General features: G+C 41.9%; 70 protein-coding genes (1 of these 70 only partly in view). 18 read left to right on the top strand and 52 right to left on the bottom strand.

Annotated features, from left to right (window positions below):
- The 12 genes in view from ACE5CV_RS07965 to ACE5CV_RS07910 are tightly spaced (at most 48 nt apart) and all read right to left on the bottom strand, a layout consistent with a single transcriptional unit that may run on beyond the window.
- Nucleotides 1-1282: the 5' portion of a hypothetical protein gene (locus tag ACE5CV_RS07965; protein WP_374949637.1), read on the bottom strand. The gene continues 761 nt to the left of window position 1, outside the view; the window shows 1282 of its 2043 coding nt (coding positions 1-1282); its start codon is at nt 1280-1282; its stop codon lies off the left edge, out of view.
- Between the two features lie 19 nt (nt 1283-1301).
- Complete coding sequence (locus tag ACE5CV_RS07960; protein WP_374949636.1) at nt 1302-1694, bottom strand: hypothetical protein; 393 nt, start codon at nt 1692-1694, stop codon at nt 1302-1304.
- A 44-nt stretch (nt 1695-1738) separates the two neighbouring features.
- Nucleotides 1739-5653, bottom strand: a complete 3915-nt coding sequence (locus tag ACE5CV_RS07955; RefSeq protein WP_374949635.1) for a beta strand repeat-containing protein — start codon at nt 5651-5653, stop codon at nt 1739-1741.
- A 2-nt stretch (nt 5654-5655) separates the two neighbouring features.
- Nucleotides 5656-7566 carry a hypothetical protein gene (locus ACE5CV_RS07950; protein ID WP_374949634.1) on the bottom strand — a complete coding sequence of 637 codons (1911 nt, stop codon included), beginning with the start codon at nt 7564-7566 and terminating at the stop codon, nt 5656-5658.
- A 48-nt stretch (nt 7567-7614) separates the two neighbouring features.
- A complete protein-coding gene (locus tag ACE5CV_RS07945; protein WP_374949633.1) occupies nt 7615-8103 on the bottom strand; it encodes a hypothetical protein in 489 nt (162 codons plus the stop codon).
- Nucleotides 8100-8942, bottom strand: coding sequence for a hypothetical protein (locus ACE5CV_RS07940; RefSeq protein ID WP_374949632.1), 843 nt, complete (start codon nt 8940-8942; stop codon nt 8100-8102). Before ACE5CV_RS07940 ends, ACE5CV_RS07945 begins: the two co-directional genes overlap by 4 nt.
- Complete coding sequence (locus ACE5CV_RS07935; RefSeq protein ID WP_374949631.1) at nt 8905-9396, bottom strand: hypothetical protein; 492 nt, start codon at nt 9394-9396, stop codon at nt 8905-8907. The genes ACE5CV_RS07940 and ACE5CV_RS07935 overlap by 38 nt, the downstream gene beginning before the upstream one ends.
- A complete protein-coding gene (locus ACE5CV_RS07930) occupies nt 9356-9613 on the bottom strand; it encodes a hypothetical protein (protein ID WP_374949630.1) in 258 nt (85 codons plus the stop codon). Before ACE5CV_RS07930 ends, ACE5CV_RS07935 begins: the two co-directional genes overlap by 41 nt.
- Entirely contained in the window at nt 9610-10188 is a 579-nt protein-coding gene (locus ACE5CV_RS07925) for an N-acetylmuramidase family protein (protein ID WP_374949629.1), read from the bottom strand. Before ACE5CV_RS07925 ends, ACE5CV_RS07930 begins: the two co-directional genes overlap by 4 nt.
- Complete coding sequence (locus ACE5CV_RS07920; RefSeq protein WP_374949628.1) at nt 10185-11168, bottom strand: DUF6712 family protein; 984 nt, start codon at nt 11166-11168, stop codon at nt 10185-10187. Before ACE5CV_RS07920 ends, ACE5CV_RS07925 begins: the two co-directional genes overlap by 4 nt.
- The gene (locus ACE5CV_RS07915; RefSeq protein WP_374949627.1) at nt 11168-12529 is read right to left on the bottom strand and encodes a hypothetical protein; all 1362 of its coding nucleotides are present in this window, start codon (nt 12527-12529) and stop codon (nt 11168-11170) included. The genes ACE5CV_RS07920 and ACE5CV_RS07915 overlap by 1 nt, the downstream gene beginning before the upstream one ends.
- Nucleotides 12526-12780 (bottom strand): hypothetical protein, encoded by a 255-nt coding sequence (locus tag ACE5CV_RS07910; RefSeq protein WP_374949626.1) that lies wholly within the window; start codon nt 12778-12780, stop codon nt 12526-12528. Before ACE5CV_RS07910 ends, ACE5CV_RS07915 begins: the two co-directional genes overlap by 4 nt.
- A 119-nt stretch (nt 12781-12899) precedes the next feature.
- Between ACE5CV_RS07910 and ACE5CV_RS07905 the strand changes: the two genes are divergently transcribed.
- From ACE5CV_RS07905 to ACE5CV_RS07895, 3 genes are read left to right on the top strand one after another with little or no spacing between them, the layout of a single operon-like run.
- Complete coding sequence (locus ACE5CV_RS07905) at nt 12900-13118, top strand: hypothetical protein (RefSeq protein ID WP_374949625.1); 219 nt, start codon at nt 12900-12902, stop codon at nt 13116-13118.
- Entirely contained in the window at nt 13108-13803 is a 696-nt protein-coding gene (locus tag ACE5CV_RS07900) for a hypothetical protein (RefSeq protein WP_374949624.1), read from the top strand. Before ACE5CV_RS07905 ends, ACE5CV_RS07900 begins: the two co-directional genes overlap by 11 nt.
- 14 nt (nt 13804-13817) lie before the next feature.
- Nucleotides 13818-14177: a hypothetical protein gene (locus ACE5CV_RS07895; RefSeq protein WP_374949623.1), complete on the top strand. Its 360-nt coding sequence runs from the start codon at nt 13818-13820 to the stop codon at nt 14175-14177.
- A 124-nt stretch (nt 14178-14301) separates the two neighbouring features.
- Here ACE5CV_RS07895 and ACE5CV_RS07890 read toward each other — a convergent pair whose 3' ends face one another.
- From ACE5CV_RS07890 to ACE5CV_RS07855, 8 genes are all read right to left on the bottom strand, one after another.
- Nucleotides 14302-15360 (bottom strand): DUF932 domain-containing protein, encoded by a 1059-nt coding sequence (locus tag ACE5CV_RS07890; protein ID WP_374949622.1) that lies wholly within the window; start codon nt 15358-15360, stop codon nt 14302-14304.
- 3 nt (nt 15361-15363) lie between these two features.
- Nucleotides 15364-15495 (bottom strand): hypothetical protein, encoded by a 132-nt coding sequence (locus tag ACE5CV_RS07885; RefSeq protein ID WP_374949621.1) that lies wholly within the window; start codon nt 15493-15495, stop codon nt 15364-15366.
- Nucleotides 15496-15559: 64 nt separating this feature from the next.
- On the bottom strand, nt 15560-16096 hold the full coding sequence (locus ACE5CV_RS07880) for a hypothetical protein (protein ID WP_374949620.1): 537 nt from the start codon (nt 16094-16096) through the stop codon (nt 15560-15562).
- A gap of 386 nt (nt 16097-16482) precedes the next feature.
- On the bottom strand, nt 16483-18003 hold the full coding sequence (locus ACE5CV_RS07875) for a hypothetical protein (protein WP_374949619.1): 1521 nt from the start codon (nt 18001-18003) through the stop codon (nt 16483-16485).
- Entirely contained in the window at nt 17981-18577 is a 597-nt protein-coding gene (locus tag ACE5CV_RS07870) for a hypothetical protein (RefSeq protein ID WP_374949618.1), read from the bottom strand. The genes ACE5CV_RS07875 and ACE5CV_RS07870 overlap by 23 nt, the downstream gene beginning before the upstream one ends.
- Nucleotides 18574-18858: a hypothetical protein gene (locus tag ACE5CV_RS07865; RefSeq protein ID WP_374949617.1), complete on the bottom strand. Its 285-nt coding sequence runs from the start codon at nt 18856-18858 to the stop codon at nt 18574-18576. Before ACE5CV_RS07865 ends, ACE5CV_RS07870 begins: the two co-directional genes overlap by 4 nt.
- On the bottom strand, nt 18845-19258 hold the full coding sequence (locus ACE5CV_RS07860; RefSeq protein WP_374949616.1) for a hypothetical protein: 414 nt from the start codon (nt 19256-19258) through the stop codon (nt 18845-18847). Before ACE5CV_RS07860 ends, ACE5CV_RS07865 begins: the two co-directional genes overlap by 14 nt.
- A 157-nt stretch (nt 19259-19415) precedes the next feature.
- A complete protein-coding gene (locus ACE5CV_RS07855; protein WP_374949615.1) occupies nt 19416-20111 on the bottom strand; it encodes a hypothetical protein in 696 nt (231 codons plus the stop codon).
- 39 nt (nt 20112-20150) lie between these two features.
- On the opposite strand from ACE5CV_RS07855, the gene ACE5CV_RS07850 reads away from it, so the two are divergent.
- Complete coding sequence (locus tag ACE5CV_RS07850) at nt 20151-20783, top strand: hypothetical protein (protein WP_374949614.1); 633 nt, start codon at nt 20151-20153, stop codon at nt 20781-20783.
- Here ACE5CV_RS07850 and ACE5CV_RS07845 read toward each other — a convergent pair.
- The 8 genes from ACE5CV_RS07845 to ACE5CV_RS07810 form a co-directional block, all read right to left on the bottom strand.
- Nucleotides 20780-21022 (bottom strand): hypothetical protein, encoded by a 243-nt coding sequence (locus ACE5CV_RS07845; RefSeq protein ID WP_374949613.1) that lies wholly within the window; start codon nt 21020-21022, stop codon nt 20780-20782. The genes ACE5CV_RS07850 and ACE5CV_RS07845 overlap by 4 nt on opposite strands.
- A 202-nt stretch (nt 21023-21224) precedes the next feature.
- A complete protein-coding gene (locus tag ACE5CV_RS07840; RefSeq protein WP_374949612.1) occupies nt 21225-21482 on the bottom strand; it encodes a hypothetical protein in 258 nt (85 codons plus the stop codon).
- Nucleotides 21483-21542: 60 nt separating this feature from the next.
- Nucleotides 21543-22301: a hypothetical protein gene (locus ACE5CV_RS07835; protein ID WP_374949611.1), complete on the bottom strand. Its 759-nt coding sequence runs from the start codon at nt 22299-22301 to the stop codon at nt 21543-21545.
- Nucleotides 22302-22360: 59 nt separating this feature from the next.
- On the bottom strand, nt 22361-22732 hold the full coding sequence (locus tag ACE5CV_RS07830) for a hypothetical protein (RefSeq protein ID WP_374949610.1): 372 nt from the start codon (nt 22730-22732) through the stop codon (nt 22361-22363).
- A 61-nt stretch (nt 22733-22793) separates the two neighbouring features.
- Nucleotides 22794-23765 (bottom strand): hypothetical protein, encoded by a 972-nt coding sequence (locus tag ACE5CV_RS07825; protein ID WP_374949609.1) that lies wholly within the window; start codon nt 23763-23765, stop codon nt 22794-22796.
- A 4-nt stretch (nt 23766-23769) separates the two neighbouring features.
- The gene (locus ACE5CV_RS07820) at nt 23770-25140 is read right to left on the bottom strand and encodes a S49 family peptidase (protein ID WP_374949608.1); all 1371 of its coding nucleotides are present in this window, start codon (nt 25138-25140) and stop codon (nt 23770-23772) included.
- A gap of 44 nt (nt 25141-25184) precedes the next feature.
- Nucleotides 25185-25658, bottom strand: coding sequence for a hypothetical protein (locus ACE5CV_RS07815; protein ID WP_374949607.1), 474 nt, complete (start codon nt 25656-25658; stop codon nt 25185-25187).
- Between the two features lie 104 nt (nt 25659-25762).
- Nucleotides 25763-26254, bottom strand: coding sequence for a hypothetical protein (locus tag ACE5CV_RS07810; protein WP_374949606.1), 492 nt, complete (start codon nt 26252-26254; stop codon nt 25763-25765).
- Between the two features lie 503 nt (nt 26255-26757).
- Between ACE5CV_RS07810 and ACE5CV_RS07805 the strand changes: the two genes are divergently transcribed.
- Nucleotides 26758-27057: a hypothetical protein gene (locus tag ACE5CV_RS07805; protein ID WP_374949605.1), complete on the top strand. Its 300-nt coding sequence runs from the start codon at nt 26758-26760 to the stop codon at nt 27055-27057.
- On the opposite strand, the gene ACE5CV_RS07800 is transcribed toward ACE5CV_RS07805, so the two are convergent.
- From ACE5CV_RS07800 to ACE5CV_RS07715, 18 genes are all read right to left on the bottom strand, one after another.
- Nucleotides 27058-27375, bottom strand: coding sequence for a hypothetical protein (locus ACE5CV_RS07800; protein WP_374949604.1), 318 nt, complete (start codon nt 27373-27375; stop codon nt 27058-27060).
- A 55-nt stretch (nt 27376-27430) separates the two neighbouring features.
- Nucleotides 27431-27712 (bottom strand): hypothetical protein, encoded by a 282-nt coding sequence (locus ACE5CV_RS07795; protein WP_374949603.1) that lies wholly within the window; start codon nt 27710-27712, stop codon nt 27431-27433.
- Nucleotide 27713: 1 nt separating this feature from the next.
- Entirely contained in the window at nt 27714-27965 is a 252-nt protein-coding gene (locus ACE5CV_RS07790) for a hypothetical protein (protein ID WP_374949602.1), read from the bottom strand.
- A gap of 59 nt (nt 27966-28024) precedes the next feature.
- On the bottom strand, nt 28025-29677 hold the full coding sequence (locus ACE5CV_RS07785; RefSeq protein WP_374949601.1) for a hypothetical protein: 1653 nt from the start codon (nt 29675-29677) through the stop codon (nt 28025-28027).
- On the bottom strand, nt 29671-29862 hold the full coding sequence (locus tag ACE5CV_RS07780) for a hypothetical protein (protein WP_374949600.1): 192 nt from the start codon (nt 29860-29862) through the stop codon (nt 29671-29673). The genes ACE5CV_RS07785 and ACE5CV_RS07780 overlap by 7 nt, the downstream gene beginning before the upstream one ends.
- Nucleotides 29849-30238: a hypothetical protein gene (locus ACE5CV_RS07775; protein WP_374949599.1), complete on the bottom strand. Its 390-nt coding sequence runs from the start codon at nt 30236-30238 to the stop codon at nt 29849-29851. Before ACE5CV_RS07775 ends, ACE5CV_RS07780 begins: the two co-directional genes overlap by 14 nt.
- Complete coding sequence (locus ACE5CV_RS07770; RefSeq protein ID WP_374949598.1) at nt 30223-30774, bottom strand: hypothetical protein; 552 nt, start codon at nt 30772-30774, stop codon at nt 30223-30225. Before ACE5CV_RS07770 ends, ACE5CV_RS07775 begins: the two co-directional genes overlap by 16 nt.
- The gene (locus ACE5CV_RS07765) at nt 30767-31087 is read right to left on the bottom strand and encodes a hypothetical protein (protein ID WP_374949597.1); all 321 of its coding nucleotides are present in this window, start codon (nt 31085-31087) and stop codon (nt 30767-30769) included. The genes ACE5CV_RS07770 and ACE5CV_RS07765 overlap by 8 nt, the downstream gene beginning before the upstream one ends.
- Nucleotides 31088-31154: 67 nt before the next feature.
- Nucleotides 31155-31637 (bottom strand): hypothetical protein, encoded by a 483-nt coding sequence (locus ACE5CV_RS07760; RefSeq protein WP_374949596.1) that lies wholly within the window; start codon nt 31635-31637, stop codon nt 31155-31157.
- Between the two features lie 23 nt (nt 31638-31660).
- The gene (locus ACE5CV_RS07755) at nt 31661-31924 is read right to left on the bottom strand and encodes a hypothetical protein (RefSeq protein ID WP_374949595.1); all 264 of its coding nucleotides are present in this window, start codon (nt 31922-31924) and stop codon (nt 31661-31663) included.
- A 9-nt stretch (nt 31925-31933) separates the two neighbouring features.
- Nucleotides 31934-34144 (bottom strand): DUF927 domain-containing protein, encoded by a 2211-nt coding sequence (locus ACE5CV_RS07750; RefSeq protein WP_374949594.1) that lies wholly within the window; start codon nt 34142-34144, stop codon nt 31934-31936.
- A complete protein-coding gene (locus ACE5CV_RS07745; RefSeq protein ID WP_374949593.1) occupies nt 34144-34644 on the bottom strand; it encodes a hypothetical protein in 501 nt (166 codons plus the stop codon). The genes ACE5CV_RS07750 and ACE5CV_RS07745 overlap by 1 nt, the downstream gene beginning before the upstream one ends.
- The gene (locus ACE5CV_RS07740) at nt 34641-34964 is read right to left on the bottom strand and encodes a hypothetical protein (RefSeq protein WP_374949592.1); all 324 of its coding nucleotides are present in this window, start codon (nt 34962-34964) and stop codon (nt 34641-34643) included. Before ACE5CV_RS07740 ends, ACE5CV_RS07745 begins: the two co-directional genes overlap by 4 nt.
- A gap of 357 nt (nt 34965-35321) precedes the next feature.
- On the bottom strand, nt 35322-35558 hold the full coding sequence (locus ACE5CV_RS07735; RefSeq protein ID WP_374949591.1) for a hypothetical protein: 237 nt from the start codon (nt 35556-35558) through the stop codon (nt 35322-35324).
- 279 nt (nt 35559-35837) lie between these two features.
- Entirely contained in the window at nt 35838-36020 is a 183-nt protein-coding gene (locus tag ACE5CV_RS07730) for a hypothetical protein (RefSeq protein ID WP_374949590.1), read from the bottom strand.
- A gap of 2 nt (nt 36021-36022) precedes the next feature.
- The gene (locus tag ACE5CV_RS07725; RefSeq protein WP_374949589.1) at nt 36023-36511 is read right to left on the bottom strand and encodes a hypothetical protein; all 489 of its coding nucleotides are present in this window, start codon (nt 36509-36511) and stop codon (nt 36023-36025) included.
- Nucleotides 36512-36544: 33 nt separating this feature from the next.
- Nucleotides 36545-37120: a helix-turn-helix transcriptional regulator gene (locus tag ACE5CV_RS07720; RefSeq protein ID WP_374949588.1), complete on the bottom strand. Its 576-nt coding sequence runs from the start codon at nt 37118-37120 to the stop codon at nt 36545-36547.
- Nucleotides 37113-37361, bottom strand: coding sequence for a hypothetical protein (locus ACE5CV_RS07715; protein WP_374949587.1), 249 nt, complete (start codon nt 37359-37361; stop codon nt 37113-37115). The genes ACE5CV_RS07720 and ACE5CV_RS07715 overlap by 8 nt, the downstream gene beginning before the upstream one ends.
- A gap of 171 nt (nt 37362-37532) precedes the next feature.
- Here ACE5CV_RS07715 and ACE5CV_RS07710 point away from each other — a divergent pair, with 171 nt between their 5' ends.
- From ACE5CV_RS07710 to ACE5CV_RS07680, 7 genes are all read left to right on the top strand, one after another.
- Entirely contained in the window at nt 37533-37919 is a 387-nt protein-coding gene (locus ACE5CV_RS07710) for a hypothetical protein (protein WP_374949586.1), read from the top strand.
- A 254-nt stretch (nt 37920-38173) separates the two neighbouring features.
- Entirely contained in the window at nt 38174-38449 is a 276-nt protein-coding gene (locus ACE5CV_RS07705; RefSeq protein WP_374949585.1) for a DNA-binding protein, read from the top strand.
- Nucleotides 38450-38451: 2 nt separating this feature from the next.
- Nucleotides 38452-38679: a hypothetical protein gene (locus ACE5CV_RS07700; RefSeq protein ID WP_374949584.1), complete on the top strand. Its 228-nt coding sequence runs from the start codon at nt 38452-38454 to the stop codon at nt 38677-38679.
- Between the two features lie 21 nt (nt 38680-38700).
- On the top strand, nt 38701-39054 hold the full coding sequence (locus tag ACE5CV_RS07695) for a hypothetical protein (protein WP_374949583.1): 354 nt from the start codon (nt 38701-38703) through the stop codon (nt 39052-39054).
- A gap of 226 nt (nt 39055-39280) precedes the next feature.
- The gene (locus ACE5CV_RS07690) at nt 39281-40558 is read left to right on the top strand and encodes a DNA methyltransferase (protein ID WP_374949582.1); all 1278 of its coding nucleotides are present in this window, start codon (nt 39281-39283) and stop codon (nt 40556-40558) included.
- Nucleotides 40559-40585: 27 nt separating this feature from the next.
- Nucleotides 40586-42433, top strand: coding sequence for a Z1 domain-containing protein (locus tag ACE5CV_RS07685; protein ID WP_374949581.1), 1848 nt, complete (start codon nt 40586-40588; stop codon nt 42431-42433).
- Nucleotides 42434-42459: 26 nt separating this feature from the next.
- Entirely contained in the window at nt 42460-42993 is a 534-nt protein-coding gene (locus tag ACE5CV_RS07680) for a hypothetical protein (RefSeq protein WP_374949580.1), read from the top strand.
- A gap of 391 nt (nt 42994-43384) precedes the next feature.
- On the opposite strand, the gene ACE5CV_RS07675 is transcribed toward ACE5CV_RS07680, so the two are convergent.
- The 4 genes from ACE5CV_RS07675 to ACE5CV_RS07660 all read right to left on the bottom strand — a co-directional run bounded on the left by ACE5CV_RS07675 (nt 43385) and on the right by ACE5CV_RS07660 (nt 46415).
- Nucleotides 43385-44095 (bottom strand): hypothetical protein, encoded by a 711-nt coding sequence (locus ACE5CV_RS07675; protein WP_374949579.1) that lies wholly within the window; start codon nt 44093-44095, stop codon nt 43385-43387.
- 142 nt (nt 44096-44237) lie between these two features.
- Entirely contained in the window at nt 44238-45626 is a 1389-nt protein-coding gene (locus tag ACE5CV_RS07670; protein WP_374949578.1) for a M23 family metallopeptidase, read from the bottom strand.
- 177 nt (nt 45627-45803) lie between these two features.
- Nucleotides 45804-46124 (bottom strand): HigA family addiction module antitoxin, encoded by a 321-nt coding sequence (locus ACE5CV_RS07665; RefSeq protein ID WP_374949577.1) that lies wholly within the window; start codon nt 46122-46124, stop codon nt 45804-45806.
- Between the two features lie 12 nt (nt 46125-46136).
- The gene (locus ACE5CV_RS07660; protein ID WP_374949576.1) at nt 46137-46415 is read right to left on the bottom strand and encodes a type II toxin-antitoxin system RelE/ParE family toxin; all 279 of its coding nucleotides are present in this window, start codon (nt 46413-46415) and stop codon (nt 46137-46139) included.
- Between the two features lie 427 nt (nt 46416-46842).
- Between ACE5CV_RS07660 and ACE5CV_RS07655 the strand changes: the two genes are divergently transcribed.
- The 4 genes from ACE5CV_RS07655 (at nt 46843) to ACE5CV_RS07640 (ending at nt 50573) form a co-directional block, all read left to right on the top strand.
- Entirely contained in the window at nt 46843-48285 is a 1443-nt protein-coding gene (locus ACE5CV_RS07655) for a tyrosine-type recombinase/integrase (RefSeq protein WP_374949575.1), read from the top strand.
- A 102-nt stretch (nt 48286-48387) separates the two neighbouring features.
- Nucleotides 48388-49374 carry a toprim domain-containing protein gene (locus ACE5CV_RS07650; RefSeq protein WP_374949574.1) on the top strand — a complete coding sequence of 329 codons (987 nt, stop codon included), beginning with the start codon at nt 48388-48390 and terminating at the stop codon, nt 49372-49374.
- Between the two features lie 50 nt (nt 49375-49424).
- Entirely contained in the window at nt 49425-49628 is a 204-nt protein-coding gene (locus tag ACE5CV_RS07645) for a hypothetical protein (RefSeq protein ID WP_374949573.1), read from the top strand.
- Between the two features lie 327 nt (nt 49629-49955).
- The gene (locus tag ACE5CV_RS07640; protein ID WP_374949572.1) at nt 49956-50573 is read left to right on the top strand and encodes a hypothetical protein; all 618 of its coding nucleotides are present in this window, start codon (nt 49956-49958) and stop codon (nt 50571-50573) included.
- On the opposite strand, the gene ACE5CV_RS07635 is transcribed toward ACE5CV_RS07640, so the two are convergent.
- Nucleotides 50559-51194, bottom strand: a complete 636-nt coding sequence (locus ACE5CV_RS07635) for a hypothetical protein (protein WP_374949571.1) — start codon at nt 51192-51194, stop codon at nt 50559-50561. The two genes, ACE5CV_RS07640 and ACE5CV_RS07635, sit on opposite strands and share 15 nt — an antisense overlap.
- A 54-nt stretch (nt 51195-51248) precedes the next feature.
- A complete protein-coding gene (locus ACE5CV_RS07630) occupies nt 51249-53372 on the bottom strand; it encodes a type IV secretory system conjugative DNA transfer family protein (RefSeq protein ID WP_374949570.1) in 2124 nt (707 codons plus the stop codon).
- Nucleotides 53373-53718: 346 nt separating this feature from the next.
- Between ACE5CV_RS07630 and ACE5CV_RS07625 the strand changes: the two genes are divergently transcribed.
- Nucleotides 53719-54090 carry a hypothetical protein gene (locus ACE5CV_RS07625; RefSeq protein ID WP_374949569.1) on the top strand — a complete coding sequence of 124 codons (372 nt, stop codon included), beginning with the start codon at nt 53719-53721 and terminating at the stop codon, nt 54088-54090.
- The coding region (locus ACE5CV_RS07620; protein ID WP_374949568.1) for a hypothetical protein at nt 54087-54267 on the top strand (181 nt) is incomplete at its 3' end. The genes ACE5CV_RS07625 and ACE5CV_RS07620, both read left to right, overlap by 4 nt.

The raw sequence follows: 54267 nt of genomic DNA, 5'->3' as shown, positions 1-54267 counted from the left end.
CATGCCAGTAAAGAAACCTGCCCTTAAATTTGTTCCTGTCAACATACGCCCTGTCAGATATCTGATCAAAAGGTGCGGACCCGACAATGCTTTGTTTGATATACGGTACGCGCCAGGTTGTTGGTGACATTCCTGCCGGTGTCGCTTCGTTGATCATTTTAGTGGTGGCAAAAGATAACGGAACGTCTACAGTTTCTACCGCTGAGCTGAGATTGCCAACGGTTACTACCGGTAGCTGCTGCTTTTCATCATCCGAAAATGCAAGATCCTTGTCATCTGTGCCCATGGTGATGCGGTAAGCTTTTAGTGAGGTAGGCAACTCTTCGAATTCTTCTAACTGGTACGGCCGTAAATCAAATATATCGGTAGTCAGCTCCAGCTTTTCAATTGTTTCCACTGTCAGCACCATCTTCGTCAGGTCAAAGTCGATTAGCACGCCGCATTCTTCCCTTACCTCTTTTATAAAATCTTTAAGCAAGATATCGGGCATGAAATAGGTGAAGTCAGGAATGTATCCCGGTAGTGTGGCGATGTTTGTTGCGAACACAATTCGCCGGAATGCTTCATCCTTCAGGCATTCGCCCGCTACCTCCAGTTTAAAAAACTGAGCAATGCGCTTGATTAGATAAACCAGGTAGAAAAAAGGAGATTGTATATACCGGTTAGGCTGGCCTGCTGTGTCGACCTTAAATGAGCCTACGCCCTGGTTGCTTTGCCAAGAATTGATATAACCGTCCAGAGGTAGGGCGATATCCGGATAATCTTCATAGCTATCAGTTGGTATAGTTTTAAATGCACCATCATTTTTAAAGGGTGCAAATACCATCGGCATTATGCCGGGCGCTGCGCTTATGGTAGACATCATATACGCCTGAAACTCCGGATAGCCGGCAAAGTTAATCTGGCCATCGTGCGCAGGATCTACCAGCTGGTTAAGCAACAATTCTTTCAGTTGGTTACTGATGATGGTGCTGTCGATGTAATTGTGGTAGTTGATCGTTTTATTACTGATACGGTAATTAAACTTGGTTCGCTTCCACGGCCGGGTACCGAAAAGAATTAAAGCGTTAAACGTGCGCAGATCTATCGAGGTGTTGATCAGGTGGGCGTTTTCCATCCACCACCGGTTAGGCTCCAGTGGGCAGTTGCTCTCATACGAAAAGCTGCCGAGGATCTCGTCCGGATTATTGAACAGCGTACTATTGAGATCAACGGTAATTACACCATTTTTCGCTAATACCACGAAAGCACCATTGTCCAGATTCTGCACACGTAAGTTCATGCCTTATTTTTTTGCTTTGTTACCGGTTGATTTGTCGGCCGTGTTTGATCATAAATTCACTGTAGTCCTTCAGGTCGGCATCGCGCTGCTGTGCGGATATCGCACTGCGGACGGCCTGAGCCAGCTGCTGTATTTGCGTAATTTGCTCGCCGCTTAGCCTGGCACTGGAGCGAATGGCCGCCCACTCTTCCGGAGAGCTGATCAGCGCCGAGATGGCCACTGCATTTAACTGCAAGGTGATGCTGTAAACCTTGTTAGGATCTTGTTTGAATTCCGGTGCTGCAGGTGGCGTTAACGGTGTGGCCACTGTGTCCTTTTTAGGGGTTCCAACGTTGACCACTTCAGCATGGTCGATTTTGTGGTTTACCGTGGTTTGAGCGAAGGCTGTCGCGCTGATCAGCGCGCATGCCATAATTAAAATTGCTTTTTTCATGATTATTTAAGAGTTATTAAAATTTACATTTGAACCGGCGCGCTGCTGATCAGCCACACGGATGATGAATATTTAGTGTAAATGGCGCCGCCCATTGTTATGTTACCGCAAATGACCTGGAAGCCCAAAGGAGCCGTTGGATAGGTGCTGTTAAGAGTGGCAGAACTTAATCCGATTGTGGTTGCATTAAAGGCGATCATATCCGGCATCGTTTCAAAACGGCCAGTCGTAGCATTTCGTCCTATGTGCAGGATACCGCCAGTGGAGTAAGCAGGCGGTGCGCTGTAGATACCGCCCCCAAAGTAAGTATTACCAGCATTAATGAACATTGACCAGGCTGCACTTAGGTTCATATTTGCGCCTGCTAATGGCGCTCCGCTTATGTAAACAGTCGCCCCGTTAGTGACGTATTGGGTGTTAGTGGCGGCCATTGTTGGAATATTGAACGCATGAACCGCACCTATGCTAACTGGCGAGCCGGAAGTGGTAGCTGCCGCTGTGGTATTGTAAGTGTTTACGCCTGTTCTAATTCCAAAACCCGTAGTTCCGAAATTATTTGATGTATTAAAATTTGTGGGATCAATATCTAATACTGCGCCTGGCACTGTTAATTTACCTAACGAAAGTCTACCAACGATATAACCTGAACCATTAACCTCAAAATCACCGCTCATGCCAACTGCTATGCTTTGGCCTAAAGTAACGTTGGCATTTCCAACGGGGCCGGTAAAAAAATTACCATAGCCTTTTGTTACTGTTGTTGCAGTTGACGAGTTAAGTGTGGCGGTAGCGAAGGCATTGATATAAGCAGTGGCAACGGTACCCGATGAAGTTGTCGAGGTGTAAGTTATGTTACCCTGGCTTATGCCCATGCCCGGAGTTCCAAAATTACCACTTGTGGTAAATGTACCTGGTGATATTTGAAGAAGGGCACCAACGTTTGATGTAATACCTATACCTATTCGGCCACCGTATAAATTTGAGCCAATAACATCACTGCTAAATGTGCCTTTACCGTTAATATCAACTGAAAATTTCCTAACACCATTTGCTTGCGCGTCAAATATATTACCGGTAGCCGTTGAGCTGTTATTATTAACGATGAGCGTTGTTATATTGTCCGATATCGACCTTGCAATATTGTTAGGTGCCGTTGATGTGCCGACTGTAAATATTCCGTTTTGAGAACCGCCTAAAGAGTTAAATCCAGTGCCGTAATAAAAACCATTGCTTTGAATTCTTGACACTTCCGTACCTGCCGATTGAAATGAAGCAATTACGCCGGTGCTGGTTTGGTTAACCGCGAAAGCGCTGCCGGTCGTGGCTGCCGTGAGCGTGCCGCCACTAAGTTTAAGGTATCGGCCATCTCCTGTAGTTGTGATATCCGTTGTTTTAGCGAAGTAAGTACCGTTAATATCTTTGATGTTGTTACCCTCGATAGATACCCTGGCGCCGTTCGTCCCGATGTTTAAGGTTGGCAGCGTGCTGCCATTGCTGTCATCATTATGCGTAATATAATAGTCCTGACCCGCTGAATATGGAGATGTCACACGTATTGCAGCAGGGTAATCAACCTGTAGTAAATTCTTAATGTAAATTGTACCATCAAATTGAGCCTTGCCTAAAAAAGTAGAATAGCTACTGGCTCCGGTATTTATGCCGTCGGTAAATATATTGCTGCCGGAATATGTATTGCCACCCGTTTTTTTTGCATACGCGGCATCCGATGTGGCTTTATCGTAATAATTTGTCGGGTTAGCCGGCGTGTAGTTGAAGTCTTGAGTGGTTAGGAACCGTGAACCTGCTGTGGTTTTTAGTACGCTGTCGCGTAAAATTATACCACCACTATTGGAAGCATAATTGCCATGGAATATACCTAACCCGTTACCTACGCCATTATCCATGTTGATTATGGAATACTGAGAAGTCCCGTTCAGCCCAACGATATTAAGCGAGTTACCGCCATCATAATTGTATTGGTTCAAATTGCCATACGTTTGGACAGAGCCATAGAACCTTTGCGTACCGGTGATATTGAGGTTGTCGCCGGTCAATTTCATATACCTGGCATCAAACGCCGTTAAATTGGCATCGAAAACGTTGCCCGTAAGGTTTAAGTAGGGTCCGTTCGTATAGGTACCGGCCCCGCTGATCTGCCCGAAAACAATAGCATCGGTACCAACCACCGGGGCGACATTCCCAATGTACGTCCACTGCGTGTTTTTATTGGCCGTGCCGGCAGTTACCGCAACAGTTGAGGTGCTGATCTCGTCGCTGCTGTCAACGTCAGTAGCTCTCACCCAAGCGCCTGTGGCTACGATGTAAATGCCGTTTTTAGTTTGATCGGTTTGGTTATTAACCAGTACTCGGTTACCAACGGCCAGCGCAACACCGTCAATAGTTTGAGTGCCCGAAAGCGTGATGTTAGCTGTGGTTTTAACACGTACGGCGTTCTTCCAGGTTATCCCGGTGATCAGGTTGTCGATATAAGCTTTTGGCGCAGCGGAAAGCGCATTTGTTGGCGTGGCCGATGGCAATATAATGTCGCCGGTCATCGTGCCGCCCGAAGTAGATAAATAATTTCCTAATGATTGATAACGAGCATCATTTTCTGTTTGATTAAGTACAACTACTCCGTTTTTAAAAAGGTTTGCAGCAACACCTGGTGAGCCAAAGCTATATGTATTACCACCATCAAAAGAAGCACCGCCACTAAATTGTTGGTTATTTAACCATTGTTTATTACCTGCAATTCCAAACTGATTTGTTGTGGTATTAACATAACCTGTACCTGCTGATGTGATATCGCTTTGGTAAGCCAAAGTACCTAATAATGCCCCGCCTTTATAAGCAGCAAACCTATTTGCCCCGGTTACGCCCGGTTGGTACCTTAAATTTAGGTTAGTCCCTTCGGCGTTAAAATCAAAACCTGAAAGATTAGCACCGCAGCACTGCCCACTTGAAACGAATGTTTCTATAAATGCATTACCTCCTTCAACATCGCCAAGTCGAACACCATAAGTTCCGCCGTAAAAACTCTGTTTTCCATAAAATGTATTATCTCCGTTTAATTTGGAATAGAAGGATGAGTAATCACCAATCAAAGGAGTTATATCTCCCGTTCTGCCGTTAAAAGAGTTGACCCGGCCACTGTCGGATTTAAAAACGTTAACCCAACTTCCGTTTTGATATTTTTCAATTACAAATGCCCCGCCACCTGCAGCTTCACCAGATCGGAAGGTTGGAACGCCGTTACGCTTTGTAGTTAACCCTAAGAATGGGCCTAAATTCGATGCACTCGCAATGAAATTACCAGCCCCAACATCGCCCGATATCAATGTACCGCCGTAAGGCGATAATGATAACGTTCTTGCGCCTAAATCAAGGAAGTTGTTATAACCGAACCAAAAGTTGGTTGAAGCAAGCTTGCCACAGTCAACGGTGTCCCTGATGAGTTTGCCGGTAGCATCGTAGCCAACACGGCCGGCAACCGTTCCGCTGTTAAGCAGCATAGTAACAGCATCGCCAAAATTAGTTTTTAAGTTAAATGACAGTTTGTTATCATTTGCCGAGTAATTGGCATTGAGTAATGTAAGCTTACCGTCATCGTTGCGGGCTACCAGGTAGTTGTTAAACGCAGTACTGCCGTTAAATTTGAGATCGGCCACTCCTATCCAGGTAGCGGTTGCACAGTCGTAAATCTTCAGGCCCGTGTCTGCAGGATCAGTTTTATAAAACTGGGCGCCGCATTTAAGGCTATCCGGAATGTAGGATTTAAAGCCCGGTACCGGCCCGCGCGGGATAAGATGGAAGTCGATATCCTGCGTTGCCAGGTTAGTTAATACGCGCTTCTCGTTGGTGTGCTTTTGAGGCGACACCTGCTGCGCACCGGCCAGTGAGCTGGTCAGCATCAGAATAAATAAAATGTACTTTTTCATAATTATAAAGAATCAGGGTTTTGTTTGTTGAGCCAGATGATCAGCATATCGCCATCATTAATTTCGAAATCCTCCCAAAGTATCTTGAAGCTGCCGGCAGCTTTGTTAAAACTGATTTCTGATGGACGGAAATAATTAGCGGTTTGCGTTGAGTTGACCACGTAATTTTCCTTACCGGTAAGGCGCTTAGGCGCTGTGTAAACCTGGTACCGGCCGTCCCTGCTTAAGTGTGTGTCATCGTGGAGTACTATAATATAGTCGCCTTCACTTCCGCCGCCATCGCCCGGGTCAACACCGGTCGGCGGTGTGCCGGCGATGTTTAACAGCTGATCGATCGTATCGTCGACAACCTTGGTTTGATCCTCGGTATAATTATCTTCCTCGTACTTGACTGCGTATTCAAAGCTGCTTGCGTAGACATACTGGCCGTCCAATGGCTCTTCGACAGTTTGGGTAGTGATCTGGATGGGAATGAGCTTTCCATCTTCAAAGGCGTAAACTGCCGGTGAGCGAAAGAAGTCGCGGATAAGAGCAACATTGCGTTTACCTGATTCCGAATATCCTGCATTGACCGTGTATTTCTCCTGGATAGTAATGTTGCACTCGGTAAAATCGCCGGTAAGTGCAGCTGTGGCTTTGTCGGTATCGAGGCGTGCTGTATCGCTCTTGCGATCATATTTGCCGAATGACTTTCCTGTAGTGCGAACGGTTTGAAATGCTCCGTAGCTGTTAAAATAGATGAAATATCGTGGCCATTGCTGATATCCGTATTCCAAAATATTGGCGTAAGCCGCGGAAACATATCCTGCTGCAGTTTTAATTCTGCAGGTGTAATACAATGGAATTTTGTTAGCTGCCTGACGGCCGGCAATGGCCAGCTGATTAAAGCCGGTTTGGAACTGAAATTTCGCATAAACAGGGATTGATAAGCCGGTAACGGCGTTGAATGTGTAAACGGTCTGATCGGCGTTATAAACCTTTATTTCCAGATCTGCTACAATGTCCTGGGCTGAGATATTGATGAAAGTCAACCACTCCGGCTGATCAGCGCGAACAATTTTGTTTTTGCTGCCCTGGCGAAGAAATCTATTCTGCGCAGGATCTGCCGGCACCGGGCATAATTCGGATACCAGGTTGCGGATTGTTGCCGCCTTTTTGCCCAGGCCTCCCATATTTACCACAGATACCGATGTCCTGCGCAGCCTCCAAATGGCAGGATCTGCGCCCTGGTACTGGGCGTACTTGCAATAGTAGGCACGTATTGATTTTAAGCAGCGCGAAAAGGGATTTACTAGTTCCGGATAGTCCGGCCGTAAAAAACTATGCAGGATATCAGTACCGAGATCAAGTGTTGTTTTGCCGGTAACGGGATAATCGAGTTCGACGTTTCCGTTAAATGCGGACAGGTAACCGTCGTTGGCCATGTTGCGTATCACAACTTCTTCATGATGACGGAAATTTGCTTTGAGCGAGTCGCTCACACCCGGCACCGTAACCGAGCAGGTTACACTGCCGGCAGCAAATTCAGTAAAATCCAAATCCGGACTTTTCCTATTCCCTGTAAATATAAGCGCCGGTTTCGGCCCTGCCAGATCAACGGCCACATCAAAGTCGCGATCGATGAAAGAATTACCCTGGTACCAATCCAATAGAGCGGAAACATATGCAGCGCTGCCGTCACCGGTAGGAAACTGCAGGCCCGAATCGTTCGGATTAAGTTTGGCGGTCATTGTGGCCGCACCGGTATCCCAGGATAAAGCAATAACCGTATCTGCAGCAATAGGGCCGCTAAAAGCTAAACGGTTTATGGTAGTTGCCGGCACCGCGTCGCGGTAGTCCGTACTTTCCACTATGAATGGAATAAGATTTTGGCTGAATGCGATATTTGGAAGAAGCTGTGCTGTGGCTGGCATAACACGAAAATGCTATGCGAGGGGGTTTAAAAAAACGACAGCAATTTATCAGACCTGGTTAAACCAGTCCTCGAGGGTAAACAGGTAAATATTTCCATATCGGCCATCGCCGATCGGGCCGACCGGCTCCATCGTAAACGATTCCAGGTTAAGCGATGTAAAAATATCAACATGGCGGTCACTGATCATCTTTTTAACTAAAGCATCGCCAATTTCTTCGCATTCGCTTTTTGCTACTACTTTGGCACGTTCGCCCGGCATCTTTGGCAATTTTTTTAATACCAGGAAACAAATGTTTTTGCCCCAGTACTGTGCGCCGGCTTGCACCGGCAACATTTTTTTGTCGTATGGAAGCAGGATTAATATAAACTCCTTTTGACTGATTTTAACCAGGTCATCCAGACTGTTCTCCTGCGTGTCACTGGCTATAAATGCAGTATCTCTGGTCACTTTAAAATCATCGTTGGCCACGTGCTGCAGCTGATCATTTTCTACAGCAAAATCCGAGAAGTAATCAACCAGGTCTAATAATTTCATACGCCGTATTTCTCTTTTAAAGCTTTCATTTTTTCGTTGTTGCGTGCAAGCGAAAAGAAAACCATGTTTAAATATTCTTCTTCGAGTTTTTCGGCGCCACCAAATTTAGGATCTCCTCTCAGGTCATCATAAACGCCCAACCATCCGTCACCAGATTGTTCAACCGAAGTGTTGTCGTTCTCCAGTTGCTCCGGAAATAAGCTTTCATATTGCAGCGTAATTTGCTTAAGGCAAGAACGGAACCACACATAGATACCCTGGATCACCGGCTTATTAAGCTTTGCTATCAATAACGCCCTGCTATCTATCAACGTGTCGTTAAACTTTTGCCGGCGATCTCCGCGAAATGTTGGAGAACCAGGTACGTAATCGGGGCCGATGCCGGCAGGTCTGTAAATGGTTGCGACAAGTTTTTGCAGATCTGCGATATCTTCAGATTCCGTGTACGCTGCCAGGTACGAGGCTGCTGCACACCATTCGGCAAAGCGAAGATTATCCATCCCATCACTGGGGCCGATAAAGGTTTCTTTACCAATGGTGATCTCCGGCAGTAGATTTTTTGTCAGATCTAACTTATTGAATACCCAATCAACATAATGTAATTGACGGCGCATGTCGTCGTCGTCAAATTTTTCAATAAAAGGGTAATGCTTCATTGTCAAAAGCACAAATGCCCGAACCGTTTTATCGTATTTGGACATTTGTGCATCGGTAGCCAGATATAGACTTGCCAAATGCGGATAAATATCAGCCGGCACCTCGTGCCAGGCTTCCGGCAGATCTACATCTTCAGTAAGTGTCTTACCGTTGTGCTCCAGTATCAGTGTTAGAAAATTCAATTTGATTTTTCAGGTTAGAAGTGTAAAACCATTTAGCCAAATAAACGCCGTCCGCCCAATCAAATTTACCATCGGCCACGAGTTCGGTAATTGCTCCGGATAAGTTCTGAAGCGCTTTTGTGCGTTGTTGGCCATCAGGCAGGCCCTGAATGAATTGCGCTGCACATTTTAAGATCTCTTCAGTACTGGAAGCTTCGCTGCAGTTTTTTACCAGACCCAATTCTACAACGATCACCGGCAAATATGCGCGAAGCAGATCTTTTACCTTATCATCGGCATTACCAGGAATTAAGGCTGTAACGATATCTGCGATTGGCGAATCGACAAAACGTTTTAAATTTTCTGTCACAACAACAGCAACAACTACAGCCTTTCGGAGTTCTGCAGGCAGAGTTGAAAAGTAAGCGCCAATTTTAGTGATTAGCGTTTGAAGGAATGCTTTGATCTTTTTCATTTTTATTTTTCCGTTTAAATTTTGCGTAGATATTGACGGCACCGGTAACGGCCGCAACGATGAAACCAGTCCAGATACCCAATGCGGATATCAGCTTAAGTACCTTTTCATCGGTTATAAAGTGGTAAGTGGCACCGAGCAGGCCGGTACTGCTACCTGATGCAATGCCTATGCGCCAGTTTTTCTCTAGCAGGAAGCAGTTAATTTGCCTGATCATGATATTTTATATAAGGTTTTAAAATAATTGTATGCTCTGCGCAGCTTGCCGCCGTAATCGTTCCGTTTCCAAAGTGCACCGTTGTACCTATATGCAAAATTGTCGGCCATGTCGTAAAAGTTCTTCATGAAGCGGTCAAGCTTGCGATACAGGCAATACTTCACAAATGCCATCAGCTGATTGCTGTCGCCTAATTTCATGGCAGTAATAAATTCATGGATGGAGCGATATCCGCACTCTATATAATTTTCACCCATGATCTGGAACATTCCCCAGCTGGTCGACAGCATAGCTGCTATTGGGTCAAGTTCAAATGCCTGGTTAAACCGGTTGTAAGCTTTCTCACCGAACTCACTATACTTTTCTGTCCATTCAGGATAAGAAAGCGATGGATGAGATTTGTCAAATTTGCCTTTTGTATACCGGTGGAATACATGGCCCTCAAACTTTAAAACGATTTTGCCTGAGCCATAGAAGCCATGGCCATTACTTTCTACCAGGGTAATTGCCCTGATCACTGCGACATTGCACCCTAAAGCTTTAGCGGCCGCTGCTATATCTTTTTCCGTTATCATACTACTAAAAATGAATTTTCCTGTTTGTTGACTAATTTGAAGGTGGCGTTATCATCCACCGGTGGTTCGTAATCCGGATAGTCGCCCGGGTTGTTGGCCAATTCTTCAGCCAGATCACTTAAATATTTGCTTCCATCGGCCTGTAGCTGCTGATATGCCTTGTCGATCTGTAAGGCATTGGCCGGCTGTTTTTGCTGGCTGTTATTGTTGGCCAGGTTTAAATTGGTAGATACACCGTAGTCGGTTACGTCAACCGCCTTAGTGAACACAGCCCTGGCCATGGTTAGCAGCGCAACCGCGGGGCATATGTAATCGTCCAGTAGTGTTTGGTAGTGAGCGCTTACGGTATCAGTAAGTATTGCTTCTTTAAGTGCTTTAAAAAGCTTCTTACCGGTAGTGGTTTTAATATCAAAATCCTCTACCTGGCGCATTATCGGACGGATAGCGAGGTATGTGTACCTGGCTTGCCTGATATCATACAGGTCGGAGAATTTAAGGCCCGACTGAATGAAGTACTTTTTATAATCCTTGTAAGCGCTGCTAGTTGCCCAGGCAGCATAGTGGGTCGGTTTACTCTCCAGGTGGGCAAGCATCGCATCAAGTGCGTCATAGCCCGCCATGATATAAGCTTCCCTTAAATTAATTTCCTGATATTGAAAGGCGGTTTTGTTTGAACCGCTTTCGACCCTTATAGCACCCTCTTGGCCAAGTGTGGCGGAAAGGCGGCTAACGGCAAGTGCCATTGCGAGATTGGCCACTGCTTCCTGAGCAAGATTTAATAAATCCTCAAGATCTTCGCTCAGGTCGCCTTCAGCGTCCATTGCGTCGGTTAAAACGGCATATTGCTCAATACCCAATACCGGTATCAAAAATCTGCGAATGGCCATCGTAACGGATGGTTTGTAAAGTGAAAAATCTGCCGAGGCACTTGTCTCGATATATTTGAGTAGATCATCAATATTTGCGATTATTCCTGCCATTAGCTTAAATCTTTAGAGGTTCCTTTACCCTGATCGAGCGTGGTTAACACCTGATCAATGGTGCGCAACTGTATTTCAGGATCGTATTTATTATACTCACGGACAAATGGCCACCAGCTGTAAAGCGTGTCGCGGTCACCCTGCGCACTTGCGATTAACTGGAGCCAACCTTCGCGGATATTGCTGCCGCCGTTTTGATGGTTCCCACCGGCAGGATCACCTAATCCAAAGAGCGCCGGGTTAATGCCTATAGAGAAAAGTATGTGTGAAAGCGCTGTAGTGTCTACACCTGTCCAGCTGTCGTACTTCATTTTATCCTCGAGTGCGGTAATTTTCCAGCCTGCTGCTTCTTTGCCGGTTTGCTTATCGACCATATAATGGCTGATGAAAGCCTTCATCTGGTTGTCCTTACCGCTTAGGAAATCATTTATTTCCTGAAGCTTTGTGGTTACCAGGGCGCTGCGGTCTTCTTCCGACTTTTTCATAAAGCCAGGGTATGCGCCCTCCCAGTAACTCATCGGTATCTCAATGTGATATTTAATCGACATCACATTTTTGATCATCGATTTGACGATTGCCGGTATACTGTTGGAGTTCCCTAACCAGCCATTTTTAAGAATGGCGTTTTGTATGGTTTCAGCATAGTAGTCATTCAGGATATCATAGCTCTGTATGGGAAAACAGTATTTCCACTTGTTCTTCTCATAGCGAACTCGGTCAACTTCCAGGTAATACAGATAGCTGTCAATGCACGGAAACGAGTCGATCTGTGTATCTGAAGGGTTTGGCCAATTAGCCGAACGGTGGACATTGTCGATGCGGCCCAGTGACTCGTTAAAAGGCTCGAAACGGAATTTTGCAGCTTTGTCATGGGTAACCATTGATATTTCGCTCCTGCTGTCATTCAGGTGGAAAAGCGGAAAAACCATCCCCCACCAAACGAAGTCGGCAATACACCGGTTCCGGAAAACATCAATGTTACTGCGGCGCAAAAATTCGTTAACCCGTTTGTCGCTAACAATCTCAACGACTTCTTTTTTTGCGTCCTGATCAAAGCCGGTTACCTTACAGGTTACTATCTGCTTGCCATAAAGCATTTCGGTTTTTAACTTCAATGCCCTGGTAGCAACGCCATTCATCCGGAACTCTCTGGCGGCTTCAACCGGATAATTATTGCCCGGGCCCCACGGTACCCATTTGTAGCTGCCGGCAGTTGCTTCTAATGTGCTTGGAGTTACAGACGTTGGCTTGGATTTCGGGCCATCGTTGAAGTCACCAGAGCCACTTACAACGAAATTACTGCCTACCAGGTGAGCCGATAGCGGCAGGCCTTGTGCGTTATATTGAATCTTGCTGCTCATGGATAAACTTGCATTCCGTTAATTTGAAAGACGAGCCGTAAGTGCACTGCGGTTATTTTGCCGCTTTCTTCCCGATAACCGATCATTTCATGGTCTTTACAGCTGTAAGGCAGGCCGCATTTGGTTACATTTTCTACCGTGATCCAGTCACCACCGGTTTTTTTTGATCGGTGGCAACTGAGATACACCATAGAGAATGCGCCGGCAGCCATTAGCTTGATCATGTCGCGGTAATGGATAGCACTGGTCATTTCATCTTATATCAATTGTTTAAATAATTAGAGAATGCTAAGATGCAGCACCAGGTAAAGGATAAAAACGACAGTGCATTTTCGCTTGCGTGAATGCAAGCGTTTTGATAGATTTGTGTATGACAACTAAAGAAGCTTTCGCAGATCTCCTCAGTAGAAAAGCCTGGTATAAAAACACCGGCATAAATAAGAATACAGCCGACTCCTTAACTAAAAGATTTAAAGACGGAGTGTTTATCAGCGAGCCAAAAATGGATGAGGTGTTAACTACTGCAGGATACCAAGTAATTCAAGAAAAATTGTGGAGTAATTTAAAAGACGGAAAAGATGGAGAATGAAAAACTTAAAGTGGAGGTAACAATCCCTGGCGTTTCGGATTTAGGCGAAGCAACTGGGAAAGCTATGGATTTAGGGATCGACGCAGTTAAGGGATTCTTAACGGCAACTTGTAAGCCGATATTACAAGAGTTTGGTCTTTTTGGTAAAGACATTGTAAGAGAGTACAGAGTTTTGAGAGCTATAAATTTTGTAAAAAAGGCGCAAGCTAAAATTCAAGAATATAATATTGACCCAACATATTCTATTAATCCTAAACTTGCTTTGACAATTTTTGAAAACGCATCTTTAGAGCCATCGGAAGAACTTCAAGAGTTGTGGGCTGGACTATACGCGAAGTCACTATCGCCAGATGGTACAGACGACGAAGCAATAATGTATATCGACACGTTGAAAAAGCTTACGGCAAGCCAACTCAAGCTTTTATTGTTTGCCTCAAAAATTCCACGACCGTGGAGAATTGAGATTACTGAAGATGAGATAAAAGGCATTATGGCACTTGATGACTTTGAAAGAATAAAGCGTGAGGTATTTAACCTGCGATCTCAACGTCTTTTGGGTAATGCTCAAGGGATTATGCAGCAAGGCGATAGCGTATGGGAAAATTATAGGGATGGTAAAATCAGTATTTGGTTTTCTATTTATGGGCAAGGTTTGTTAACCAAATGCGGCATTGATGTAGCATAATTTTATCTTTGGCTATGGGAATTTTAAGAAAAATGAAGCGTAGCGAGCAAAAAGCTACCGTAACGGACATTATAAAAACGGTGCAGCTCGCTGATCAGCTGGTAAAACTAGGTTTGCTGCGTTTAGATCTAGAAAATTTTGCGGCCCACTTTTATCCGGAAGTCTGGGATGGCAAGGATGATATGTTCATCAGGAATTGGTGTAAAAATATAGCCCAGGCAATTTTCGCAAAGACTGGCTCAACCTATAATCCTAATAAGGTTTTAAAGCTTTATAGTTTAGCAATGGCCGGAAAGCCTGTAGGAACATTCTCTATAAAAAGTGGATTAGTAAGAGCGAGGGAAAGCGAAGCAGAAAGCGTCGGCCAGGATTAGAGCCTTTTTCTTTTGCTACTTTTCTTTCAGGCGACTGAAAAAAGAAAAGTAGTCCGAACACAGCAATGCCACCTACTTTTTTTAAGTTGTGGCTGCTGTAGAGGCTTTTTAAGCCGTTATTCCTTTAATTCAAGCTTAAAACACCATCTTTTTCATGGGCTAAACACAGGTCAAATGCCGTTTGGCTCTTTACTTGCCCACCGCCAAACATGATATTTTTGAGTTTAGCCTCCTGATTTCTATAAGTTTTAACGTTTTGATAGTAGCCTGTTATCGCATTATATGCGCCAAATAACGTTCCTTTTGTGGTTACTGTCTGCTGTGTTTCGTCTCCGAACGCATATTCGGCAATCTTTTCGCACTTATTTTTAAATACTGAAGAGAAATTTTCCCTTTCATCAGCCAAAACATACTGCAGCGCTTCTTTACTTGGCGCCATTGCTTGCTCAACAAGTTTCAAGAGTTGCTTATCTGTTACTTTAACTTTTGCCCATCGGTTAAAAATGCCCTCTAATTCTGTCGATAATTTGTTACTTATCTCTAAAGTTTTGTGCGCTTTTTTCAAATTTTCAACTGCGCTCTGTGTGTGCCTTATCCTTATAACATTACTCAGGTTACCTAAAGCTGCGTTAAGTGTATTTTGGCAAACAATACGCACAGGCGTAAAGGCTGCAACTATACTACCGCTCCCGTCATGGGTAGTGGTCAAGAACAAATATTTTTCTATTAGGTCGTTTCGTCCAACTTGTATATAACCCGGCAGCTTGGCAGTAATAAAAATCTTCTCCCCGTTCCCCAGTGCGCCGGCCGTTTCGTACATAATGCCATCACCGCCAACAATGCTATCGAAAAACGTAAAGGCATCACGATTTTGCACTACTTCGTAATCGTTGCCCACTACGCCTAAAACTTGATCGGTATCTGCACGGACGGTTGCAAAGAAATTAGGGACTTGTAACTCTGGAATAATTATATCGTGTTCATCATCGCCTAAAAAATTTTGAGTGTCTGTAGTGAATAACGGGCGTTTGTCTACAATGAAATCTAAGCCTGCAAATTGCATCGCTTCGCTGCTCGTCGGGTACTCCGTTACAATTTGTCCTAATCCGTGCCATGGTGCAACGTCTTTCGACATAAAGCTGTGTTTACCTGTTTTCTCGTTTAAATTTATATTGTGTGCCATTGGTTAGTTATATGTGTGAAAAAATGCGTTTAACTCAAATTCGTATTTGTCGGGATTTTCAATAGAAAGTTGCTCTGTGTACCCATCCCAAAAAAGGTTGTCCATCAGTTCGGTAAAAAGGGATATATTTGCCATGTTCTTATAAGGTTTTAAATAACAGCCCGAAAGTTTCGCCGACAATCGGGCTGTTGCTTTTTAATTAGTTAGGGAAAACGATAGAATTTTCGATTTGCGCCTTTCTTGTGTAGCAAGATTCTTTTATAAAATCTGCTACTTTCAAAATCAAATTTGATGTGTTCGTTACGAACTGCTTGCCATTGTTGGCCATGATGATAAGCTTACATCCTGAAAAGTGATTGCCCTCCAATTCGTCAGCTTCATCCATTAAATGAATTTCAAATTCTTCAAGGTCCGCAATACGGTCTAACAGGTTGTTGCGCTGAACGGTCAGGCGGTGCAAATCTTCTACCATCCTTAATTTTTCTTCGATGGTCAGCTGTGGCAGCACTGGCGCAACGGGTGCGATTGGTTGTAAAACCTCTCCCTGGGTGATTGGCTGTTCGGCTTGCGGTTCGTCCTTTGTTGCTTCTTCCTGGAATGCGCCAGTCGATGGTTCGTCCTTTAGAAGCGCCTCGGTGTTGTCTACCGCTCCTGCGCCTAATTCGCTTTCCACCTCGTTAGATGGGTTGTTGTTCACTGCTACGGCTGTTTTGTAGGCTCTGTTGTTCTTTTTCATGTTCTTGGGTTTTAAAATGTTTGTTTTTCGTTTGTTAATTAATTGATTATCTGTTACTTTCAATACTTAAAGATAGGTAAATACTTGCATGTGTGCAAGTATTTAAGAGAAAAAAATCATCTTTTTTGCATTTTTTTTTAATAAAAGCACTTTTTTCAAAAATCTTGGAAAAACTATTTGCAATAATTTGATAGATAGCGATTTGAATAAAATTCGCTCTTCAAATTTTGTCAAATCCTTGCAGGAGCACCCCGCAGAGCCCTGTCGAAAAAAGGCAATTGCACGTTGCAAAAATCCCGAAATATGAAACGGCGTGCCCCTTCAAACACGGCGCAAGCCAGCCTTTGAACACGGGCGTGCCCCTTACAACCACGCGGAACGCAGCCTTATTTAGTTAGATTGTATACACCTGCAGGAAGCCATAGGCCTAAGGACGAGAGTTGACTTGCGTACTTGAAGTAAGCAAGCATATCCCCTGCATCGGAGAAGTGGGTAGTGTACCGCTGATCCAGTGAGTCCTTACGCTCACCAGTCTTAACCTTTTCAATCCCTTTTTTACCTTCTTTGGCTTCGGCATTGTTGATTGATTCAATAAGATATTTGCAATTAAAGCGGTTCCATAGAAAAATGGGAAGCGATGGATCATTGTTACGCATGGCGATACCCCAGAAGTTGTATTTGTCAACATGCGTAGGCGCACCGCCATAGTACTGCCTGTTAACAGTCCAGCCGCGGGCTACCAGCGTATCTACTACGAGTTCCTCATATGTTTTAGGCGCACGACCATCACGGCCCGTAGCGGTTTGATCATAATAGTAGTTCACAACCTTGTTGTTGTGGTACTGGTAGTAGTCGCACCATTGGTTAACCAGGTCAACGGTAAGCTTTGGTGATTCTACACTAAATGCGCTGATATAGCGAAAGACACCGAGTGATTCCTGTCCGGTGACTATACAGTTGAATTTACCGTAATCCAAAGCAATATCAAGTTCGGCATGCGGGTAATGGTCACCATCCTGCCGGCAATCCAAATGATTGAACGAAGCGATATCATAGCCTTTAGAGTCAACGAGGCCGGCCAAATAATCATTGTTATACGCAGTATAAGTATGAATCTTCTCATTAAAAATGGGGTAGAAACCGCCTTTTAATGCTTTTGGTCGAATGTTGTCGATCTCAATTGCATATTCGTATGGCGTCATTATACGCTTCTGATCTTCAAACCAACCGTTAGGCAGGTTGTCGGCATTGATGTGCGAGCTCGCACGCAGGTACAAGATCTTATCCGGATTGAGCATCGCTTCTTCCTGGTACTTGTACATGAATTTGCCGATTTGAGTACGCGGGATTGACGATGTATAAGTTTGATTGCGATATCGCCTGCAATTCTCAAACCTGGCTTTCTGACCACGTATGGTGGCCAGGGTTTCCGCCTGAAATTTCTCCGGGTCAAGTAATGCAAACTCATCGGCCATGCCGGATGCAGTGTTCAAGCCCCTAGAGTTTGTGTCCTGGCTTAATAACAGGTAGGTTGCGCCATTATACCAGTAAATAGATCTGGCATAATCCAAAGGTGGCTCATAGGCCTCAGGCCACCTCCACCCTTTCGGTGGTTTACGGCCGACAAAATAATGAAGATCCTTTACGTAGCCGAGCATGCTTAACGATTGAATCGTTGAAGGCAGCGTCCTTGTTAAGATCTGTTGGAAAGTAGCGCCCTGAATAAAGTTGGTAGATCTGGGCATGTCATGTACCACGTCGACCATTTCATCAGCCAGTACTGTTGATTTACCAACGCCACGGCCGCCCTCGACAACTTTAACCGGTTGCCGGGCCATGCGGACCGCCATTTGCATGAGGTTGCGCCTGATCTGCTTCCGTGGCCTATCTGTCCGTGTGCTGATCATCGTTAATTATCTCCGCGTCAACGGCCATTGAATTCATTGCATTACCCATTAAGGTGTCCAGATCCACAACGCCTTTGGTAGTTATAAGCTGCAGTGTGTCGGTAGCCGGCTTATCCAGGCCAATTTCAATAATGTGTTGCTCGAGCATTTCCGGATTGAACGGCTGCTCGATCTCTTTACCGCCAATGGCCATCAGCTCCTTAGCACCTTTGATCATCACGTCCGGATTATTTTGGTCGCGTGCCATGCCGATCGCATCACGGATAATTTCCATGGCCAGGTGCTGTATCGCTTCAGGTTTAGTTTTAGATGAATAACCAAAAACGTCCTGAGCATCATGGATATATCGCCTCGCCGTTGAAGTACTTATTCGTTCACCGCGATGGATTGATAGTTTGATCAATACATTAATTGTATCCGGTATAGAACTATAATTTCTAATCAGCGTGTAAGCGTCCACATAATAGTCGAGTAACTGCTTTTGCTTGGCTGTAAAATGATCAATCCCTGTCTCTGGGGACTTCAGGTAAGCGATGATCGCATCCTTATTTGTGTCTTTGTCGATCAGGTTCATTGCTTCTTATCGTTTAGGAAAATATCTTTTGATAGCTTTAGCTCTATCGCCTGTGCCGGTGAGGACAGCTGATCACTGAGCCTGCAAACGCTCATGTTAAATTCGGCTTTACGCTTAAGGCGCCCTTTCAGAAAGGCCTTGCCCTCATCTGTCTTTGGGTCGCTTAAATTCTTGGCTGATTGTTCATCCAGAGAGCAGATGATGGTGATATCGGCCTTGCTCATGTAACCAGGGCCGGCGAAGCTTTCTATTTCGACAAGCTGCTCGTTAGTTATGGCCATAAACTTCCTCCTTAATCCAGCCGGCGTTAGCCAGGGCAATTGATTCATCCCAAAATATAGCACCTACCTCTTTACGCGGGTTTTTGGTGTAGTTAGCGGAACCAATAAGCGTAATGTGGTGGGTACCGCTGATCACTACGGTAGCTTTAGCATGGATGTGGCCTATTGACAGGTTTGGGAAAGCTGCAACCGCCTGCTGAAATACTGCAGGTTTACGATTGCGTAGCCCAACATCTATTACTGCATTGAGTTCGGTGATCATGCCGGCGGCTTTCCAGGTCAAGAACCTGTTAATAGCCACTTCACTTATTGCCCAGGTGGTGAATGATACCTCGGCCGCTCCCGTTATAACTAGAATATATTCAAGTAAATCATAGTTGCTCCATGCCCCGTCAGTCATAAACCAGACCGCTTTTCCCGGCCTTAGAGCACCGATCGCGCTTTGGATGACACTAAGTGTATTTCCGCTACAAAATGAGCCTGAAGTGCTAAATTCGACGCCTTTAGCAAGCCTTTCAAGGTTAGGAGTGCGTATGGCCGGCGTGATATCTACGGAATTAAACAGCACTGGCCAACCTTTCTAAAACTAGTTTAAGCTTGATTTCATTAGCCTGAAGCCGCTGCATAACCTTATTTTTGCGTGGGCCGTCGCCCATGCTTTTTAATTTCTTGCTATCCTTGGAAATATAAGTCGGCAGGTTTTTGCTGAGCTTCATTAATTCTGGGACAACCATTTCATCAATCGCCGGCTCTGCTGCAGCTTTCACCTCTTCAGCCAGTTTACCTGTAGCGTGAAAATCTTTGATGGTATCCCAATTTCGATTTGTTTGATCACGATCATCAAGCAGCTGCAGCGCCATTTCCAATCTGGCAGGCGCTGACTCGGCAATTACAATCTTGTGGTGAAGCAGATCTGCGCGCCCATCAAGCTTTTTGTTTTCGGTATAAAGGTCTTTTATACCGTCTGGAGCCTTAGCCCATTCCGTATCAGTTAAGGAATGACTAACAGATCTCACCGGCATGCTAGCCAATGAAGGGATTGCCGAGGGCTTCGCCGTTTGGATAGCTTCAACAGCGTTTTCGTTTAAGGCCTCCAGGGCATCTACTAACCGGTTAAAGTGATAATCAGAGTTGCCGCGGTTTAACAGCACCTTTAAAGATGCGTTAGTCCCATATTGCTGGTATAGCTCATTGCCGGCAGCGTAGTTCTTATTTACCGATTTAAGCCAATTTGTGATAGTTGCAATTGCCATGTATCAAAAGTGCACCAGAGCAATTGCCAAAAAAACGACATGCGATTTTACCTACAATTATTAGCTTTGGGCATGCAACCCATTTTTAACATAACACAGAGTGATTCAATTGATTGGCCAGCATGGATTCAAGCAGGCGCTGCTGTATTTGCTGCCCTAGGATTATTTTGGACATTGAGATTACAATCAAAGGCTACCAGACTTCAAGCAATAGCGACCGATGCTCAAGTCGAATTTAGCAAGGAACAATCTGCAATTAACAAAGCACAGTTAGATGCATTGAGCCGGGATTATGCTCGATTCTTAAAAGAGATTCAACCTGAATTATATTTTGAAGTTGGACGCGAATTAAATCCTAAGTATGGATGGATAAGATATACAGTTAGAAAAAACCCAGCTTACAGTTTGCTCATTGAACATAGAGAAAGGGTAAAGTACAGCTTTAATGGTTTAGCAAACAAACCGTATGATGCAAACATTGATATACACCCAATTTTTAATTTCATAGGTGAATTTACCGAGGAAGAATTATTGGCAAATGAAAATGATGATAGCATTTATTTAAAGGCAACATTTAAAGACTTTATGGGAAACGCCTACTTCCAACACATAACAGTAGTTACCGATCCTGTGTTAGCTGTGATTCACAGTATCCCGCAAAAGATTGGTTAACAAACCTCTACCACAAACCATTTTATCGCGTTATTAGTACTTGGCATAGTTTCGTATTGCAAATACGTCATGACCATGTATACGTCTTCCGGATTGTACTGATCAGACGGGTAAATCGATTGGAGTCTTGAGAAGATCTCACCGGTAGAATAGAGCACTGGTAGAATAGCATCAGCCGGTTTTGAATAAAACCGTTCGACCAGGTTAACCAATTTAATTTGCTCTGCAGTAAGATCCATAAAAAACGGTAAGGGCTGCTCCCGAATGAACACACCCGTCCACGGTTTTGGCCCCTACACGTAGGGGTTTAATAGCCGTGCGCCCCTTACCGTTATACTGGTTGGGCGGTGTGTTCAAGAATTCGGGAGCAATGCAAACATAACAAAAAAAGCCATCCGATATGGATGGCTTTATTATTTTGATATGGTTAAGATCGACCTGCTAATTAGCTTGAGTCGCGTTAGCAGGCAATGCTTTCTTAGGGCTATCAGCTTTGTCCGGTACTGGTGCAATCTCCTTTTCTACCAAGTAAGGCAGCCCTCTTTTTTTTAATTTATCTGCTGCAGCAAGATCCAATTCGCTGAAATTGATTTCACCAAATTTTGGGACGTGGTGTAGGCCTGCAGTTACGCCTTTTAATTCGTACTTGTCCGCAACTTCTTTTTTAAGTTCCGGCTCTTTTCTTTCTGATTTTTCCACTTTAATAGGGATTATGGTTATAGAATATTAAAACCCCATATTTCAGGGGTTTTAAATTAATTATACGTCAGTAGCATCAAGCGGTATCGCCGCCAGATACGTCGGGCATGGAACCGGCGAGTAAGCCTTGAATCCATGTTTCTGATTGTTACCATCACCCGTTTTAGGGCCGTTAGCGGCTTCGTAGCTATCAACCTGCGCAGGGAATTCCTGTGTACCAACTACGCGCAGCGTGCCGTTTTGCTCGTTTGCTACGATGATCACTTTTTTGTTGCCAATGAAAGCAATGTGACCTTGTAGGGCTAAAATATTGCCAGGGTTAGAAAACGCCGCCATATTTTCAAACGCGCGGGAACCTGTCGGGCCAACCATTGTCGATTTAACCTGGCCTTCTTCTAATACACAAGGAAATTTGTGAAAGAACTTGCCGGTTTTCATTACAAATGGATCATCATCCGGGATAGTGACCAATTCTTCAGGAGTTGTGGCTGTCGCGAAATCCGGTGTCAGCGCTGCCGGCCATGTAGCGATATCTTCTTCTAAAGCGTAGAAGTGCGTACCTTGAAGGCCGGCTATGTTCTTTGGATTAGCGTTTGTCTTAATATTCTTCACGTTCATAGCAAAGAATAGTGCTCCCTGGGGAAGCCACTGATCAGCGTAGCCGGCAGATAAAACGAAAACACCTGCAGCGCCTGCAGGGATGAGAGCTGCTGTCGGGTTCATTTCGCAGAATGTCGACGCGACATTATAGGTAAAAGCGGCCGCGAACATCGCCATCGCGATGCAAGCGCCCAGGAATAAGAAATTTTTAAGTTTCATGATAATGAAAATTTAATCTTGATATTTAATTAATTAGGTTTTGACAGTCTTCGATCCTGTTATTTTTTTAATACCAGGAAGCCGGCGCCGATCTTAACAAGTTCGGCCTGCAGGGATTTATCCGCCTTCAGATCTTCCAAGGTGTAATCCTTAGGTTCTGTTGTGCCTTTGCGTCTGTAAGTGAAGTTACCACCGATAACCAGGTAGTCTTTTTTATCGACGGTTATGGTCGGTTCAGCAACATCGGCTACTTTTTGGGCTTTTGATAAAGCTTCGCTTAAGTTGCCGATCTCTTCTGCAGACGTTTTTTGTAAATCTTCGTGCGCTGCTGCCAATTCTTGGTTGGCGGTTCTTAATTGGCCATTTTCTTTTTCAAGGTTGGCAACCTTTTGCTCGAGCGTTAGCTCTGTGTTGTTTTGTGGAGTGTCCATTGTTATGAAAAAATGTCCCTGTTTCCAGGGACGTAAGACTTTAGTTAATTATCAGTATGGATTATGCTAAATCCTGGTCATTGTGCCATACCCATGGCAGATACCAGAAACCAACACCTATCCACCAGTCAGAAAGAAGCTTAACACCGCGATCAAACTTTTGCATATCAAACACACCGGCGTTGTTGCCCCATTTCTCTGGCGCAGCCATGTTTTGTTTGAATGTGGTGAAGATCATGTCGCTGCCAGCCATAGATGCCAAACCATTGACCTCAACATTTTCTGCATCGATTACGTGCACTAAACTATCAACCTGGTTGTAGTTCATGTTGTACTTGGTGCGCATACCTGTTTTGAAGCGGGTACGTAAGGTTTTGTTCATTTGCAAGCCGCTTAAACGGAAGCGATATTTCTCATCAATTGAGTTGATGAAGTCTTCGACGTACTCAACAAATTCAACGGGATCAGTTGGAACTGTACCCATTGTGATTTTTTTAGTTTTACCGGCAGTGTTACCATCGCGGATCTTTTTACGAATACCGTTGATAGATTTACCGGTAAGTTGAGCTGTACCATCAGTAACAGCGCCTGTAACGCCTTTGAAAATTTCCGCAACCTCAAGATCTTCTTTATACTGATTAACAATCAGCTGCTCGATCATGTAGCGAACGATTCCCCACTGGGTACGATCAACCGGCCCCATGCCGGCAAGGAAACCTAAAAATGACGGCATGATCTCATCAGGCGCGATATACTCGTCAATTTTTACTCTGTCCAATGGGATTTTCTCCAGCTCAAACTTGGCCGTCCCTATTGGAGTGAATTGTTTCTGGAAAGCCTGAAGAACGCGAGTAATACTTGCAGTAGCTTTGTAGGCTACGGTATCCTCGGTTGGCCAGGGCATGAATAAACCGCGGGTCTCTTCCGGCTGAAAGATCGCTGTTTGAAGATTTTGTGCACCGATGCCGCCTCCACGGTATTGCGCGCCGAATTCCGCAATAATCTCATCGATATTAATTACTGGATTTGCCATGTGATTATCTACCGTTTAAAAATGAATTGATGTATTGATTGTGAGAGAAGCCGGCAATTGTTTCCTTTTGCTTTTCTGCTTCAGTTTTTTCAGGATCCGGGTCGGTTTCTCCTACTTTTTTACTCATGCCGCCAGGTAAGCTTGCGATTTTTTGCTCCAAATCTGATTTATCAGATATCAGAGTAGCCTTTTCAGTCTCTAAATCGCCTTTAGCTTTGTTTGCTACGTTTAACTCGCCCTGGAGCTTAGTAACGTTAGCTCTTTCGGTAGCTAATTCACCGGTAACGCGAGCAGCCTCGTTTACTACCGTTTCCGGCATTAACGCAACGCCGGTTATACCAGCCTCTGCTAACTCAGCGTTGGCTGCGCTTAATTCTGCTTCAGTTGGATCGGCCTTGCCGGCCAACAAAGCCACTTTTGGAAATTTCATATCTGTTGATTGTGTAAATTCTATGGATTTAATAATTGGTGATGATGAAGCGCGCAGATCTTGCTCCCCATCACAAAGCGCCTCTAAGCGCTCTAAAGCTTTCTCGCGAGTAATTATCCCGTCGATCAAACCGGTTTTTTGTGCCCATAAAGCGGAACTGGCTTTACCTTTATTCCATTCTTCATGAGAACCTTTAAGGCGGTCGCCCCGGTGAAGCTGAATTTTATTGATGAATTTCTCAGCAACTGCAAATAACTCCTCATCGAGCAATTTGTAATTACCTGCAGCAGCATCTTTTGACACCTTATTTTTTTCGGTGCTTTGCGGCGCATAACGGTCTATCCGTTTTATACCTAAATTTTTGAGGTATTGCGTCTGGTCATACCAGGATTGGTAAACACCAATGGAGCCAATGGTATCAAGATCTTGGGACGCATACAATTCCTGATTGGCAGTACCTAACCAGATACCCCCGCTGCAGCACATTCCATCATTTACAAAGCCGAGATTTGGCTTAGGCGAATTAAAGATCGTATCCCCGAAAGTGGCTATACCGTCAACTTGGCCTCCAGGTGTATCGTACTCAAAAAATAAGGCTTTTATATTTGGGGTTGCGTAAGCTTCTCGCACGATTTGGTTAAGTTCATAGGACCCATTACCGCAATACCCGTATTTCAAGATAGGGCCGGTTACATCAATATAAGCGATGGATCCTTCCGGAGCGTTTTGAAAACCTGAATAATAACCTGGTGCAAAAAGGATAGATCCTTCCATCCGGTTAAGCACTGCTACGCGTTCTTCTGGAGATCTGCGGTCAGATGTTTGAAAGCCGGTTGATTTACCTTTAAGCAGTTTTGCAACTGCAGGTTGATTCTCTTCCGCCCACGCCGGGTCAATTAACCATGTATGCCGTAATAAAGCAGATATAAGTCTGAAATCACTCATGCGGCAATGATAGCCACAGCACTCACTATAAAAAACGACAGATTTTACACCTGGTAGTATGGCGCTCGTTCGAGGCCTGCGCCGGTGAAGCTGAAAGCGTGCCCGCGGGCTTCTCCCGGAACGAGGCCCGATTGGAATTTAGCGTTAAAGGTTAACGGTGCATTAAGGCCTACCAAACGAATCTTATTGGTAAAATCTTTAGTGGCCACGATGTGCAGCACCTTCTCCATATCTTGAAACAGATCAACCACCTCATCGCCATCACCAGGATAAAAACCACTGATTACCCACGGATAATAGGTACCCCCTTCAGAAGTGATAGAATCCTCTTCGAAATTAAGCTGGCCAAGGCTGCTGACACCGGTCATAAAGTTGGTACCAGGTTTAAACTGGATAGGTAATGTAACCGTTCTCCGGATGACAGTCGGCAGCTGAAGTATATTATAGTTGGGGCTAAATTCAAATGAAGCCTGGCCGGCCATATTCAGTAAAGGAGATGTGGGGAAGCTGCTGATCATGTCCTAAATGTTGGAATTATGTTCAGAAAAGCAAACGACAATGGCCTTTTTTGGTGCCAAAAATATTTCAGACAGAAATGTCACAACTTTTTTTGAGGTGTGCATCAGGCAGTTACGCGGCTTCTGTGGCGTTGCCACTTTTTTTCCATGCATTTGAGCGTAAAAACATTCTCGTTTAGCCGGTAACGTTCACGAAACCTGAAAAAGTGATCCTGTTGCTTACCAACACCAAGGCCCGAGCAGGCATTCATGAAGTTGCAGAAGTGCTCATCCAAGTTATAGAGAACCATGTTGTTAAAGTCGATCTGCTTTTGCTTAGAAATGTACAGACCCTGCCTGATCCAGACCCGGTCTGTCATCTGCAGTTTCAAAGTTTCCGAGTACTTCTCCTTGTACTTTTCCTCCTCTTCCTGGTAGAGTTTTAATTTTTTGGGGTCAGCTGGTGTGGTTTCCACCGGGCGCAGGTTGGATAATGCATTAAAAAGAAATATTCCGTATTGGGAATTACGATAAACCTCGAACGGATCCACTGAATGGCCATAGCTCAAAAAGGCTTTAACTACCGGCTGGACGGCAATTTTAATTTCAATTATCATGTATTAATTAGGGAGATTAAATATACTGAAATAAAGATAAGTGTATACCAACTTCCCACAAACGACACAAAATGCTATACAATTTGACAGAACACGTAAAAATTAGCTAAATACCGGTTATATATGTTTTTGCCTGGCTAATCCGGATAGTATGGATAATTATGGATGATAGTGTTTAAAATCAATCATTTATATAAGTCATGATTTAGTTAAATAGCCCGTTTTTAGCTAAAATACTATCCAGCATTATCCATAGCCAGATTGAAAAACAACGATCTTGGATAGTGTTGGATAGCAATGGATAGTTTTGAGGGGGATATGAGCACGGCTGTGGATAGTTTAATAGATTGATTTTTAATAATTTATTCTAATATTTACAGAAACTATCCAAACTATACATAGGAAATTCCGATTTTTAAGAATTACAAAAGCGCCTACTTTAGCTAAATATTATGTTTTTAGCTAAACCATCGCATTAACGAATATTAAAGAGAGGGTTTCCAGTGAATGGGTCGAACGGTGTTTACGAGTTGGCAGAACGTGCAAGGAAGGAAAAGAAGTGGCTGTTTGATACAGGCTTTAAAAAATGGTATAGTCCGGACGAATTTTATAATACTTTCTCCCAGGCTCAATACAGCTTAATAACCTATTTGCAAGGTGTAAAGCTGCGTGATCCATTTGAAGGTATCGAGGCGGCTAATCAGGAAATTTGCAAGCTGCAAAAAAACGTTGAGGGCTTTACGGCCAGAGTACTTACTTACTACAGGGAAAAAGCTGTCGATAAGAAGTTGCGTGACTTTTGATCAGCGAACGATATGCAATTTAAATGGTGGTCTCGGGTCGACAATGGATACTTCCATTATGGGGTTATTAAGTATTTCGCTTGCGTACCAGTGAATTGCTGCGGTAAATAATACGAGATCAGCTTCCGTCCATTTACTACTTTCGAACGCAATCGGTTGCCCTGCATTATTACCGTATAAAGTAATTTCGTCAGGATCTCTCCTATACAGGTTAATCTCCTTAAAAGCAATTACCCGCATGTCGCTCTCATCAATGGTGATCACGTCATGGTCGTTATCTGAAAGCTCAAGATCAAGGGAAAAATTGGCCAATTGCATGGTTCAAAAATAGCAATTGCAATTTTTGAAAGGGAAACAGCAATGAAATTTTTACTTATTGAAGGTTTAATCCGTATTGGATACGGTAGCCGGCTTTAAAAAGTTGATGTACATAATACCGGTGTGGCTTCGGTATTTCGGTTATCGAGGCGTAAGGTGTTACGTCTACAGAACGGTTGGTACCATCCACAGGAAAGACGCCGATCAGCGCTTTATGCCACCGGTACCGGCGCTGATCAGCTTTAATTTGTTCGTCAGATAATATCTTGCCGGCCGGTACAAATTCTTTGATTACACGCGGTTCCGGAAGTGGGAATAATATTTCTTGCTTGCCCATATCATTGCGGTTGGTTAACCATTGTAGTTGCTACCACATAGCTTTTTATTTCACGCCAAAGATTTGCGTCAGACTTAAAAGAAGTAATTTCTTCGCTGGTAGGTTTTCGAAGTTTTATATGTTCATCAAATACGCTCAGTGCTGAGCAGTATAGGCAAACAGATAAATCCCCTTGTTTGGGCTCAATTTTGTCCTTGTGGGAATGCGAGTCCACCGAAGCTTCGCAGAAAGGGCATTTGCATCCTTTTTCCATAGTTTCCTTTTTATAAAATAGTTGAGTTTTATTGGACTCGGTTAGAAAAGTGATTACCATTAGTTAAATAATTCGTCGGCTGCACGTAGCATTTGACCCTCAGCTTTTATTAAGCCTAATGACTTCAATTTAGATAGATAGGTATTAAATGAACCGGATGTGTGACTCATGCCAATCGCATGGCCGAGATTGGATTTGCTTTCCTGCTCCGGATGATGATCAGCAAGGTGCTGAAGTATCCTGGCTGCCCCACTACCAGCACCAATAAATCCTTTCCAGTACTGCACAATGGTATCAGGATTTGTTGCCAATGGCTCGTAAGTCCCCAGCTGCTCCACTGCTAACTCAGTAGCTTTAATTCCACCTGGTTCAACTGTGATTAGACCGTCCTTCTTTAAAGATGCAATGTAAGTGCTAAAAGTGCCCGATTTACTTGACAGACCCGATAAAAGCCCAATGCGAAGCTTTGATACCACATTTGGGTATCTCATTGCGGCAGCGATTAAAATTCGCCTAAAGCCGCTATTTGGTGCAGCTGTGATAGGAGTATCATTTTTAATGCTTATGACCCTATTGCTTTTAGAATCCTTCACAATTACACTTTGCGGATTAGCTACGTCCATGGCAATTTGCAAGGGCCTGGTATCAACGCCATTAAAGAATGACAGCTTAGTAATTTCCTCGAGCGCCTCAGCAGCTTTGCCGGCAGCTGATCCAATCTTCTGTAAAATTTCCTTGTACTTTATATCGCCAACCTTAGCACTAGCCAAAGCTTTACGCATCTCTGCATTTTCAGCTCGCAAAACCTCCAGAGAATCTTTGTGGTTGATTATAGGCGGTTCTGTTTTAAAGCGGTCAATGAAAGCAGTAACGTCTACCGGTGTGCGGTCGGCTACTTTTACATTGTTGCTTTTCGGATTAGGATGAAAAGTTTGCTTCGGTAAGATCTTCACTAAAATTATCCGGTTAAAATCAACTACCCAGGCTTCACCATCTTTCAACGTAGGCAGCGTATCAAGCATACCGGTGTCGCTCTGGGCGCGAAGATCTAACCAGGACTTAATAGCCTTCAAGGAATTCTTACCGGTTTGGCGGTGGATTACCACCATTTCACAGATTTCAAATACAGCTTTTGCAATTTCCTCAGCACGCTGATTGATTAGCGTAAAGCCCAGGGCAAAGTTACGCCCCATACGGGCCATGCGCTCAATCTGTGAGTAAAGGAATTGACCTCCCGGGTAAACCCGCTGCGGCACAAATTCGGCAGCTTCTTCAATAAAAACATGACGCAGGCCGTATTGCTTATTATTTTCCATCAGGTAGACAATGCAATTGGCCATGATCCGCTGCCACGCAGCTTTACTGGCCGTGTTAGGGCCCTGTAAATCTATGATCAGTGAAACGCCCTGCTCCAGTGCGATCGCAACGATATCAACTGCATTTTTTTCGGTCAACTCTACGTCGGGATCATCACCACCGGCGACAACTACTGGAAAGCCCGGCTTACCATCAATGCCATGCCTCAGTGACTTCCAAACGCCTGATGGGTCAAACGCAATAATAGGGATGCCAGCTAATAATAGTTGCTCAGCTGCTTTTGTACCGGTGTAAGTCTTGCCGCTTCCGCGGATGCCGATAAAGCTATTACCCTGGTTGGCATAATCCTCAGCAGGAATTGAAAGATTGTCTGCCAGTTTGATATATTTTACCATTCGTTCCTGTCCTCCTTCCCTACTGCTTCTTCAATTAAGTAGCCACATAGCATGATCAGAGCAAACACAGCTTCTACAATAACTGCAGCAAGGTATAGCTCTAAATACCATAAAATACCACCGGCAATTACTGCGCAGCAAACGAAAGCGATTAGCTTCCACTTAAACTTTTCAAGACTTGTCATTGTATGGTTCTTCTTTAATTTCAAAATTAAACTCATCATCTTCATTGAATGGATCAATATCAAGGCCCGGCGCCGGCTTGTCTCGTTCCTCCTCTGGTAGCCAATTGCCGTTTTTGTCGAAATCGCTCATGCTAAAGGGCAAACTGCCATCCCGAGTAATATTTCCAAACCCTTCTAAAAATCGATCATCACCGTTTTTCATCTGATGCCAGGCAATCGCTCGAGCGATATCTTCTATCCCCTCCAGCTTCCACATATACTTGCCAAATTCGTCCATCCATTCCTGGTTATATAGTTCGTCGTCGATCTTAATTGTATATTCATCTGTGCGAGTAACAACTACGTTAAATTGGCGTATCATTAAAATTTTCTCCAATCTGTATTAGTTTGAATCTCGGCGACTGTTGCAAATCTATCCTCAAGCACTTCAATAGCATAACGAAGATGTTTTGCACTATCAAGAACATGTTTTTGATGACCGTAGTGAATATTAGATGCTATACCTGATGCAAGAATGGTTGTAGATAATTTTAAGCCATCCGATGTAAGATTGTCACTACCGTCGTACATCGCTGCTTTTACACCAGGCGGAAACACACACATCACTTTAATATCATTAATATCTAAGCCTTGGCCATTCACTGGTATGCAACTAACTTTTGTTCGCACTTCAATTTCCGGACTAACTTTTTCGTTTGCACGGTTTGCTGTTTTACTTGCAATCCTCTCAAGCATAGTTACGAAGGGAACCTGATCAACATTAGTAGCAATTCGGTAATTGCAATTATTAGTAGAGTGATCACTGATAATCATCGTCACTTCTAAGCCAGGAACTAAAGAGCCCATAAGTGTCATAAACATTTTAAGTGCTTGCTCATCTATTTTATTGATATCCATTTTATCATTAGCCATTAACCACCTCGCTTTCTTTTTTTAGCATAAATTCTTTTATAGCATCGGTAATATCATCGGAGCTTATTGCTCTTGGAAGATCGATGCCCTTGATATGGCCTCTTATAACTTGGCCTTGTAAGTCTTCTTTGAAATATTCCTGAACGATATCCATAAGAGCCCCTAATTTCATAGTGCCATCAATTTTGTCGGCGTTAACAAAAGAAGAGTAACTAACAAAGTCTACAGACTTTTTACCTTGGGAAACGAAGTGAAATAATATTCCAGTAATGTAACCATCGTCAATGCCGGGCTTAACTGTAATTACCATCATAATCATTGGCGTTGCTATTTCACGAAGTTGATAGACCGTTTTTAGATCAGTAACCTGTAGTAAGGATTTACACATTGGTCACCTCACTTTCTGCCGGCGAAGCCTTGCGGATGGCCTGATCAATAGCAGCTGCTAAAAATTGCCCAGCAATGGTTAAGCGCCTAACCTGATCAAGTTTACCACGCTTATCCGGGTAACCATCTTGTGGCCACGGCAAGCCTTTTACAAAGGGTTCAAGCTCTGTGTCCTCAGCTGCTAATAGTATAGCCATTACTACTAAGCGGTCGTCGTCGTGCTTGTCGTCGTGATCAGCATCGTAACCTTTTACAATAGCCGTCATTCGCTCTTTGCCTATCAGGTCATGCCCTTGATCAGTTGAGCTTACGCCCAATTCAAATAATGTTTTCATTGTCCACTCGCTTGCTGATTTAAAATCTTCGGTAATTGACCTTACCGCATCTTTGTTTTTTGAAAATTGCTCCTTGCCTAGCACAGACAGCGCATGCTGCTTTGCGGCCGCATTAATTTTTCGTTTGGGAATAGTGTTCATATATATTAAGTTTTAAAGTTTTGCTACTTGTGCCAGGGCATTATTTCAAATTCGGACAGGTCGTTAAGATCTTTACCGTTATTATCCACAGCGAAATATTTTATCTCATCGGGTGTTCGGGAACTAACAGCGATAATTTTTAGCGGTGGTTCAACGCCCGGGCGTTCTTTACCAGGTTTAAATGTTACGTAAGTATCTTCGAGATACTCTTTTGGATCGCGTTCCTTTTTACAACCTGATGATGCGACAAGGGTTATTAGAACTATTATTATATAAATTTTTGCCATCTGCTTAGGTTAATCGTTATTTAAATCAAGTTCCTGCTGTTCGCCCTGTTCATCGTCGGCCACATATTTAATTTTCATTTCCTTATACCTGCGTTGTAAAGCAGCTTCGTCCTCTGCACGGATTAGATCTATTCCTAATTCTGCGTAAATGAATACGTGACACCAGCGCTGCGCCCCTCCGAACCACTTTTTCTTTTGCTGTACGAATGTTTTGGGATCGCTTTCCAGGTATTTGTAAAGGGTTTGTTTGTCAAGCCCGTTAGGGTCTTTCCGCTTTATAAGCGCCTCAGAGTAGTATTGAAAAATATCTTGCACACGGATATAAAGGAATCCGTTTTTGAGAGCGAAGTGCTTATCCTCGGTGATCATTCCCTGATTAAACAGCATTTCCACCACATCCCAGAATTTGGAAGCATCGTCACTTCCTTTTAGTACAAAGAATTGCTCCAACAAATTGCTTTTACATAGCTCCCTGAAGCTGACCATTTCCACCGGTAGTTCCTCTTTAGTTGATAACAATTCCATGATGGTTACGAGGGCGGCGTAGTTGGAGTACATACGCTCTTCCACTTCCGGATTATCAACGGCCTTAATTAATTTTTTTAGCTGTGACTCATAAACTACTTTGAAATTGGCTTCTATCCATTCGCGGTGCTGCAGCAAGTGGACTGTTACAGAACTTAAGCCGGCATCTTCCATTGCCATTAGCTTTTTGAATTCTGCTCTTTGCGCCTCGGTGTATTTGGTTTCGGTAAGGCTGGCCAATATTACCCTGGTAAATAAAGCCGGTTCAATAGTTGGCATTTCCTGCCCGGATAACACACATGCGGACCTGATCGGCGTGCTTTCCGTTTCGAACGTATTATCTTTCTTACCACGCTCGTAGCCGATGCGGTCGTATAGATTTTTTATGGATTCGATCGTTTTGGTAGGCAGATTGTTCTTATACTCATCTACCCAGACAAGCGCATTACTGTATTGGCTAAACTTACGCATCATACCAACAGTGGTACTGGCGCCGCCAAGCATGATCTGGTCTTGCCCTTCACCAAAGAAGCGCATAGCACTGGCTATCATTGTGCCCTTACCGGTACCGCGCTTGCCATAAACGGCGAAGATTGGGAAGCGCCTTGCTAATTCTTTAAATATGATATCGGAAAATAAGGCCAGCATGTAGTATGCAAGCATTAATTGGCCTTGCTTGCCGTAAACAAGAACAAATTGAGAGGATACCTCTTTAAATGGTTGCTTGCTATCAATGTAAACGAACTTTTTGTCATTGGTAAAAAGGTCATCCTTATCCTCAAATATTTTAGAGTTTGCAGGAATGAAGTAGGTCATCAACTTTGATGTACCATCCTTTTGTTTCGTATCGTGCTCAACTATACCTAATTCGTCAACAGGCTTAAACGATTTCGATACCAGATCATAGATGCCGTTCGCAAAAGCATAAAATTGCGGCCGTTTATTCCAGCCCAATTGCCTAACCAGAACCGTGGTTTTTTCATCTCGATATAATTTATCCTGAAGCTTGACGAGATCGGAATCAGTACCCTTAAAAATAAAGTTTCCCTTTCTGGCCACGATTTTCTTAAATGCACCGACAGATACCAGATCATCTGTATTCATGTTTATGGAAACGGTATGGCCATGAATATTTTTAAGGGCGATTAACCTGTAAGCGGCATCCTCGCTAGTCTCGACGTGCCAAAGGATCTTCATAGTAAAATTTGATATTTGGTACCTGGTGTAGCGCAAATCAAGGCTCCAGTAGACACCGCCGGACTCCCATAGTCCGTAGTCTAAAAATTCTTCAGTATGCTCTTCGTCGCCGATGATATCACCTGCAGTAATTTTTTCCTTCGCTTCTTTGATGGATTTTGGCAGCTTGATCTCTAATCCATAATTGCTTGCCACATCAAAGAATTTTGCCGGCGTTTTAAGTTTTGTTGTTTTTAGTGACTCATCAAAAAAATTATTGATTTCTTCCAGCGATCGCTGATCACCACCAGGGTTAGTGAAACAGCTTATTCGCGTAAAAACATCACGCGCTTGCTCGCCCATCGTAGCAAGTGCGTTAGCTATCTTTTGCCAGTCACCATCGCCTAGAGTGATATCTATACTGTCCCGTTCCGCCTGCTCAGCGACATAGATAGCACGCTTAAGGTTTTTGCTAGCAACTTTCGAAGCCTTAATTTTTATTGGATCGATCTTCTCCATTAATTTGGTTTAACTATTTGTTTAAGTGTTAGGTACTTATTTTCAAGAGCCCGAATTTTCGCGTCTTCGGTAAACGTTTCTTCCTCATTTGCATATTTAAGTTCGTAGCCATCCGTTTCATGAGGGACGACCATCAGCTTGTTCAAATCCATTACTGGTGGCTTGATTTTGATTCCCTCGGCCACCATTGCTTTTAATTCTTCAACCTGGTAATGGAAAACCATATTCGGATTGATGTTGTGAAGAGCGCAAAACATAACAAGCTTGCTGGTGTCTTCGTGAAGCTTTATATAGTTGTACTGCCACTGGAGTAATTCTTCTTCCAGCGTAGAAATTCTAATTTCTGATTGCTCAGCAAATTCAATAATCTTATTAATGGCCTCATTACGAGCGTTTATAAATCGTTCTGAAGAGTCGTCCCGTTCAGCATATTTGAGAAGATCCTTTTGTAAATGGGATACCACTTCTTCTAAGCGTTTATATGCGGTTTCGTAATTCATTTGTTCGGGAAATTAAAATTACATTCTTCGAGCACCATGCATATCCTGCCCAGGCTTGGCGTTTGTAGAATGATGCAGCGCTTATAGAACTTATATATCGGCCACACCTGATCAGGATTTTTAAGGGATATCAGCTGACGGCCACCGGCATCGTATTGCAATGGATTGTCAAGCTGCAAGCGGTAAAAGGCACCTGTGTTGTTAAACTTTTCGCCTGCTAATATTCTTGCCAACACAACAGCGTCACTCACTTTATCATTCAGATAAGCCGGCATCTTTCCGTTTTCCATTGCTATATCGATTACTTCGCCTAGTTCCATTAGTCCAAAAGGTTAAATAGTAATTCTAATTTTATTTCGATCTGCCTTTTCAATTCACACTTTCTTTTTGAATACTTTTTACTCAACTCGCCTTCATCATTGGCGAAGAAGCATTCTTGCAGAATTGAATAAACCTCCAGCTGTTGGTGCATATATTTAATTTGCTCTCTTAAAGCGGTGATATCTTGCCGAAAAGCGTGCTTCACATGCAAAGGCCATTAGTTCTTAAAGTTTCGATTGCGCCTTTCAACCCGGCGTTTATGCATCAGGTTGCTGATGTCTGGCCAGAGGAGAATTGCCAAAAGCAATACTCCTCCAGGAATGGCCAAAAGAATTTCCTTCCAGGTCATCGACGAATTATTTTAAAATGTTAATCGTTACGTTTTTTGCTGATCGCTTCAGCTCGACCTCTACCTGTTCTGCTTTTATCAACTCGGCCAACTTGGTGACCTGCATCGTAGTCACAGCCGGCGTAACGATTTTAAAGCCTACTACTCCCAAATCAGGATGAGCTGTAGTATAAAACCTCGAGTCAGGAAATGCAGCAGGCAGTTCCTTTTGTAACTCTTTAACCTTTTCTTTAGAAAAATTCATAGCAGTAATTTTAATCCTGGCATTATTACCATTGTGACAAGGGTCGGACTCGAACCGACGGGCCTCCACCTAATGCTGTCAACCTAAACCTTATAAAAAACAGCATCCGCCTTGTCATCTTTTTGGGTTAAAACAAGCCGAGCGGTCACCCATCCGCCCGGCTCTGCATCACTCTGCCACTTATCTACCAGCTTGTCGCGGTCAATTCCGGCGGGGCTAACCGGCCCAATTCAGTTGTTCATATTCATCACTGATATAAAGAACTACCGCCCCAATGTTTTAATAGAATCCCCAGAGATCAATCTCCTCCAGTGCGTCGTCTATGTCCTTTTCCACCCTTTTAAGCATACTTCCGGCAAGCGTTTCATTGAAGCCGTCTCCGTAAATATTGCGGACGTTTCTATAATAGGTTCGATAGTAAAGCAGGCCCTCGAGAACGACCAGGAAAGCGATGTTATCCATGATCAACCAGCCATTTCTTCCGCATCATTTAGGATGGGAACTATTGTATTTAGATAATACTTGTGGAACTGTGAATGCACCGGCGGTGCGATCGCCTCAAAAAAAGCTCTATGCGCGTGCACTATCTTGCAAAGGGTTTTGAAGGGAATATTTTTATTGTAGTAAAGAATGAGTGCCTGCAGCTGTGCTGCCTGAATAGTAATGCGCTTATCCGCATGTTTGCGCTGCTTTACCCAGGCAAGCAGCTTCTCGCGCATGTAGCCGCGGTTTACTAAATAAATAACTCGAAGGCCATCGCTTTCGTTGGTTACTCGTTTACGAATTAGTTCTTTTTGTCCTGGATGAACTATTTCCAGTAATAAAAAATTACCTACAGGAGTCGCCGTCGCTTGTATCATAATTCTAATGGTTAATGGTTTTAAAATTCCTCCGGAACTGTAACCGGTGGATCGCTCTTCCCGGCAAAAGCACAAAACCTGCTCTGCCGGCATGATGGTTAAGAACTAAACTGTCAGTTTTTAAGGTCATGCTAAATGATTGTCTTTTGCCCATGATGCAATATCAGCCTTGCGCTGCAGTCCACACTTCTCACGTACTTGCTTTGAGAAACTCGGTACCGTCTTAGGAGAAATGCCCAGCTGATCCGCAATTGTCTTATCGAGAAGGCCATTGGCAGTAAGCTGAATGTATTGAAGCTCGCGCCTGGTTAGATGATCACCCGATTTAAGTTTAAAGCCGGCACAAGCTTTACCTTCGAAGTCGCAATTGCCACGTTTTGGACACCTCCAATATTCCGGTTCACCCAGTTCACCGTTTATAATATCAGGCTTGTTATCAAAGCCACCGTACATGCAATATGTAAACTGTCTTACTTCGGCCATACGGCCAGCGCCGGCAACCATCAGCGAATAATATGCATGCCGCTTAGTTTCGGAAAGCATTTTAATCTCGAGCAGTAAAATTAGTTTAGGGTCAAACTGGTCGAAATCCACTACAGAGCCAGAGCGAAGCAGGTGAGGCTGGTCATCGTCGCAAACAAAAAATTCTCCGTTTGAATTAACCAGGCCTGCCGGTAATTGATGTCGCGTTAAATTATACATTGATCAAGGCAGCTAAGCGATTTGCACGTTGTTCTGCTTCCTGGTCGAAATCAAGTTTTCCTTGCTCAGCCAATGCTACCATTCTGTCCCAAATGGCTGTATTTTTTTTGTTAACCGGCGCAAGCCCGTAAACAACCCGTTCTATTTTATTGGGTGAACATTCTAGTTCTTCCCCAATTGTTTTAGCCCAATTTTCCGGCAAAAAGTCTGTCGGAATTTTCTGTAAAGTGGGTTTGTTCATAAGTACTATTTAAATGGTATTTAGATATTCAGTAGGTTTTCAGTAATTTGTCAGAAATTATTAAGACAATATTCAGAAATATTTTTCTTGCTCCGAAATATATTTCGGTCTTTTTTGTTGCTTGCCCCCTAAGTAATTGAATATCAGAACGAAATATTTTTCTCAGATACTATGGAATATCCTTTCAAAGACAAGATCAAGCAGAGAGCTGATAAACGGCCCATTACAATTGTGCAACTCGGGAGCATAATTGGTAAGTCAGACCGCTGGATCCACATGATAAAATCAATTGATGATGTCACCCTTGACATGATCAACAAAATTTCAACGGCGCTGGAGTTCGACTTCCTTGCGGACTATAATTTTTGGCTAAAAAGTAACAACATGCCAATGATCACCCAGTGGCATGATCCGCCGGTTGAGTACAAAAAGAAGTCTAAGGATGTAACGGTAACTTTTGGTATTAGAGGCGAACGAACGAAGATCGCGCTTCACATGGCGGAGATATTAAGTGCCATTCAAACACAGGTAGAAACTTACGGAATGGAGGTAGTTTAATGGTACACTACTCCGACAATTTTTATAATTAACAGATTTTCAAACTGGTTCAAGTTTAAAAATACTTCCGCTCTGAGTACTTCAAAATGAGGCAGTTAGGTGAAAGACACTAACTGCCTTTTTTGTTTCAGGACAACATTAGGACAACATTTCACCTGGGCAACAATGTTGTCCAATTCTCTAAAGATTGCGTAGTTCTACGTATTGCATTTTCAGTATTCTATTCTTAATTTCCCAATCTAAACCAAGTCGAAATGCCGATAGAAATAATCTGTCTGGAAGAGCCTGCTTTTTATGCCCTGGTTGAAAAAGTTTATCAGCGTTTAAAAGATCAAAGGGGCAAACAGGAAGATCAGTGGATAACTGGTGAGGAAGCGATGAAAAAGCTTCGCATCAATAGCAAAACCACCCTAATGAAGATTCGGGATGAAGGTAAAATTGCGTTTGTATATGCCACCCCCCGCGTGATCTTGTACGACACCAATTCGATAAATGATTATTTAAAGAACAATTCACACGACACGTTTTAGCCATGACAGAGCAAGAAGAAGAAGAACACATCGCTATGTATTTCAACGCAGGTTATGAAATGCAGAAAACTGAACCGGATTTATTGAGTAAGATTTTGAGTAATAATAACCGTCAAAGCGATGCTGCAAAAGCAATGGCCAATGGAAGTCAACAATTTGAGGTTGACAAAATTACTAAGGAACAAGAAAGAATAAAGGAACGACAAATACAGAGGAAACGGGGACGTTGATTATTAGTATCAAAAATAAATATGAGCAAGTACATCGTTAGAATACAGCTTAATCATGCCGATAGCACGGACTATACGCTTTTACATGAAGCAATGGCAGAAATTAATTTTTTTAGATATTTACAGGGTGCTTTCGGGTTTTGGTATAGCCTGACAAACGCAATGTATTATGGTGCTGCAACACTTACTGCCGAACAACTGCAAAACCATTTGGACCAAATGATTGAGAAGCTTTATACCGTAGAAAATACCCCACCCACAAATCATGAGATATTGGTCATTCGGGAAGACGAGTACAGTTATCGTTTATTCCGAGCTAAAGCTGATGCGACCGATATCCCACCACCAGACAGGTACTTAACAGCGGTTATCTAATTTAGATTGATTATATAATTCTCATTTGGAAATCAAATACATGAGCTATTATTTTATCATCCGGTCATTGCCTTAGAACCGTGGAATATTAAACCTTGTATGAAACTTACTTATCATAAAACTATTGATATCTTTGAATAAATTGATTTTCAAATATTAAAATTAGTATATATTCAGTTTGAGCAATATAAGCGGGCTGATAAACCAAAACCTTACAGAAATTAAAATGCGCCAATCTACATTATTAAAAAAATTTGACATTACTATAAATGAAGATTGGTCCTTCGCCGAAAGCAGATCGGTCGAACATTTCACCCATGGCTATCACAGATACCCTGCAAAATTTATTCCGCAAATTGTCAAGAAATTAATAGAAAAGTACACTGTTAAGGGAGATAAAATAGTTGATGTATTTGCCGGGTGTGGAACTACGTTGGTTGAAAGTAAACTGCACGGACGGCGTTCTGAAGGTGTCGACATAAATCCAGTTGCAGAACTCATTACTAGGACTAAAATAGCGGCTATCGAACCTGAAATCTTAATTTCTGAATTTGAAGCGCTTAAGCATCAATTTGATTCTTACGACTCCAATCAAATTTATATTGCTGACAATCATCCCAGGATTGATTACTGGTTTGAGCAATCTCAAAAAAATAAGATAGCATATTTATATCAAATCATCTTAAATAATGAGTGCTTAACACAAAAAGATTTCTTCCTTTGTGCACTGTCAAATATTTTAAAAAACTGCTCGAAATGGTTGCAAACTAGCACAAAACCACAGATTGATCCAAAGAAACCTATAAGGGACCCATTTGATGCATTAGTATTTCAAATTTCCCGAATGTTAAAGAAAAACGAAGAGTTCTTTAACGAACTTAAAGCTCACAACAATTTAAATACCCCATGTATCATTAAATTAGCAGATGCACGAAAAACAGGTATAAGAGCAAACTCAGCCGACGCAATTATTACCTCTCCACCGTATGTTACTTCTTACGAATATGCAGATATCCACCAATTAACTGGATATTGGTACGATTACATTCAAGATCTACCCGAATTTAGAAGAAACTTTATAGGTACTTTCTACTCAAATAACAAAGATGTTGAAATGGAGATTCCACTTGCAAAAGAAATAGTCCAAGCACTTTTGCCAATAAGCAAAAAGAGCGCAGGTGAAGTCGCAAACTACTTCCGCGATATGTTAGCAGTTATTAGTGAAATGCGTCGCATTCTAAAACCAAATGGTGTTGTATGTATAGTCGTCGGCAACACGACCATGAAAAATGTTAAAATACAGTCTGCAGAAGTATTTGCTCAAATGCTATATATCCAAGGACTTCATGTAGAAGAAGTAATTAAACGTAAAATTCCTTTTAAATTAATTCCAACAATCCGAGATGAAAAAACCGGTAAGTTTACGACGTTAACAAGCGAAAATAAAAAGCTTGTTTATCCTGAGGAGTTTATAATTATCGCAAGAAAACCGCTATTAAATTAAATCAACCAACCTTATCAAAGAGACAAAATGTTCGACTTAAAAAAACTGAAATCAGCTACTGAAAACACAAATAAACGATACGAACGTAGATTAGAAGTCCTGAAGGAAGAAGGTCAGGACACTAAAAGGATTGATACTGTAATAAAGCAGGCGGTCAAGAATATTTCTGAAAGCAAAAAGTCTTTTGTTATTTATGGCGAGCCCCAGAGTGGCAAAACAGAATTGATGATTGCCTTGACTGCAAAGCTTCTCGATGAAGGCCATCAAATCATTGTTGAATTGATGAATGATTCCGTACAACTTCTCGGTCAGAACCTTGAAAGATTCCAGTTATCAGGCTTGTCTCCTACCCCTAAAAAATTCAATGAAATCTTATCGCCAAATGTTCAGATTGGAGAAACTCAATGGGTGATCTTTTGCAAGAAGAATTCGAGTGACTTGCAAAAGCTTTTGATGAAACTTGCCGGTCATGATAACATTGTTGTAATTGATGACGAGGCAGATTATGCCACTCCAAATTCAAAAATCAATGAAAATGAGCAAAGCAGAATAAACATGCTTACAGGACAATTGCTTGGAGAAAATGGCACTTACATTGGCGTAACAGCAACTCCCGCAAGACTAGACTTAAACAGAACACACGACAACATAAACACAAATTGGATTGATTTTCCTCCGCATGATGCATATACAGGGCAGGATGTGTTTTTCCCTATAAAAATTGATAGCCTTCAATATAAACTGACATTTATCTCTGATACAGTTGAGGAGTTTGACGCAATGCGCGAAGCACTCTTTAGCTTCATGGTTAACGTATCATTTCTAAATACTACTGAAGAGAAAGAAACTAACTTTTCAATTCTTATTCACACTAGTGGTAAAAAACAGGATCATTTAAATGATTTAAACCTTATTCTCAAAACACTTGAAGCTATAAGAGATCAAAAGAATGAAAATCACGAAAATTTTCTTAAAGCAATTTGGACCTTAGCGAGCGAGAGATATCCTGGTAGTGAAGATGAAATAACAAAATACATTATTTCTAATAGTGAACGAAATAATGTTGTGGTCATGAATAGTGATAAAGACTCTAATGCAGCCAATAATGCTACCGGAACAACCCCAGCCGCACCCTTTACCATTGTAATTGGAGGTAATATTGTATCTCGTGGAGTTACGTTCAAGAACCTATTGTCAATGTTCTTCACTCGTGACGTAAAAAATAATTTACAGCAGGATACTTATATACAACGTGCGCGTATGTTTGGTGCGCGTGGAAAACATTTAAAATATTTTGAATTAACTATTCCCAAACCACTTTTTTTGGATTGGCAAAGATGTTTTATATTTCATAGACTATCATTAGAATCAAGAAAGCAGGACAATAAAACCCCTGTTTGGTTAGATGGTCAGAGGGTTAGTGCTGTTGCTAATGCTAGCATTGACAACAATACAGTTGTAGTTGATTCAGGCGAAATGAGTTTTGCATTATTTGATTTTTCACCAAATGGCGAAGTTGATGAATTGATAGCTGATTCCATCAAATCATTAGAAAAATTGAAATCAATGTCAAAACTGTTAGGACCTGAAATTATACCCTCTTACATAATTAGCTTTATTGAAAGCTTCATGCCTGCGGGTGACGATTCGTTAGCCATCCATAAATCAAAGACAATTGCGAGCTATACAGATAAGCCAAACGAATTAGACAAGGCTACAATTACCCGTTCAAGAGGTTTCATTGGTAAACGAGAAATGGAAGTCGTAAAATTTCCTTCGGCAATTCATCACATTAATGTGTTATATAATGGCGATGGTAAAGCACGTGTTTTCTATAAGTACAAAGGAAACATTAGATTCCTGAAGACTGCGTAGTTTGCAAGTTGAATACGAAAAATTCCATGGGAGATAATTTAAATGAAGCGGAGTGGCTATCTGATTTTTTGCAAATTGATTTAAAAGAAGCGACACTTGAGGGAGTAAAAAACTTTACTTTGCTTTGGAATCTATTTGAGACATTCGCTTGTGGCAAAGAAGCGAAAATAACTACTATAAGAGATTTTGTTGTCGGGTTAGAAAGCACAGGTATGGTTGATGAGGATTTGGTTAAAAATCATCTACTCTATTTTGCCAACCGTTATGTAGATATTGAAGGAAAGCCTACAATCTTATATCATGGATTACTTTTTAGAAGTGGACAAGAAGTTCAAGCAAAAAGCGATGTTTGGTCCGTGTTAATTGGTGAAAACAAGGACCCTTTGAAACAACTTGAAGCTATTCTGTTTATTATATTCCGCTTTAGAAATAATTTATTTCATGGTGAAAAAGTTGTAGCAAGGCTTGATGAACAAGTTGAAAATTTCAAACAAGCTAATTGCTTGCTTATGAGCTTGCTTAGTCTAATGCAAAAAGCTGGAATGATTAGAGTTCAATAAAATATAACTTGCTAATCAATGGTAATTCTGTTGCGACGTTTTGATAACCATAAAATAATTTTGTGGTTTATTATTATCATTAGAGTTTCAATAATATATCACTATCTATATTTTAAATTTCTAAATATTTGAAATTTTTTAAAAGTATAATTCAACATTTTACCAGCCGCTATAATTTCATTATGATTGGTGTAATAATCACGGAACTCAAAATGTGTTGCCAATTCAAATTCCGTCCCAAGTAAAATTCAACTTAATTAGATTTTTGTTGACAGTATGTTGGAAAGTAATATAATTTCAACATGATTTATCCTTTTCCCACAGTGACTAAATTAGATGCTTACGCATCCGGCTTGGGGGACTTCAAAATCCCATATTTAGTATAATATTATTACACAGGTAAAAAAATAGAAATCTGCTCTATTGCATGTTGCTGTGTATTGGCAGGAGGCAAACCATCAAAATGTTCGATGAAATGTCTTGCTTCTAATGATCGAGGCCTAACGTAATCTTTTACGATTGGAATTATTTTTATTGATGCATTTACAACTAACGGAGTTGCATTCAGAAATACATTTTCCTTTGAAAGATCATAGCGCTCTGGAAATGTATTTATAACATCGCTACTTAGGTAATTTTTTATAATCGGCGTAGTGCTTGCCCTTAGCCTCGTCACGTCAACAGGCAAATCCAACATAGTATCTATATCGCACCATGAGATCAGAGTTTGAAAAGTTGTGCCGCCATCTTCAGTTTCAGGATAATCTAAAATTAAGTATGGTGCAAAATCTTCGGGCTTTTCTTGTTGTAAATGATAAGCGTATAATCCTCTGATGTTATTGGCAAAGTTGTGATGACGTGCATTTCTTATAGCCAATATCGTTGCCGTTTCGGGAGTTCCATACCAATCAAAATTAATCGCTGGAATGGTTCTTACCCCATCATAGAGACTATGGAATGCATTCAGGAGATTAGTGAAACCCTGTTCAATATTACCAGATGCTTCATAAGGATCTACGAGAACCAGTGCATTAGACCTTAAAACGGCTTCGAGTAAGATACGTAATGATTGTGCATAGGCTTCAAAAGCATTTGTAAGCATGATAATGTATATATGGATAATGGTGTATAATCTTACCTATTAATTTTAGTAACCGAAATTAATTTAGATAAATAAGATTTATAGATTGAAATTTTAAGCATTTATAAATTAACTGATATCCTTTAGATAAGGATAAAATGAACTATCTATAAGCTACGTCTACACAGTTACTTTTGGACTTATCCTTGCAGAGGATGTAAGCGCGTTCGATTACGTTACTTGCTTTACAAGCAATGCTATTGAGAATCATATTTTTTTCATCAAAGCCAGCCATATCATACACGTATGTTGGGGATGTTGATAAAGATTTAAGTTGAGTAATTAATTGAGTATATTTTATCTTGTTGTAAGGGTCACGGTATTTGATGACATGATTAAAAGCGTTTCCTCTGACGATAATGCCGCTATTAGGATCAGGAATTAAACAAACTACACCTTGGCCTAAATTAGCAGGATTTGCTGTTACACTCTCGAGTTGTATGGAACTGGCATTGGTGAAAAGATTAGGGTCAACGGGGATGTTATTATAACGCATTTCAAAATGTAAATGCTCATGATCCACGTTACCCGTTTTTCCTGATAATCCAATTAACTCCCCTTCCTTAACATGTTGTCCCGGCTTAACTGTCATAGAATTTAAATGTGCGTAATAGGTAGTTATGGAGCCATTACTAAGGGCATGTTGTATCTTGATCAAATTCCCAAACCCTTTGACAGTTCCAGCGCTCAAAACGTCTCCATCTAATACCGAGTGAACCAATGTATTTACGTTAGCTCTGAGGTCTGAGCCGTTGTGAGGTCGAACCTTAGGCGAACCATCAATGTTTTTAAGTACTGGATGTACTCGCCTTAAAGCAAAATTACTCGTTACAAAATAATCAACCAATGGCGATATACAACGGCTCTTATAACATTCATCTTCATTTACCGATTGAGGTATACGAAATTCTCCTGGAAATGGCTTTGGTGCAACTACCAAGATTATGAAAGCATCCATACTCTTACCATTTTGGACAAAATCCTGAGCCTCAACACTGACTTGTACTATTTTATGATCTGATGATTCAATTGTTGGTACTGGCAAAAAATCTAGAAAATCTTCATTTTCCGAATATTCATTGATTTGACAATAAGCCTGTACAACGGAATTTGACGAAAGCTTAGATAAGATTTCAGCAGGAACACCTATATCGACCAATACTGGTTTATTGGGCTGTAACCCATCAACACTGAGTTTTATAAAATAATTTGATTTACTCATTATCTCCTTTACACCCTGGGTCATTTCATCAAAAAATTTGATCATTTCCTTATCATCATACTTTGTAATCGTAACTTTAACTGGAGTTGAAAAAGTGTTTGGAGCAATCGTTGCTTGCGCAAATTTAATGTCTCCTACCTTACCGCCTGAAACAGGCACAATACTATCGGTGCCCTCATTATTTATCGTTGCTTCGTGATAGATTACACCATTATTTTTGGTACAACCAAGTAATGAAGCGATAAGTATAAATAATATTAAATTTTTCATTATGTTGTTTACCGATTAATTCTTTTCTAATCCTGTTAATTTAAAATTTTTCTGTCAATTAATACATGGGTTTTTGTCTGGCTCCCAAATAATTCTAATACAGCACTTCAAGGAAAGAGAAGTTGGCAAAATTCCTATAAATGGATGTCGTTCAATGTCGAGTTAAGCAGGAAAACATTAATGCGATAAAAGCACAAATTCCTTTCTGCTCATTTTTATTGAATTTAATATTTTCGTACTGAAATCTTTTTCCGTTATTACCAAGTCATAATGATATTGAAGATTTAGCCAAAACTCCGGTGACATATCGAAGAAAGCGCCAAGACGTAGTGCTGTATCAGGCGTTACATCACGTTTACCTTTTACTAATTCCGCAATTCTGTCACGGGAAACTTGTAACGCCCGCGATAGTGTGCCTGGACGAATACCCATTGGCTCCAAAAATTCTTCTTTTAAGATAATGCCAGGATGGTCCGGATAAATATCTCGCTTTGTCATGTCATATCCCCCTTAGTGATAATCTATAAATTCAATTTCTTGCGCGCCGTCAATTGTCCTAACGAAGCAAAGACGATATTGATCGTTTACCCGTACTGAATAACGCCCTCTTCTGTCTCCTTTTAATGCTTCAAGTTTATTACTTGGCGGCACTTTTAAATCTTCAATACGTACAGCAGCAATTAACAATTGCAATCGGCGCTGCGCTAGCTTGCGAACAGTTTTGTCCAGCCTTTTTATTAAAAGGCCTTCCCATAGCTTTTCGATCTCTTCGTTTTTGAAGCGAAACATCTATGTAGTGTATCACACTACAAATGGCCATGTCAATAAAGAATGTATTGCCGTACACTACTTAAAATATGATGTCGTAAATCGTAATTCGGCCATAATAAAAAATCAACTTAATTAGATTTTCGTTGACCTTTTATTGGGAAGCAGTATAATTACATCATGATTTATTGTTTGCCCTCAATAGCTAAATTAAAAAACTTTGCATCCGGCTTGGGCCACCATTCTAAGACTAAATTCCTATTGAAATATAACGCTATCGCCCATGCCATTGACAATGGCTATTTTTTGTGTATAGTGTATAGGAATAGTTACCTATATTTATTTGCATCACCGCAAAAGTTGGTACTAAATCATGACTAAATCCTGATTTAACGTATCAAGTGTCAACGATTCCCCCCCCTATTTACGGACCTGAAAGGAAGCAGAAATGCCTCTTACTTACCTACAATGCGAAAACGCAAAACCACAATCTAAACCTTACAAACTATCAGACGGCGGCGGCTTATATCTACAAGTCATGCCTAAAGGAAACCGCTATTGGCAATACCGCTACCAATTCAACGGTAAACAACGGTGTATTTCATTAGGGGTCTATCCTGGTGTATCTTTGGCAGGGGCACGTTCAGCGTTATTATCAGCTAAAGACAACGTGAAGTTGAATATTGACCCGAAACTGAAGCGCAGCGCAGAGAAACAAACTGCTCGTTATCAATCAGCGCAAAACTTCAAAGCTATTGCGACTGAATGGCATGAGCAGAATAAAGATAGTTGGACGCTTCGCCATGCAAACTATGTTTTACGTCGTTTAGAATTACATACGTTTCCCGTCATCGGTGAGTATCCAATCAATCAGCTCACCCCCGCTATAATGATGGCTTGCTTACAAAAAGTTGAAAAGGCAGGGCCTGAAATGGCCCGACGTGTTATGAGCATGTGCAGCCGCATATTTCAATACGGCATTGCTACAGGTAGAGCAGATCGTGATTTAACCATTGGTTTAAAATACGGCCTTAAAAAGTACAAACCTGGACACTATGCTTCTGTAACGCTGGATGAATTACCATTGTTGGTGCGAACCATCCACACCAACGATGCCCGGCTATATAAGCAAACAAACCTGTGTTTAAAACTCATGCTTCTTACGGCAGTGCGAACTTGCGAACTTATTGAAGCCAAGTGGACAGAATTTAATTTAGCAAATGCCATGTGGATTATTCCTGCTGAGCGTATGAAAACGCGCAAACTGCATAAAGTGCCGTTGTCGATCCAGGCGTTAGTTATTTTGCATCAACTTAAAGAATTGAACGGAAAACGTGATTTTGTTTTTCCGAGTATCTCACGACCACGTAAGCCAATGTCTAATGCTACAATTTTAAAAGCATTAGCCAATTTAGGCTACAAATACAAAATGACTGGTCATGGCTTCCGTTCAATTTTAATGGGCGTTTGCAAGCAACATTTAGGTTATCGACATGAGCCAGTTGACAGGCAATTAGCCCATGTGCCGCGCAATAGCGTAGATCGTGCTTATGATCGTGCAGATTATCTACCGGAGAGAATTGTAATGATGCAGGAATACGCCGACTACATTGATAGTTTAATACACAATCAACCCTATGAAAGGCCAATCGTAAACAAACATAATATTCAACCACACGGAAGGAATACGAGTGACAGAACAACCAACCAAAACCAATTCTACAATTTCACTATCGCCCAGACTAACTTCGGAAGCAGTTACCAAGCTATTAGCGATAGCACCGCAAGTTCTGTATCGACGGGTGAAGAAAGGATTATTTCCAAAACCTTACAAGGACGAGGGAAGCCGAAGGAACTATTGGAAAGCCGAGGAAATACAAAACTTCATTGATAAAATGAAGTCTGTATAAATTCAGCCAAACGTAAATTGTATTTTTAAAAGCCCAGGCAATCGCTTGGGCTTTTCTTTATTCAGATCACTAAGGAGCAGCAAATGAACATCAATCAGGCAAAAAATATCCCAATAGAAAAACTTGTTGAAGAATTAGGAGGAGCCTATGCAAAGACTGATAATAAAGGTGACAAATGGTATTTTTCACCATTTAGACCGGATGAAAAAACACCATCTTTTAAAATTAATGTAAAGCAAAATACCTGGCATGACTTCGGACTGTCAGGCACGTTTGCCCACCAAAAGCAAAACAGTGGTGGTGACATTCTTGATTTATGGTGTGAGTACCACATGAAAGACCGGCGCACAGCGATCAGGGAAGCGTTACAAGCGTTATCGGAATGGGCACCAATATCCAATAATTCACCAAGACTCCAGACACAACCACGTAAGCAAAGTGAAATTGTGCGGGATCAAACACCCCGCTATTCGATTTTGAAAATTGCCGATCTAATAACGTTTGCTGGTCTTAAAGATGAATTGGAACGCCGCAGGATTTCGTTAAAAGTGGCTAATCTTTACTTGAAGCAAGGCTACATTTTAGACACCGTAACAAATAAAAAATATAACGGCTTTTTGTTTGAGAACGATAAGGGTGGCTATGAGGTTTCTATCCCTAATCCCGTGAAACAGGAATGTTTTAAAACTTGCATCGGGCCAAAGGCAACATCTCGTATTCTAACGAATAGCAATGAGACAAATTCAGCTGATGTTTTTGAAGGGTTTTGGGACTTTCTGTCATGGCTAGAGATCAAGGCAGTATTGCGCCCAATTAATCATGCTTATATTTTAAATTCCACATCATTAGTCAAGGAAGCTTGTGAAAAAATAATTTCCTTTAAAGAAACTGTAAAATACGCTTTCTTGTTCATGGATAATGACGAAGCTGGTTATCAGGCAACGCATGCTATTGCTGAACAACTGGAAGATTTTAAAGTTGGCAGCTTTGAATATTTCTATGAGGGGTATAAAGATTTGAACGAATTTTGGATTGAAGGCAAAATATCAGATTATCCCTACGACATTTAGCCAACGGAATAATATTGTTATATTTAACTTTTGATTTCTTTTAATCAACCATGAAGTCCAACGAACATCCTTTAGCAAGTTGGTTTACATTGCTCAATATAAACATTGAGCAGGTTAGCAAAACTGCGCGGAGTAGAGTTACAAATTTTCCTGAAAAAGGAGACGAAATTTTGCTATTGTTGTCTGAGGAATTGCAAGTAGTTATGCATGAATTCCAAAGAGAAATTAACAATGTCGCCATCCCTCAATACTAGATAATTTTACCAACGTACCCGTGTTATCCTGACAATATTATAAAGCCAGTTTTCGCTTGGAATAACAGACTTAATATCGACGTCAAAAGATGTTATAATTCTACACGGAGGGAAATTGCAAAACAAAAATCAGATAAAGCCGTAAGAATTTACTCGCAACGTCTTACATCTAATTTAAAAAAAATACTAAAAAACTACAACCGCGAACTTCAACTTATATCAATAACAGTTGATGATTTAAAAAAGCAGAATTTTAAATACGCCGATTCGATATTTGACCACAGGGAGTTAACCGATATTGAGAAATCGATAGGTGCCGTACTTGTTTTGGATAAACCATCTTTACAAACAAGCTTCACGCTTAAGGCGTTAGTTGCTTCAATACTGGTAGTTTCTGTACCAATAGATGCTACCTTCAGCACTCCGATCGATTGGAATAAAAATAGATATTCCATTATTACAGATTATTCAGTTATAGATAAAAGATCAAAAAATAAGTCATCTGTATTTAGTTTAGATAAAGATCCAACCTCAGAAAAAAGTGCAGACTATCAAAATCTGTCGTCATATGAGTTGTTAGAATCGATTTCAAATGTAGTCCCTGATGCCAATGAAAATCAGACAGAAATCTTACAATTCCTGTCTGATACCCAAAATATTCCCCTTGACTCTGGCATGAATATTAATTATGATAAATCATCTAAACTTGATGTGTCTGGGGTAAAAGCGGTGGAAAATAAATTTATTAAAGATGAATTATCGGATGATGACATTATGTATCAGTTTAGTTTACTTTCAAAAAATCTTAAACCATCAATCAAACCTTGGGTTAATGATGGAATGGATAGCGCTTTAATGAGTGAATTTAACCAACTTAATGATGATAGCCAAAAAGAATACTTTGATAACTTAAAAAGACGATTTGCAAAGTTAGGTCTTAATTAAAAGATTGGTAATATCAGTAAAGATTAAACTACTGGTTGACCGTAAATGTAAATCAAAGTAGCCTTCCCAAGTTGTTCTTATGCTTACCCAAAAATCTCTTCCTTGTTTATATTTTACAAGGTCATGAATATTTGTCTCTTCATAATTATGATCGTGCATCATAGTGAGGAATTCTGATTGTTGATCCAATCTATTCATTAAAAAACCGTATCTCCCCCAAGAATAATAACCATTATAATATTCGCCGGTTTCATAGAACTCATCCCGAAATGCTGTTAAATAAATCCGTTTTAGTTGATGCTTACGTGCAAACTCAATTTGAGATTGCAAACAGAGTAATCCAGATCTATCAATTACTCTATTACTGAAAAAACCATTGTTTGAAATCGCATTATTTTGAATGTTTATCTCTCGATTGCATTGACGAATTAAAGAACTTTTGAAGCTGATATTTATTTTAACAAAATCGACTTCGTTTATTCTAGTAATCTTAGGCTTAATAGTTTCAATTTCAGATTTCTTATGAACCCCATAAAATCCAGATAACCCTAATACCTCTTCATCGGACAAGTTTAAAAGCCTAATTGCTCTTTCCTGAAATGTTTCTTCCTTTTCAATCATACCTGAACTCAAATTTAAAATTATTGAATTATAAGGCAATATTTCAAACTTTATTTATAAAATATATGGATTTTTATCTGCCAATTCATTTAATAACTCATCATGATAATACGGCCGCTTATTAACAAACGTAGGTGGCAAATCACCGATGAACATAAATATCTTTCTACCTGATTCACGTCGTAATTCATCAGGGGTTACCAGTAAGCGTTTATTCGTATCATCCTGACGTTTGCCACCCAAAAACGTTGTGATCATATTCGTTGTTTCACCAATAGCCTTACTAATGTAATCGGCAGAAAAGTTGTCATTAATTGTAAAATACTGCCGCACAGTACAGTTGGCTATAAATGTTTCCCAATTATCCCGATATAAATTCTTAAGCTGTATCAGCGATTGCAATATCGGCCACACGGTAATGTTATATCCTGCATAAGTAGATAATGCCGTTTCAATTTCCGGCATATATCCCAACGCTGCAAATTCATCCAATAGGAACGTCACCCGCTTACCAGGCTTACGGATCACCGAGCGCATCATGCTCGTAACCACCAAGCGCAACCACCGCCCATGTGTACGCAATTTATCCGCTGGAATTATTACATACACCGTGCTTTTTCCCTCAATTAAGGTTTTAGGGTCGAACCCGCTTTCCAGTGATTTTTGCAATGCCGGAGATTTTAAAAAGTCGGTTGCCTGCAACACGCTCGACATTATCCCGCCAAAGGTTTCTTCGCCTGCAGCCTGCAATTTCAGAATTTCCCGCCCGGAGTTTTTAATGGTGTTACCATGCATTACGTGGTTACTGGTACACATTTTAGCGACCAGGGTATTCCAGTCTGTTTCCGGCAACCTTGCCCATTCCCACAGCGTTTTTAAAACAATTTTGCCTTTGCTCTCAGTAGTTACTAAATGCAACAGCAAGCCGGATATAATGGTACGGGCTGAATCAGTCCAGAAACTATCTTTTGCCCCAAGGTTTTGCGGCACGATCATCTCCGCTATAATTTGTATATCATCAATCAAATGAGTGGAATAAACATCGAGCATATCAAGCGGGTTGTAGCTTTTCGCCTCGCCAACATGCAGGACCAGTAAATCCCAGGGATTTAAAATGATAACCGTCTTGCCGCTTTCCCGCTGATACCGCGCAGTGATCGCCGCGTTTTCGCCTTTCGGGTCAATCACAATAAAACTGGTTTCAACGCCGCCAGCATCTAATAAATTGGGGATGATAAGATTGGTGCCTTTACCGCCGCGCGTGCCTGCAACGGTCAGGATATGGCCTTTATCATTGAACTTAAAGCCACCACCGATATAAAATCCGGTTTCATTGGCTGCTAATGGTTCTAATTCGTCAGGCCGGGCAAATCGCGCCGAGCCAAACTTTGTCCCCTCGATTAAGGAATTATTGATACCATTCTGCCACCTTGTAAACGCACCGAACACAAACAGGGTCATAAACAGGTTAATGACAAAGTAGCTAATGATAACACCTGAACCGAACCCTGCTATTGCAAGAAAGCTGATAGCAGATAGAACAACGATAACCAACAACACCCAAGCTAACACGGCACCGATTAGCATCGACACCTTTGTAATCCTTGACATCGGATAAAATAACACGGGTAGCACCTTCGCTTTATAAAACCGCTCATAAGCGCGGATAAAGCCCCAAAGCGCACCACCAAGTGTAACCGCAGTAAAGAATACGCCTATGAGGAATACCAGCCTGCGATTACGTTTTTCAGGGTCTTTTTCAAACTGTATTAACCGGGTTAAATCATCCGTTGTAATCTTGAATTTTCGAGCAAATTTTTTGGCGGCTTCTTTTCCAAAATCCGGCTGTTTATCGTATTCCTGCCTGTCTTGGTCATCATTGCTATGATCTCTATGAAACCGCCAGTTAGGTTCATTGGAATTTTCTACAATGGGTTCTTCTTCGGCTAAGGGTTCGTTTATCGGTGGTGGTGGCGGTGTGACAGGCGGTTGTACCGGTGGCGGCATGTGCTGTTGTTGCGGTTCGGTTTTTGGCGGTATAAAGCTATCCGGTTGTTTGTCGCTTGTGTTAACTGGTGGAATGGAGGATTTTACAGCCGGTGTCCAATCGTTCTTAGGGATAAATTGTTTATCCTTTCCGTTCCGGCCTTTGCCGAACTTGTCGTTTTTATTACTCATGATGTCAATTCAGGTTCCCCAATCTCGGAAGAAATCTTCAACATTACGTTGTCCACCAGCAGTTTTATTTTCGCTAACCCGTATTTTTTCTTTTCATGGCAATTCTAAACCATACCTTGTTTATCGTTCGTGATGCATAAGTATCTCTTGTTACCTATCTGCCTCTAAGTCATTGCAATACTTGACAATTCAGGATTAATCAGCTACATTTATAACAGGTTGCAAGATGTGGTTTGTATATACAAAAACCCGGTGGTTTTTATCTATCCAAACCTTTCTTGCAAGGGGTGATTTCATCCCCCGCTTGACCCCCCTGAAAAAAACAAACAAGTAAAATTTGAGCAGCATGGCACGACCTTTAAAATCGGATGAGAATAGACGCACGTTTACTATTCCGCCCATACGGGTTAATGCATCCGAAAAATCTCTTATCGAGCAAAACGCCAAACTTGCAGGGCAAGAGGTGAGCGTGTTTTTGCGTAGCTTGGGTGCAGGCACCAAGCCGTCCCGTACCGTGCCGACGCTTGATCGTGAGTTGCTGCTCAAAGTTTTGGCAGAAGCGGGCAAGCAAGGCAGCAATCTTAACCAGATTGCCCGCGCCCTGAACCGCAAGCAGGACGCCGATGACCTCAACGGCATCGACGGTAAGCTTGTCAATTATGTGATGCGGGAACAACAGGCCTTGCAGGCCATTATGATGGAATTGCTTATTATATGATATTAACTTCAAATATTCGCGGCAATGGCGACCAGCTCGCCATCTATCTCGTTACCTTAAAGGATAACGACGACATCCAGATATTAGAAGTGGATGGCCGGGAAAATGCGGACAAAGATTATCTATATCAAACAATGGTGGGCATGCAGCTTAATAGCGAATTGACCAGAACCAACA

Origin of the sequence: Mucilaginibacter sp., from assembly GCF_964263795.1 — a bacterium.
GTDB lineage: Bacteria > Bacteroidota > Bacteroidia > Sphingobacteriales > Sphingobacteriaceae > Mucilaginibacter.
Note: the sequence above shows the minus strand (reverse complement) of the source record. Positions and strands in the feature narration are given on the sequence as shown.

What these genes read in the sequence shown, in the direction of transcription:
- ACE5CV_RS07740 (WP_374949592.1), bottom strand. Translation starts at nt 34,964, where the DNA reads ATGGAACTAGGCGAAGTAATCGATATAGCAATGGAAAACGGAAAGATG.
- ACE5CV_RS07815 (WP_374949607.1), bottom strand. Translation starts at nt 25,658, where the DNA reads ATGATCAGCAGCTTCCCCACATCTCCTTTACTGAATATGGCCGGCCAG.
- ACE5CV_RS07845 (WP_374949613.1), bottom strand. Translation starts at nt 21,022, where the DNA reads ATGGATCTTACTGCAGAGCAAATTAAATTGGTTAACCTGGTCGAACGG.
- ACE5CV_RS07725 (WP_374949589.1), bottom strand. Translation starts at nt 36,511, where the DNA reads ATGCCGGCAGAGCAGGTTTTGTGCTTTTGCCGGGAAGAGCGATCCACC.
- ACE5CV_RS07665 (WP_374949577.1), bottom strand. Translation starts at nt 46,124, where the DNA reads ATGACAAAGCGAGATATTTATCCGGACCATCCTGGCATTATCTTAAAA.
- ACE5CV_RS07650 (WP_374949574.1), top strand. Translation starts at nt 48,388, where the DNA reads ATGAACATCAATCAGGCAAAAAATATCCCAATAGAAAAACTTGTTGAA.
- ACE5CV_RS07870 (WP_374949618.1), bottom strand. Translation starts at nt 18,577, where the DNA reads ATGAACCTGATCGACAAAGACACAAATAAGGATGCGATCATCGCTTAC.
- ACE5CV_RS07865 (WP_374949617.1), bottom strand. Translation starts at nt 18,858, where the DNA reads ATGGCCATAACTAACGAGCAGCTTGTCGAAATAGAAAGCTTCGCCGGC.
- ACE5CV_RS07945 (WP_374949633.1), bottom strand. Translation starts at nt 8,103, where the DNA reads ATGAAATTATTAGACCTGGTTGATTACTTCTCGGATTTTGCTGTAGAA.
- ACE5CV_RS07875 (WP_374949619.1), bottom strand. Translation starts at nt 18,003, where the DNA reads ATGATCAGCACACGGACAGATAGGCCACGGAAGCAGATCAGGCGCAAC.
- ACE5CV_RS07705 (WP_374949585.1), top strand. Translation starts at nt 38,174, where the DNA reads ATGCCGATAGAAATAATCTGTCTGGAAGAGCCTGCTTTTTATGCCCTG.
- ACE5CV_RS07695 (WP_374949583.1), top strand. Translation starts at nt 38,701, where the DNA reads ATGAGCAAGTACATCGTTAGAATACAGCTTAATCATGCCGATAGCACG.
- ACE5CV_RS07670 (WP_374949578.1), bottom strand. Translation starts at nt 45,626, where the DNA reads ATGAAAAATTTAATATTATTTATACTTATCGCTTCATTACTTGGTTGT.
- ACE5CV_RS07835 (WP_374949611.1), bottom strand. Translation starts at nt 22,301, where the DNA reads ATGAAACTTAAAAATTTCTTATTCCTGGGCGCTTGCATCGCGATGGCG.
- ACE5CV_RS07745 (WP_374949593.1), bottom strand. Translation starts at nt 34,644, where the DNA reads ATGAATTACGAAACCGCATATAAACGCTTAGAAGAAGTGGTATCCCAT.
- ACE5CV_RS07925 (WP_374949629.1), bottom strand. Translation starts at nt 10,188, where the DNA reads ATGATAACGGAAAAAGATATAGCAGCGGCCGCTAAAGCTTTAGGGTGC.
- ACE5CV_RS07625 (WP_374949569.1), top strand. Translation starts at nt 53,719, where the DNA reads ATGGCACGACCTTTAAAATCGGATGAGAATAGACGCACGTTTACTATT.
- ACE5CV_RS07830 (WP_374949610.1), bottom strand. Translation starts at nt 22,732, where the DNA reads ATGGACACTCCACAAAACAACACAGAGCTAACGCTCGAGCAAAAGGTT.
- ACE5CV_RS07935 (WP_374949631.1), bottom strand. Translation starts at nt 9,396, where the DNA reads ATGAAAAAGATCAAAGCATTCCTTCAAACGCTAATCACTAAAATTGGC.
- ACE5CV_RS07770 (WP_374949598.1), bottom strand. Translation starts at nt 30,774, where the DNA reads ATGGCTAATGATAAAATGGATATCAATAAAATAGATGAGCAAGCACTT.
- ACE5CV_RS07680 (WP_374949580.1), top strand. Translation starts at nt 42,460, where the DNA reads ATGGGAGATAATTTAAATGAAGCGGAGTGGCTATCTGATTTTTTGCAA.
- ACE5CV_RS07910 (WP_374949626.1), bottom strand. Translation starts at nt 12,780, where the DNA reads ATGACCAGTGCTATCCATTACCGCGACATGATCAAGCTAATGGCTGCC.
- ACE5CV_RS07880 (WP_374949620.1), bottom strand. Translation starts at nt 16,096, where the DNA reads ATGAAAAAGAACAACAGAGCCTACAAAACAGCCGTAGCAGTGAACAAC.
- ACE5CV_RS07760 (WP_374949596.1), bottom strand. Translation starts at nt 31,637, where the DNA reads ATGAACACTATTCCCAAACGAAAAATTAATGCGGCCGCAAAGCAGCAT.
- ACE5CV_RS07930 (WP_374949630.1), bottom strand. Translation starts at nt 9,613, where the DNA reads ATGATCAGGCAAATTAACTGCTTCCTGCTAGAGAAAAACTGGCGCATA.
- ACE5CV_RS07780 (WP_374949600.1), bottom strand. Translation starts at nt 29,862, where the DNA reads ATGACAAGTCTTGAAAAGTTTAAGTGGAAGCTAATCGCTTTCGTTTGC.
- ACE5CV_RS07895 (WP_374949623.1), top strand. Translation starts at nt 13,818, where the DNA reads ATGGGAATTTTAAGAAAAATGAAGCGTAGCGAGCAAAAAGCTACCGTA.
- ACE5CV_RS07810 (WP_374949606.1), bottom strand. Translation starts at nt 26,254, where the DNA reads ATGATAATTGAAATTAAAATTGCCGTCCAGCCGGTAGTTAAAGCCTTT.
- ACE5CV_RS07920 (WP_374949628.1), bottom strand. Translation starts at nt 11,168, where the DNA reads ATGGCAGGAATAATCGCAAATATTGATGATCTACTCAAATATATCGAG.
- ACE5CV_RS07855 (WP_374949615.1), bottom strand. Translation starts at nt 20,111, where the DNA reads ATGGCAATTGCAACTATCACAAATTGGCTTAAATCGGTAAATAAGAAC.
- ACE5CV_RS07960 (WP_374949636.1), bottom strand. Translation starts at nt 1,694, where the DNA reads ATGGCATGCGCGCTGATCAGCGCGACAGCCTTCGCTCAAACCACGGTA.
- ACE5CV_RS07790 (WP_374949602.1), bottom strand. Translation starts at nt 27,965, where the DNA reads ATGGAAAAAGGATGCAAATGCCCTTTCTGCGAAGCTTCGGTGGACTCG.
- ACE5CV_RS07890 (WP_374949622.1), bottom strand. Translation starts at nt 15,360, where the DNA reads ATGGCACACAATATAAATTTAAACGAGAAAACAGGTAAACACAGCTTT.
- ACE5CV_RS07765 (WP_374949597.1), bottom strand. Translation starts at nt 31,087, where the DNA reads ATGATGGTAATTACAGTTAAGCCCGGCATTGACGATGGTTACATTACT.
- ACE5CV_RS07785 (WP_374949601.1), bottom strand. Translation starts at nt 29,677, where the DNA reads ATGGTAAAATATATCAAACTGGCAGACAATCTTTCAATTCCTGCTGAG.
- ACE5CV_RS07955 (WP_374949635.1), bottom strand. Translation starts at nt 5,653, where the DNA reads ATGAAAAAGTACATTTTATTTATTCTGATGCTGACCAGCTCACTGGCC.
- ACE5CV_RS07730 (WP_374949590.1), bottom strand. Translation starts at nt 36,020, where the DNA reads ATGGATAACATCGCTTTCCTGGTCGTTCTCGAGGGCCTGCTTTACTAT.
- ACE5CV_RS07755 (WP_374949595.1), bottom strand. Translation starts at nt 31,924, where the DNA reads ATGGCAAAAATTTATATAATAATAGTTCTAATAACCCTTGTCGCATCA.
- ACE5CV_RS07735 (WP_374949591.1), bottom strand. Translation starts at nt 35,558, where the DNA reads ATGAATTTTTCTAAAGAAAAGGTTAAAGAGTTACAAAAGGAACTGCCT.
- ACE5CV_RS07645 (WP_374949573.1), top strand. Translation starts at nt 49,425, where the DNA reads ATGAAGTCCAACGAACATCCTTTAGCAAGTTGGTTTACATTGCTCAAT.
- ACE5CV_RS07630 (WP_374949570.1), bottom strand. Translation starts at nt 53,372, where the DNA reads ATGAGTAATAAAAACGACAAGTTCGGCAAAGGCCGGAACGGAAAGGAT.
- ACE5CV_RS07800 (WP_374949604.1), bottom strand. Translation starts at nt 27,375, where the DNA reads ATGCAATTGGCCAATTTTTCCCTTGATCTTGAGCTTTCAGATAACGAC.
- ACE5CV_RS07915 (WP_374949627.1), bottom strand. Translation starts at nt 12,529, where the DNA reads ATGAGCAGCAAGATTCAATATAACGCACAAGGCCTGCCGCTATCGGCT.
- ACE5CV_RS07715 (WP_374949587.1), bottom strand. Translation starts at nt 37,361, where the DNA reads ATGAACAAACCCACTTTACAGAAAATTCCGACAGACTTTTTGCCGGAA.
- ACE5CV_RS07655 (WP_374949575.1), top strand. Translation starts at nt 46,843, where the DNA reads ATGCCTCTTACTTACCTACAATGCGAAAACGCAAAACCACAATCTAAA.
- ACE5CV_RS07820 (WP_374949608.1), bottom strand. Translation starts at nt 25,140, where the DNA reads ATGAGTGATTTCAGACTTATATCTGCTTTATTACGGCATACATGGTTA.
- ACE5CV_RS07660 (WP_374949576.1), bottom strand. Translation starts at nt 46,415, where the DNA reads ATGTTTCGCTTCAAAAACGAAGAGATCGAAAAGCTATGGGAAGGCCTT.
- ACE5CV_RS07885 (WP_374949621.1), bottom strand. Translation starts at nt 15,495, where the DNA reads ATGGCAAATATATCCCTTTTTACCGAACTGATGGACAACCTTTTTTGG.
- ACE5CV_RS07900 (WP_374949624.1), top strand. Translation starts at nt 13,108, where the DNA reads ATGGAGAATGAAAAACTTAAAGTGGAGGTAACAATCCCTGGCGTTTCG.
- ACE5CV_RS07675 (WP_374949579.1), bottom strand. Translation starts at nt 44,095, where the DNA reads ATGCTTACAAATGCTTTTGAAGCCTATGCACAATCATTACGTATCTTA.
- ACE5CV_RS07635 (WP_374949571.1), bottom strand. Translation starts at nt 51,194, where the DNA reads ATGATTGAAAAGGAAGAAACATTTCAGGAAAGAGCAATTAGGCTTTTA.
- ACE5CV_RS07750 (WP_374949594.1), bottom strand. Translation starts at nt 34,144, where the DNA reads ATGGAGAAGATCGATCCAATAAAAATTAAGGCTTCGAAAGTTGCTAGC.
- ACE5CV_RS07685 (WP_374949581.1), top strand. Translation starts at nt 40,586, where the DNA reads ATGTTCGACTTAAAAAAACTGAAATCAGCTACTGAAAACACAAATAAA.
- ACE5CV_RS07710 (WP_374949586.1), top strand. Translation starts at nt 37,533, where the DNA reads ATGGAATATCCTTTCAAAGACAAGATCAAGCAGAGAGCTGATAAACGG.
- ACE5CV_RS07795 (WP_374949603.1), bottom strand. Translation starts at nt 27,712, where the DNA reads ATGGGCAAGCAAGAAATATTATTCCCACTTCCGGAACCGCGTGTAATC.
- ACE5CV_RS07905 (WP_374949625.1), top strand. Translation starts at nt 12,900, where the DNA reads ATGACAACTAAAGAAGCTTTCGCAGATCTCCTCAGTAGAAAAGCCTGG.
- ACE5CV_RS07700 (WP_374949584.1), top strand. Translation starts at nt 38,452, where the DNA reads ATGACAGAGCAAGAAGAAGAAGAACACATCGCTATGTATTTCAACGCA.
- ACE5CV_RS07825 (WP_374949609.1), bottom strand. Translation starts at nt 23,765, where the DNA reads ATGGCAAATCCAGTAATTAATATCGATGAGATTATTGCGGAATTCGGC.
- ACE5CV_RS07850 (WP_374949614.1), top strand. Translation starts at nt 20,151, where the DNA reads ATGCGATTTTACCTACAATTATTAGCTTTGGGCATGCAACCCATTTTT.
- ACE5CV_RS07950 (WP_374949634.1), bottom strand. Translation starts at nt 7,566, where the DNA reads ATGCCAGCCACAGCACAGCTTCTTCCAAATATCGCATTCAGCCAAAAT.
- ACE5CV_RS07690 (WP_374949582.1), top strand. Translation starts at nt 39,281, where the DNA reads ATGCGCCAATCTACATTATTAAAAAAATTTGACATTACTATAAATGAA.
- ACE5CV_RS07860 (WP_374949616.1), bottom strand. Translation starts at nt 19,258, where the DNA reads ATGACTGACGGGGCATGGAGCAACTATGATTTACTTGAATATATTCTA.
- ACE5CV_RS07720 (WP_374949588.1), bottom strand. Translation starts at nt 37,120, where the DNA reads ATGTATAATTTAACGCGACATCAATTACCGGCAGGCCTGGTTAATTCA.